Below are 40,424 nucleotides of genomic sequence, written 5' to 3' on the forward strand. Positions count from 1 at the left end.
TCAGCCGGAAACCGCTTCGAGGCCGGCGCGTGAATCCGCCCCGGCCCATACCGCTTCGGAGTTCTCCGCGAGGATTTCCGGGCCCAGGGAATTCGCCACCCACTCGTCGTGGTAGACGGTCTCCATATAGCGCTCGCCCAGGTCCGGGGAAATGGTCACCGCGGTCACCTGCTCGCGGATACCGGCGGCGGCGTCGCCGTAATTTTCGGAGAGCCAGCTCAACGCCCCGGTCACGGCCGTTCCGGTGGAGCCGCCGAAGGAGAATCCGTGCCGCATCAGCTCCCGGCAGGTGCGCACGGTGGCCGCCTCCGGGACATGGACCACGGCGTCCACCAGGGACTCGTCGAGCAGCGCGGGCCGCACGCTGGTGCCGAGTCCGGGGATGTGCCGGGTGGCCGCGGGGGCGCCGAAGGTGACCGAGCCGACGCTGTCGACGGCGACCACCCGCACCGAGGGCCGCCGCTCACGGAAGTAGCGGGCGCAGCCCATCAGGGTGCCCGTGGTGCCCGCGCCGACGAACAGCACGTTCAGGTCGGGGAACTGGCGGGCGATGGCCGGCGCGGTGGTGCGGTAGTGGGCCATCCAGTTGCCGGGGCTGAGGTACTGGTTGAGCCAGACCGTCTTGTCGTCGGCGGCCAGCAGCGCCTTGACGTGGCGGATCCGGGCGCCGAGGAAGCCCTCGGTCTCGTGCGGCTCGGTGATGACGTGCACCTCGGCGCCGAGGGACTCCATGGTGCGCCGGGTCACGGCGTTGCAGCGGGAGTCGGTGACGCACAGGAACCTGAAGCCGCGGCTCGCGGCGAGCAGGGCCAGGGCGACGCCCATGTTGCCGGACGAGGACTCCACCAGGGTCGAGCCGGGTCCGAGCGCGCCCGCGGCCTCCGCCTGCGCGACCATCTCGCGGGCCGCCTTCAGCTTGATCGAGCCGGCGAAGTTGAATCCCTCGACCTTGAGAAAGAGACGGCGCCCGAAGAAGGGTTGCAGATTCACGAAGAGGTCGCTGACATCGAATTCATGCGACGCGGATATAACCGGCACTGGCACTCCTGGCCTTCGGCGACGAATGAGCCTCGCCGCCAAGCCTGTCGCCGGGCGCTGACGAGGTGCTGACGGGCTGCTGACAGGGCGCGGCGGAGAGTGGCGGGCGAGTGTGTCAGCGGGGCGTCAGTTACCGGTCAGTTGAGCGTCAGTGCGATCGGAAATCGTCAAGCGGTCGGAAATGTTCCCGACTTCCGCCCACCCAGCTCTTCCGTGAGGAGCACGGCTTGAATCGGCCATCCGCCATCAGTGAAGTCCTTCCGCTCACGCCCCTGCAACAGGGTCTGCTGTTCCTCGCGGAATACGACCGTGCGGGAACGGACCTCTACACCCTTCAGCTGGTGGTCGACTTCGAGAACCTGACCGACGCCGATGCGGGGGCGCTGCGCGAGGCGGCGGCCATGCTCCTGGAACGCCACCCGAACCTCAAGGCCTGCTTCCGGACCCGCCGTACCGGCGAGGCGGTCCAGGTCGTTCCCAGGTCGGTGGAACTACCGTGGCAGGAGCGTGAGTTGTCCGGCGCGGATGCCGAGACGCTGGACCGTCTGACGCGGGAGGACCGGCTGCGCCGCTTCGACCTCAGCCGCCCGCCCCTGCACCGCTTCACGCTGCTCAGGGGAGCCGGGGGCCGCGGCCGGCTGCTGTGGACGGTGCACCACATCCTGGTGGACGGCTGGTCGATGGCGACGCTGACACGGGAACTGGCGTCGCTGGCGTCCGGGTTCGCGGAGGGCACCACCGGCCCACAGTCCGTCGCCACGCACTACCGCACCCATCTCTCCTGGCTCGGCGCGCAGGACAAGGAGGCGGCGCGGGAGGCGTGGACGCGGGCGCTTGCCGGGGTGTCGGAACCGACGCGGCTCGTGGTGGACGGCGACAGCGGTGCCGTGGGCGGCGACATTGCCGTGGGCGGGGAGGACGCCCTGCCCGCGCAGGTCCCGATCGAGCTCTCCCCCGATGTCACGGCCGCCCTCACCGGCTTCGCCCGCTCCCGCGGGCTGACGGTCAACTCGGTGGTCCAGGGCTGCTGGGCCCTCCTTCTGTCGCGGCTGACCGGCCAGGACACCGTGCTGTTCGGCGCGGTCAGCTCGGGCCGGCCGGCCGAACTGCCCGGCGTCGAGGACATGGTGGGCCTGTTCGCCAACACCCTCCCGGTACGGGTCGACGTGGACCCGAGACGCACCCCGGCCGAGCTGTTCGCCGCGGTGCAGGCCGCCCAGGCCGAACTGCTGCCGCACGAGCACCTGCCCCTCGCGGAGGTCCAGCAGCTGACGCCGGTGCGCGGGGAACTCTTCGACACGGCCCTGATGTTCCAGAACTACCCGATGGGCGAGCCGCCCCTGACGCCGTCCGCGACGGGCCCCCGGGTGACGGCGGTGGACATCCACTCCGCCACCCACTACCCCCTGACCCTGACGGTGTTCCCCGGCACCCCGTTCGGCCTGGCGATCAACCACCTGCCGTCCCGTGTCCCCCGCACGACGGCCCACACCCTCGGCCTGCGCCTCGCCCACCTCCTCGAAGCGGCCGTCGCCCACGCCGACGAACCCTCCGGCCGCCTCGACGTCCTCCTCGACGAAGCCGAGCGAGCCCGTCTCCTCGCCACCCGCAACCGCACCGCCGCCGACCTCCCGGGCGGCCTGCTGGCCCCGCTCCTGGAACAGTGGGCGGAACGCACCCCGGACGCCCCCGCCGTACGCTGCGGCGCGGACCGTCTGACCCACGGCGAACTGCACGCCAGGGCCGACCGCCTGGCCTCGGCCCTGCGCGCGGCGGGCGCGGCCCCGGAGCGTGTGGTTGCCCTGGCCCTGGACCGCTCCTGCGACCTGGTGGTGGCAGCCCTGGCGGTCCTGAAGACGGGCGCGGCGTACCTCCCCCTGGACCCCGACTACCCGACGGACCGCCTGCGCTACATGCTTAAGGACGCGGCCCCGGTGGTGACGCTCACGCACAGCAGGGTGGCGGCCCTCCTGACGGCTGAGGGCACGCTCACGGGCCCCGTCTGGACGTTGGACACGGAGAGCCCCACCCCCGCAGCCGCCGACGGCGCTCAGCCCCCACCAGGGCCCCCCGCGCCCGCACCGGAACTCGCACCCGCATACGTCATCTACACCTCGGGCTCCACCGGCCGCCCCAAGGGCGTGGTCATACCCCACGGCGCCCTCGTGAACCTGGTCCACGACATGGCCAACCGCTTCCACGTGACCAGCAGCGACCGCTTCCTCGCCGTCACCACCTTCGGCTTCGACATAGCCAACCTCGAACTCTTCGTCCCCCTGGCCACCGGCGCCGAACTCCTCCTCGCCGACCGCGAAACGGTCCGCGACCCCGCCGCCCTGGCCACCGCCATCACCACCACCGGCGCGACCCTCATGCAGGCCACCCCCAGCCTGTGGCAGACCCTCGCCGCCGACCACGCCCCGGCACTGAAGGACCTGCACGCCCTGGTGGGCGGCGAGGCGCTGCCCGACTCCCTGGCCCGCACCCTCACCGCCCACTGCGCCTCGGTCACCAACGTCTACGGCCCGACGGAGACGACCATCTGGTCCACGGCCGCCCGCCTCGCACCACCCCTCCAAGGCCCACCCCCCATAGGCCACCCCATCGCCAACACGGCCGTATACGTCCTCGACTCCACCCTCCGCCCCACCCCCGACGGCTCCTACGGCGAGCTCTACATCGCCGGCTCCGGCCTGGCCCGCGGCTATCTGGGCCGCCCCGCCCTCACCGCCGACCGCTTCGTCGCCGACCCGTACGGCCCGCCCGGCACCCGCATGTACCGCACCGGCGACATCGTCCGCTGGACGACGGACGGCACGGGCACCGGCACCGCCCTGGAGTACGCGGGCCGCAGCGACCACCAGATCAAGATCCGAGGCCATCGCATCGAGCTCGGTGAGATCGAATCCGTGCTGGGCACACAGCCCGGCATCGAGCGTGCCGTCGTCACGGCCCGCACCGACCACGGCGGGGAGCCCCGCCTGGTCGCCTATGTCGTACCGGCAGGGACCGACCGCGACCGGCTGCGGGAGCGCGCGTCCGCGGTGCTGCCCAAGCACATGGTCCCTGCCGTGTACGTCCCCCTGGACGCCCTTCCGCTGACCCCGAACGGCAAGGTCGACCGCAAGGCACTGCCCGCGCCGCCGGACGCCCGCACGGGCACGGGCCGCCCGCCCGCGACGCCGTACGAGGAACTGCTGTGCACGGTCTTCGCGGAGGTACTGGGCCTGGAACGGATCGGCGCCGACGACGACTTCTTCGCACTGGGCGGTCACAGCCTCTCCGCGATCCGCGTGGCCAACCGTCTGCGCGCGGACCTCGGCGTGGACGTCCCGGTCCGCACCCTCTTCGACGCCCGCACAGCGGAGTCCCTGGCCCGCGCCCTGCCCACCGACCCCACCACGACGGACCGGGCCCCCGACCCCACGCCGGTACCCCGCCCGCCCCTGCTCCCCGCCCCGAACCACCCCTCCTCGGCCCCCTTGTCGTACGCCCAGGAACGCCTGTGGTTCCTCAGCCGCATGGGCACCCCGGCCGGCACCTACAACATCCCCCTCGCCGTCCGCCTCACCGGCCCCCTCGACGTCCCGGCCCTCGCGGCCGCGCTGGCCGACGTGGTGGCCCGGCACGAGAGCCTGCGCACGGTGTTCGCGGAGGCCGACGGACTGCCGTCGCAGGTGCTGCTGTCCGCGCGGGAGGCGACCGAGGCGGGCGGCGCCCGTATGGAGGTCGTACGACTGCCCGACGAGGACGCGCTCGGCGGCGCGCTCACCGCCGAGGCCGCGCACCCCTTCGACCTGTCCGCCCAAGTACCCTTCCGCGCCCGCCTGTTCGCGCTCGGCGCCGACACCCATGTACTCGCGCTCACCCTGCACCACATCGCCGCCGACGGCTGGTCGCTGGAGCCGCTGGCGCGGGACGTGGCGGCCGCGTACCGGGCGCGGCTGGCGGGCACTGCGCCGGACTGGGAGCCGCTACCCGTGCAGTACGCGGACTACGCGCGCTGGCAGCGGGAGCTGCTCGGCGCCAAGGACGACCCGGACAGTGTGACCGCGGCCGAACTCGCGTACTGGCGCGGGGCGTTGGCGGGACTGCCGGAGGAGCTGGAGCTGCCCGCCGACTTCCCGCGGCCCGCCCGGGCCGGTGGGCGCGGCGGAAGTGTGGCCCGTGCCGTGCCGGCCGAGGCGCACGCGCGCCTGGCCGAGCTCGCGCGGCGGTCCGGGGCGAGCCTCTTCATGGCGGTGCAGGCGGGCCTCGCGGCGCTGCTGACGCGGCTCGGCGCGGGCACCGACATCCCGCTGGGCAGCCCGGTCGCGGGCCGTACCGACGACGCGGTGCGCGATCTGGTCGGCTGCTTCGTCAACACCCTCGTGCTGCGCACCGACACCGCGGGCGATCCCACGTTCACCGAGCTGCTGGCCCGGGTGCGGGAGACGGACCTGACCGCCTACGCCCATGCCGAGCTGCCGTTCGAGCACCTGGTCGACGAGCTGAAGCCGGTGCGCTCGCTGGCCCGCCAGCCGCTGGTGCAGGTCGTGCTGGCGTTCCGGAACGCGGCCGATCCGCTGCCGGGGCTGCCGGGCGTCACGGCCTCGATCGAGCAAGTTCCCACCGCCACGGCGAAGTTCGACCTCTCCTTCGAGGTGACCGAGCGCGCGGTGGCGGACGGCGGGCCGGATGGCCTGGAGATCCTGCTGGAGTACAGCGAGGACCTGTTCACCGAGGCCACGGCGGACCGTGTCGCGCACGCCCTGGCCACCCTCCTCACCTCCGCGGCCCGCACGCCCGACACCCCGATCGGCGCCCTCGACCTGCTCACGGCCGAGGACCGCCACGCCCTGCTGACCGAGCGACAGGGGCGGCTACGTCCCCAGCCCCCGACCACGCTCCCCGCCCTCTTCGAGGCCCACGCGGCCGACGCGCCCGCCCGCCCGGCGCTCGTCGTCCCCGGCGCGGCACCGCGGAGCTACGGCGAACTCAACGCCGAGGCCAACCGCCTCGCCCATCTGCTGCTCGGCCGCGGGATCGGCCCCGGCGACCTGGTCGCCCTGGCGCTGCCCCGCTCCGCCCGCACGGTCGTGGCGCTGCTCGCCGTACTGAAGACCGGTGCCGCCTATCTGCCCGTCGACCCCGACTACCCGGCCGAGCGCATCGCGTACATGCTCCGGGACGCCGCCCCGGCCGAGGTCCTGTCAGTGGAGGAGGTCGCGGGCCGGCTCCCCGGGGTGTCCGCGCTGGTCCTGGACGCCCCCGGCATCCTCGCCGCACTGCGTGCCCTGCCCGCCACCGATCCCGCCCGCTCGCCGAGCCCGCGGGACACGGCGTACGTCATCTACACCTCGGGCTCGACCGGCCGGCCCAAGGGCGTGGCCGTGCCGCACGCGGGCGCGGCGAATCTGGTCGCCAACCTGCGTGCGGAGCTGGGGGCGGGGCCGGGGACGCGGGTGCTGCAGTTCGCGTCGTTCAGTTTCGACGCCACGGTGTGGGAGCTGGCCGCCTCGCTGTACTCCGGCGGCACGCTGGTGTTCGCCACCGCCGACAGCAGGCTGTCCGCGCCGCTGCTGGCCGAGCTGATCGCCGAGCACGGCGTCAACCACGCGATCCTGCCGCCCACCGTCGTGGCCGGCTTCCCCGACCCGGCGGCGCTTCCGGGCGACCTGTGCCTGCTGGTCGGCGGCGAGGCGTGCCCGCCGGCCGTGGTCGAGCGGATCGCCCCGCACGTCACGCTGCGCAACGCCTACGGCCCGACGGAGACCTCGGTCTGCGCCACCTGGAGCGACCCGCTCACCCCGGGCGGCCGGCCCCCGATCGGCCGCCCGCTGGCCAACTTCCGTGTGTACGTCCTCGACGCGGCCCTCTCCCCCACGCCGGTCGGCGTCACCGGCGAGCTGTACATCGCCGGCGCCGGTCTCGCACACGGCTACCTGCGCCGCCCCGGCACCACCGCCGAGCGCTTCGTCGCGGACCCGTACGGCGCGCCCGGCACCCGCATGTACCGCACGGGCGACCTCGTACGGTGGCGCTCCGACGGCACGCTGGACTACGCGGGCCGCGCCGACCACCAGATCAAGCTGCGCGGCTTCCGTATCGAGCCGGGCGAGATCGAGGCCGCGCTGACCCGCCATCCGGTGATCGACCAGGCGGCGGTCGTCCTGACCTCGACCCCGACGGGCGACCGGCAACTGACGGGCTACGTGGTCCCGGTGCCCGGCGTCGCCGCCGTCGACGTGCCCGTGCTGCGCGCCCACATCGCCGAGTCCCTGCCGGCCCACATGGTCCCGGCGTCCCTCGTTACCCTGCCCGAGCTCCCCCTGACCCCGAACGGCAAGCTCGACACCCGCGCCCTCCCGGCACCGGGCGCCCCGAAGTCCGACGGCTCCGGCCGGCCGCCCCGCACACCCGCCGAGGAGGCGCTGGCGGAGGTCTTCTGCGAGGTACTGGGCCTGGCCGAGGTCGACGCGGACGCCGATTTCTTCGCCCTGGGCGGCGACAGCCTGCGCTCGGTACGGATCGTCGCCCTGGCGGCGAAGGCGGGCCTCACCCTGTCCCTGGCGGACGTCTTCACGCACCGCACGGTGGCGGCGCTGGCGGCAGCGGCCGAGTACTCCCGGGTGCCCGACGGTGAAAGCCTGGTGCCGCTGCTGCCCATCCGCCCCACCGGCATCCGGGCTCCCCTGTTCTGCGTCCACGGCGGGGTCGGTTTCGGCCTGCCCTTCGCCGGACTGGCCGCGCATCTGGACCCGGAGCGACCGGTGTACGCGCTCCAGTCCGACGGCGTCACCACGCCGCCCGGGAACTGGCGGCGCCCTGAGGACGTCACCGCCCTCGCCGCCGCCTACGTCGAGCGCGTCAGGCGGGTCCAGCCGCAGGGGCCGTACCACCTCCTGGGCTGGTCGTTCGGCGGGCTGGTCGCGCATGAGATGGCCGTCCGGCTGCAGGCGGCCGGCGAGCGCGTGGCGTTCCTCGCGGCGCTGGACGTGAGTCCCGTCGCGCCCGACGACCCGAACCCCACCGACGAGCAGATCCGCAGCGCCTTCCTGGAACACCACGCCCGCGGCACCGAGATCGCCGAGGCGGACCTGCGTCATCTGATGACCGTCATGCGCCATCACACCGACATCGCCCGCCACTTCACACCGGGCCGCTTCACCGGCGAGCTCACCCTCTTCGTGGCCACGGACGAGCCGAGCCCCACCCCGGCGGCGCGCTGGCAGCCGTACGTGGACGGCGCGGTCGTGGTCCACGAGGTGCCGTGCGGGCACGAGGAGATGCTGACCGGCGAGGCGGCGCGGCACATCGGTGCGCTCACCGACCGGGCACTGCGCCGGACCTGAGCCGGCGCGGACACGGACAAGGGCGCCGGCGGCTCCATGACGAGCCGCCGGCGCCCTGCCGTTCGTACTACGAGGTCACAGCGACGGATCCTGCATCAGGATCGCCTGATACGTGCTGTGCAGCCGACGTGACGGCTTGAGCCCCAGTTCCTCGTCCAGCCACTTGCGGGTGCGGTGGAAGATGTCGATGGCCTCGGACTGCCGCCCGCAGCGGTACAGCGCGATCATCAACTGCTCACTGAACCGCTCACGTTCGGGATACTGAGCGAGCAACTGCTTCAGCTCGGCAACGACGACCCCCGCCTCGCCGGCCTGCAGCTGTGCCTCGATCAGGTCTTCCCTGGCTGTCTTGCGCTGTTCGTCGAGACGGAGCGCCACCGCCCGGCACCGCGGACCGTCGCTCACGTCGAGCAGGGCGGGCCCCCGCCACATGGCGAGGGACTGGCGCAGCAGGTCCCTCGCCTCGTAGGGCCGCCCGCCCACTAAACTCGCGCCCTTCTCCGCCATCCGCAGAAAGCGGTGTGCGTCGAGGGCCTCCTCGGGGACGTCGAGCATGTAGCCGTTGTCCACGGTCCGGATGAGGGTCTGGTCGGGATCCTCGAATCCGAACTCGGCGAGCGCCTTGCGCATGCGTTTGACGTTCGCCTGGAGAGCGTTGCGCGTGTTCTTGAGAGGTACCTCGCCCCAGAGTTCGTCGATCAGCTCGTCGAAGGCGACCACTTGGCCGGGGTTCAGCGCCAGCATGGTCAGCATGACCCGTATCTTCTTCGCCCGCAGACCGACAGTCCGCTGACCGTCCCCTATCAGCAGCGGGCCCAGTATGGAGATGTACACAAAAATTCCCATCCCTATCCAAGAATTCGGCCGCGAGCTCCCACCTCACGGCTCCGGGCGCAGCACGCGGAACAAGCGACTCATTCCGTCGGGCCCGACAAGGGAATTACCTGGGAGTTACTCGAACTGATCAATTATCAATCACGTCCGAGTCGTTCGAAACTGTACCTTCGTACATGAGCTGGTGAGCCTGGGCGACCAGGCCGACCTGAAGGCGGGATTCCACTTCCAGCTTCGTCAGAATGCTCGCGACATGGGCCTTCACCGTGCGCTCCGTGACCTGGAGCCGGGTGGCGATACCGCGATTGGAAAGTCCGGCACCCAGGAGCGCGAAGACCTGCAACTCCCGCTCGGAAAGCGCTCCTACGCGAGCGAGCTCGGTCTGCCAACGCGCCGACGGCAGACCGTCGTCACCGTGCATGGACATATCCCCCTGATCACCCCGTTTTCCCCCGTCGTCACGCCCGCCGGAATGTTGATGATTCACCCAAAGGGTCGGTGAAGGATCAGTAGGTCGGTCTCCGCCGAACGCGCGTCTGAGTGTACAACTCCCACAACTTTCGCCACAGGACTCCCAAGTCGCGCTCGCACAATTCACAGGACGTTTAGCGAGGGTCCGGAACGAAAGGTGACAGACATGACGGAAGGGGCGGCCCGATGGGCCGCCCCTTCATGGCAACGCGGTGTTCGGAGAACCTCAGAGAATCGGCGCCCGGCGCGCGAGCACGGGCGGAATCCGCGTCGGCCGCGCCTCGTTCTGGTGCGCCAGCCGCGAGGGCCACCAGGTCTTCCAGCCGAGCAGCGTGACCATCGACGGCAGGACCACGATCCGGATGAGCGTGGCGTCCAGCAGCACCGCGCAGGCCATGCCCACACCCATCTGCTTCATCTCGATGAAGCTCAGCGAGGCGAGCAGCGCGAACACACTGACCATCACCACGGCGGCGCTCGTCACCACCCCGGCCGTGCGTGTGATGCCCTGCTCGACGGCCTCCCGGATGGGCAGCCCGCCGCGCGCCGCCTCCCGGATCCGGCTGACCACGAAGACGTGGTAGTCCATCGACAGGCCGAGCAGGATCACGAAGAGCATCAGCGGCAGCCAGGCCACCACCCGGCCGGTGGACTCGAAGTCCAGGATGCCCTCGGCCCAGGTCCGCTGGAAGATCAGCGCCAGCAGGCCGAACGAGGCCAGCGCGGACAGGACGTTGAGCACCACCGTGATCGTCGCGAGCATGATCGAGCGGAACGCGATCGCCATCACCAGGAAGGTCAGCAGCAGCGCCACCCCGAGCACCCAGGGCATCTTGTCGACGACGTTGGCCCGGTAGTCCACGTCGTAGGCCACGTCGCTGCCGCCGACGGCGAACTCGGCGCCCGCGACCCGTCCGACGGTCCCCGGGGCGATGTCCTCGCGCAGGGCGGTCAGGGACTGGCGTGCCTTCTCGGAGTTGCTGTCGAAGCGGGTGCCGACCGCGACGGTGACGATCGTGCCGTCCTTGGAGGTACGCACCTCGGGCGCCGGGGTGTGCACGAACAGGCCGGAGTGCTGGGTGCGTTCGACGAGCCGCGTGACGGCGCCGGGCAGCCGGTCGGCCTGTCCCGCGGGGACCCGTACGGCGACGGTGTGGGTGTCGGCCTGGCTCGGGAACGACTCGGTCAGCCGGGCGTTGGCCTGCATCGCGGGAATGGACTGGGGCAGGTCGTCGACGCCGGTGGCCTTCAGCTTCAGGTCCAGGGCCGGCACGGCGAGGGCGAGCAGCGCGCCCACGGACAGCACCAGGGCGATGACCGGGTGGCGCAGGGACGGCTTCAGCATCGCCGACCACAGACGCGGCTTGGTGCCCGCGCGCTGGGTCAGCCGCCACACCAGCGGCACCCGCGGCCGGTCGAGGTAGCGGCCGAACTTGGAGAGCATGGCGGGCAGTACGGTCAGCGAGGCGAGCATCGCGATGGCGACCACGAGCACCGCTCCGGTCGCCATCGACTCGAAGGCGATGTGCCCGGCGAGGTAGAGGGCGCCCATGGAGACCATGACGACCAGGCCGGAGACCATCACGGAGTGGCCGGAGGTGGCGGCGGCGATCTCGATGGCGTCGATGTTGTCGGAGCCCAGGGCGCGCTCCTCGCGCTGCCGCTTGAGGTAGAACAGCGAGTAGTCGACGCCGATGGCCATGCCCATCAGCACGATGATGTGGGTCACCGGCCCGGGGTCGGCGACGAACTGGGAGGCCACGCCCCACAGTCCGAGGCCGGCCAGCACGGACGAGATGCCGAGGATCACGGGGACGCTCGCGGCGACGATCGCGCCGAAGACGAACACCATGACGAACAGCGTCACCGGAAGGCTCAGCACCGTCGCCCGGCCCAGGTCCTCGGAGAGCATGTCGTCCAGCCCGGCCTTGATGGTGCCGGCGCCGACGAGTTCGACCCGGACGCCGCTATGGGCGCGGCCGGCCTTCTCGACCCGGTCGAGCAGCGGTTGCACCCGTTCGCTCGCGGTCTCGGGGTCCCCGCCGAGCGTCACCGGCACCAGCAGGGCCGAGCCGTCCGGCGCCGGGACGGGCTTGCCGATCGCGGTGACGCCCTCGGCGCCGCGCAGCGCGTCGGCGGCCGCCTTCGCCGCCGCCCGCGCCTCGCCCTGGTCGAGCTCGCCCTGGTAGGGGGTGACCAGGATGTTCTCCACGGCCCGGTTCTCCAGGCCGCCGCTCTTGGCTATCTCGGCCGCGCGTCCGGACTGCCCGATGGCCAGGTCCGAGACGGTCGCCGACCGTGTGCCGGTCATTCCGCCGACCACCAGGGCGCCCAGCACGAACACCACCCAGAGCGTCATCGCCCACCAGGGGTGGACGGCGCTCCAGCGAGCGGCCCTGGTGATCAGGTTCCTGCCTCCCACGATTGCTTTCCCCTTCTCGAATGAATTGCCCGGGATCACGGACACGCGCATAGGTACGAAATTCCGGCCGGTGATTACCGCGCGCTCTTGCCTGAACAAAACCTACTGACGGCCCGGCGCGCGTTCACGGGTACAAGTACTCCGATTCGAGGGGGAGTTTCTTCTACTTGACACCCCGGGTGGCCGACATGGCGTCGGATTCTTCCGGCGGCATGTCATACCACATCCGCGATGACACGGAGAAGGGACCGCCGCCGAACAGGGCGACGGCCCCCGCATATCCGTCGGGCAGCGCCAGGTCGGCCACCCGCCAGGGCCCCGGGAGCGCGCCCGCCGGATCCCGTACGACGGCCTCGGGCGCCGTATGGGCCACCGGCACACCCATGCCCTGGGTGAGCCGGCCGCCCGCCGCCTTCACACACGCCTCCTTGCGGGTCCACAGCCGTACGAAGGCGTCCCGGCCGCCGCGGGCCACCGCATCCCGTTCCGCTTCCGGGAAGAAACGCCTGGCCAGCCGGGTGAAGTCGAGGTCGGCGCGGCCCAGTTCCACATCCACGCCGACTGGTTTCGGGGCCAGCGCGAGCAGTGCCAGGTCGCCCGAGTGGGAGAGGCTGAAGTGTGTCCCGCGGGCGCCCTCGACCTCGGGCTTGCCCCAGCGTCCGCGGGTGATGCGCACGGTCCGCGGCGGCTGTCCGAGCCGGGCGCCCAGGATGATCCGGGCCGCGGCGTGCGCCCGTACGAAACGGCGCCGCATTCCCGGGACTTTCCCCATCCGGGCACGGGATCTCTCGTTGTCGTCCAGGAGGTCTTCGAGAGCGGAAGGACTCCCTTCCGGTTCCGGTTGCGGTTCGGGCCCGGGTTCGGGGGAGAGCGGAATGCGCCACACCTCCACCTCGGCCGTCATCGCCGTCCCACCTTTCCGGTGTGCAGCCCCTGGAAGAGATTGAGTTTCTGGATGTTGCGCGTACCTTCCATGAACTCCACACCCCGGGCGTCCCTGGCCAGCTTCTCCAGCAGCGGGTGGTCGAGCCGGGCGCCGGGGCCGAAGAGGCCGAGTGCCGCGAGGGTCACGTCCTCGGCGAGCTCGCAGGCGCGGGCCTTCGCGGCCGACGCCAGATGCCCGGCCGCCGGACGCCGGTCCACGGCGAGGGCGGCCCGGTAGGTCAGCAGACGGGCCGCGTCGATGCGATAGCCGAGTTCCTCGTACGTCTCCCGCTCCGGCCCGCGCAGCAGGCGGCGATGCTCGGCGATGTACTCGTGGGCGGCGCGGGCGATACCGAGGGCGATGGCTGCGACGCTGGGGCGCAGCTGGTTGAAGACGGCGACGATGCTCCACATACCGCGCCGGGTGGGCGGCAGATGGGCCCCGAGCACCCGCTCGGCGGGCACCCGCACCCGCTCCAGCGTGATGTGCGTCAGCTGGGCGCCGCGCAGCCCCACCGTGGGCAGCGGCTCGGCCCGGAAGCCGGGGTCCGCGGTGTCGACCAGGACCGCCAGCACCCCGAGCCGCTCGGTGCCGGCGACGCGCGCGAAGACGGCGCCGACGTCGGCGCGGGCGGCGTTGCCGACATACCGCTTCTCGCCGTCGAGGAGATAGCCGCCGTCGCCGTCCGGGGTGAGGGTGGCGGTCATCTCGCCGATGGCGGAGCCGCGTTCGGGTTCGGTGAGGGCGAAGCAGGTCCAGCGGGGGCGCTCGGCGAGCCTGCCGTACACCCAGTCGCGCTGCTCCTGGCTGCCGAGCACCCCGAGCAGCACCCCGCTCATGGAGGCACCCGGTGAGGCGAGCATCATCCCGGCGTCGCCGCGGGCCAACTCCTCGCTCACCACGACCCGTTCCAGCGTCGGCAGCCCGTGCGCGGGCCCGCTCCCGGCCGCCTCGCCCGCCCGCTCCCATCCGGGCGGCACCTCGTGCCCGGCCAGGAACCGTACGGCGGGCAGGTCGAGGTGCCGGCGGATCGCGTCGGGATCCCGGTCGAGTTCGAGGGCGTGCGCCCGCAGGTCCCCGGCCCAGCGCCGCACGTACTCCCGGGTGGTGACGAGCGGGGCGGGCAGGCTGATCACCCGTCCTCCCCGCGATATACGTCGGCCAGCAGCTCCGAGGCGTGCGCCGTGGGGCCCGGTCCCGCCTGGGTGAAGCCGTGGGCGCCGAGGAGCCGCAGGAGGGTGCGGTCGGCCCGGGTGATCTGCTGCTGGAGGCGGTCGAGGGTGCGGTCGCCGTGCGGGCCGTCAGTGAGGTCCTCCAGGACGCCCTCGATCTCCAGGTGGTCGATCAGTACGTCGGCGAGGGTGCCCTTGACCATCTGCTGCATCAGCAGCGAGGTGCCCTCGACCTGCCGGGCCGCGAGATAGGCGATACAGGCCTCCCGCAGCCGCTCGGACATGCCGAGCCGCAGCCAGGCCAGGCCCGTGCCCCAGGCGTACGGGTCGGGCCCGTCCGGCGCCTCGGCCCCGGCCCCCTGCCCGTCGGGTCGCAGCACGGCGAGGCCGGGCACGGGCACGTCGTGTGCCGCATCCTCGGCCTCCATCGCGGCGAACTCGTCGAGCAGTTCCTTGGGCAGCACGGCGTGCCCGCGCGGCCCGCGCGGCGGTGCCTTCGGCGACAGGGCCCGCGTCAGCAGGGTCAGCGCGGGCACCAGCCCGTCCGTGCGTGCGTTGGTGCGGGCCTCCCGGCAGTGCTCACGCACCTCGGCCGGAACCGTCATCGGATTCCCCATTCCCCCGTGTCAGAAGTCCAGCGGCGCAGTCGAGCGTGATGTGGGCCAGCAGCCCGCGCTCCGGATCGTGGTCCGCCACGACCATCGGCCCGCCGGCGCCACGCCCCACCGCGTCCAGCAGTGCCGCCCAGACGCCGGTACCCGGAAGGCCCGGCCCGGCGGTCGCCAACGGTGGCTTGTGCGACGGCAGTTGGCAGTCGGCCCCGGCGAGTCCCGGGCCCGCCACGACCGCGGCCGCCGGATCCCACCCGGCGAACAGGCCCGGCGCCGGAAGCGGGCCCTGCGCCATGCCCCGTACGGAGGCCGCGCCCCCGTCCCACGCCAGCAGCAGCGCCACCGCCGCGTCGGAGTGCACGGCCGCGGTGTCGGGCACCGTGAACGGCTGGGTGCCCTGGTCCACGACCAGCACCAGCAGCCGGGTGAAGCCGCACCGCCGGGCGTACTCCACGGCCACCCGTAGCGCGCTGAACGCGGTGAGCGGCCCCTGGTCGGACAGCGCGAAGGCGAGCGGCTCGCCGGGCAGCCGTCCCTTCACGCACGACGCGACGAGCTCGGCGTGCACGAAGTCCGGCGTGGCGTAGGCGACGACGACCAGCTCGGGGGCGTCTTCGGCGGGCAGTTCGCCCAGCGCGTCCAGCGCGCCGAACGCCAGCTCCACGGAGCTGCGGCGGGCCGAGGCGGCGTAGCCCTCGCGGTCGAAGCGCAGCCCGAAGGGGGCGCCCAGCTCCTCGTAGAACTCCTCGAGGTCGGGCACCGGCACATACGCGTCCCCCGGTGCCGTCGGCGCGTACCGGGCCGCCCGCACCAGCCGGGGCACGGCCGGTCCGGCACCGTCCGGCCCCGGTCGCCGAACGGGCGCTGCCGTGCGGAACATGCTCAGGCGCCCGCTTCCGACGCGACGAAGTCGGCGAGCGAGCCCACCGTCTCGAAGTGCGTCATCTCCAGGTCCTCGGCGTCGAACTGCACGTCGAGGATCTCCTCGATGGTGATGAGCAGTTCCAGGGCGCTGCTGGAGTCGAGGCCCAGCTCGTCGAAGAGGCGCACGCCCTCCTCGGCCCCGGAGACGTCCTTGCCCAGGACCTCGGTCAGGCCCTGGCGGACGGCGTCCACGAAGCGCTCGCGCTCGGCGCCGGCCACGACTGCGGTGTTCTCGGTCATTCTCGGTTCTCCCTGCTGGTTCGGTCAGTTCCGGTCTCTGTGGTCGTCGGCGCCCGGCACGTCGTAGCGGCGCTGGCGGGCGAGCATCGCCTCGACGTCGTCGCGCTCGCGGATGAGGTGCGCGCGTCCGTCGAGGACGAGCACCTCCGCCGGGTAGCCGTGGCTGAGGAAGTGCACCGGCGAGGCCGTCGGCCCATAGGCGCCGGAGCGCTGCACACCGACGAGTTCGCCCGCCTCCAGCCGTGGCATGGGCACCTTCTTGCCGATGACGTCGTTCGGGGTGCACAGCGGGCCCGTGATGTGCCAGGACTCGGTGGCGGGCGCGTCGAGCCGCTCAAGGGCGACGATGGGGAAGTTCCGCTTGACGTAGGAGCCGATGCCGACGGCGGCCATGTGGTGGTTGGTGCCGCCGTCGGTGACCGCGAAGTTCTCGCCCATCGACTGCTTCGTGTAGCGCACCCGGGTCACATAGGTGCCGGACGCGGCGACCAGGAACCGGCCCAGCTCCATGATCATGCGGGTGTCGGGGTGGCGTACGGCGAAGGCGTCGACGACCGGGTTCAGCGCGGCGGTGAGCTCGTCGAGGTCGAGGTCCTTCTCGTTGTCGAAGTAGGCGATGCCGAGGCCGCCGCCGACGTCGACGGTCTCCAGCGGGAATCCCAGGTGCGCCGAGACACGCTCGGCCAGGTCCAGGATGCGCCGGGTGTTCTCCACGACGGTGTCCTCGCCGAGGATGCGGGTGCCCAGGTAGACCTGGACGCCCATGAGGCGTACGGCGGGGTATCGGGAGGCCAGCTCCGGGCCCTCGGCGAGAAGTTGCGCCTCGTCGATGCCGAACTGGCGGGGCTTGCCGCCCATCGTCAGGCCCGAACCCTTCACGGAGAAGGAGGGGTTGACGCGCAGCGCGACCCGGGCCGTGACGAACTTCTCCCGCGCCACCTCGTCGATCAGGGCGAGTTCATCGAGGGACTCGCACACGATGGCGTGGATGTCCTCGTCCAGGCAGGCGGCCAGCTCGGCGCGGGACTTGCCGGGCCCGAGGAAGATGATGTCCTGCGGGGCCACCCCGGCGCGACGGGCCGTCACCAGCTCGGTCAGCGAGGACACCTCGGCGCGGGCGCCGCAGCGGTGCAGCAGGGCGCAGATGGAGATGTTGGGGTTGGCCTTCAGGGAGTAGAAGACCTCCAGCGCCGGGTGCAGGCGCTCGCGCAGTCCCTGGAAGCGGGTGGTGATCTCCGCACCGTCGTACAGGTAGAGGGGCGTGCCGTGACTCTCGGCGAGTTCGGTGATGCCGATGCCCTGCACCTCGTAGGCGAGGCTCACATTCAGCTCCGATCGGTGTGGGCCGCGAGGCGGCGGGTGATGTCGGTGTCGAGGGCGGCCGCCTCGGCGTCGGAGGCGGCCACGAGGACGCCGTAGAGCCGGCCCTCGAAGCCGTCGGCGCCGGCGTCGGCGGCAGCGGCAGCGGCGTTCACCGTGGCGTAGTTGTTCACGAACAGGCCGCGCGGGCGCGGGCCGCGCTCGGTCAGCAGCAGTCCGTCGAGGGCCTCGCGCAGCTCGGCGAAGGGCAGGGGCCGCTTCGGCCGCAGCGTGAAGTGGCGGGCGACGGCGACCTCGTCGGGTCCGGCCAGGCCCTCGTGGACGACGGCCTGGTAGGTCGACATGTTGTTGCGGGCGTTGATCTCCACGACCGGGTAGAGGCCCTCGTCCGGGTCGACCATGGCGTCGACGCCGACCACTCCGAAGTAGCCGTCGGCGGCGAGGCGTTCACCGAGCCGGTGCGCGGTGCCGGCGATCTCGGCGACCTGCCGTTCGGTGAGCCGGGCGGGCATGCGGTGGCCCTTGTGGACGCCGCCCTCGGTGAGCAGTTCCTTGACGAAGTCGAAGTGCACGGAGCCGTCGCGGCCCACGGTGAACTGGTAGTTGAGGTCGGCCCGCTTGGCGACCCACTCCTCGATCACGAGCGCGGTGCGCGGCGCCGTGCCCTCGCCCGCCGCCCGCTCGGCCTGGGTGACGGCCATCCGGTGCAGCCGCGCGAGCCGCTTCTCGCTGTCCAGGACGACGATGCCCTTGCCGGACACCCCGAACGCGTCCTTGATGACGACCTTGTGCCCCGCCGCGAGCAGCTCACCGGCCCCGGCGACCGCCGCCGCCAGCTCCTCGAGCGTCTCGCAGGCCCAGCCGCGGGCCTGCCGGATGCCGAGTTCGTCGGCGAGGCGGCGGCTGTAGACCTTGCTGTTGACCCGCTTGCAGGTGGCGGCGTCCGGTGCGGCGAGGCCCAGCCCGGTGCGCTCGGCCAGCTCCTCCTCCACGGTGGAGATGCCGTGCGCGGTCAGCCGGGCGCCGTCGGCGGCCAGCGCGGACAGGGTGCGCAGCAGCTCCGGGTCGGCGAGGGCGTCCTCGCTGACGGTGCGGCGCGGGTCCTGGCCGGCGACCACGTGCACGGTGGGCAGAGTGAGGCCGAGGCCTTCCAGATAGGCGCGGTAGCCGTCGTCGAGGGCCGTCTTGAGGACGACGTGGTCGTCCTTGCCGCCGAGCAGCAGCGCGAACTCGTCCATGCGGTTGACGACGGCGCTGCCGGCGTGTGCGCCGACCCGGGGCAGCGCGGGTTCACCGACCGCCCACTGGTTCTCGACCTCGAAGTTGCCCAGGAACACCAGAGGGGTGTCGCCGGCCGGTGTGACGGCGCGCTTCAGGCGCGCGGTGAAGCCGGAGGGCGGTGGTTGCATATCAGTCGACCTCGTCATTCTCGTGTGGTGGCTCAGTGCTCGAAGACCATCGCCGCGAAGGTCGCCCCGAGCCCCACGCTGGTCATCAGATAGCGGTCGCCGGGGCGCAGCCGCCCGAGTTCCGTGGCCCGCTGGAGGTTGATGAAGGGGGCGGCGCAGAAGCAGTGCCCGGTGTGCGCGACCAGGTCGAGGAAGACCTTCTCCAGCGGCAGCCCGAGCGCCTTGCAGACGCCTATCCACGACAGCCGGTTGACGTTGTGCGGCAGCACGAGCGCGAGCTCGTCGAGGGCGCAGTCCGCCTCGTCCAGGGCCGCGCCGATCACCTCGATCAGGCCCGGCGCGTACAGGTCCTGGAAGTCCTTGGCGGCCTCGTCGCCCATGATGAACTCGGCACCGAACCGGGTGTGGGTGCGGGCGGCGTAGCCGAGCATCCGGTCCCGGCCGGTGCGGTCGGCGCTGACCAGGAAGGCGGCCGTGCCCTCACCCATGACCGTCACGTCCGGGATGGACTGCGTCTTGCCCGTACGCGCCTTCTCACCGGTGAGGACGAGGGCGAGCGCGTCCGGGTCGGGGTCGGCGGCGAGCAGCGTGCCCGCCAGGTCGACGGCGAGCAGTCCGGAGGCGCAGGCGTGGTGCGAGACCACGAACCCGGTCGCGTGCTCCAGGCCCAGCTCGGCCTGGAGCGGACCGAGTGAGGTCAGCGGATAGGGCAGCGGCGAGGGCATCGTGCGCGCCTGGAGGACGTACTTCACGCGCTGCTCCTGGCCGCGCAGCTCCGCGAGCTTCGCGGTGGCGCGCAGCAGCAGCTCCGTCTCGCCGGCCTCGGGGTCACGGCAGACCTCGGACAGTCCGTAGAAGCGCTGGTAGCGCCTCAACTGCACGTCGGTCAGCCCGAGTTCGCGCTGGAACCGGGCGATCGGGATAGTGTCGGGCAGGCTGCTGGAGACCGCGACGATGGACGTCATACCCACAACAGTCGCGGCCCCCGCTGACGCCCAGCTGACGCTGCGCTGACCGGCGCGGGCCGCTCAGCCCCGGCCGACCGCCACCGTCCCGCCCTCCTCGGCGTGCCGGCGGCGCGCCACCACCAGCGACAGCGTCACCGCGATCGACGCCACCGCCATCACCGTCATCCCCGTGGCCGGGGAGGTCAGCTGGGCCACCGCTCCGGCCAGCGAGGCGCTCACCCCCTGCATGGTGAGCATGCCGGCGGAGTGCAACCCCAGGGCGTGACCGCTGAGTTCGTCGGGTGTGACCGCCATCAGCCGCTCCTGCTGCACCAGGCTCGCCCCGAACCCGACCGACGCGACGGCCACGGCGACGGCCGCCACCGGCAGCCCCGGACGCAGGAAGAACAACAGATAGGGCGTGGCCAGGAGCAACAGCAGCGGAACGCCGAGCCGGGCACGCAGTCCCCGGGGCAGGAACCGGCCGACGGTGATGTCACCGACGAACATGCCGAACGCCGCACACGCGAACAGCGTGCCCGCGGACTGCGGCGCGTACGACACGTACAGGGACTCGCAGCCGACGATCAGCCCGTTGGGAATCCACAGGGCGAGGAAGAGATGACGGCGGGGCCGGGAGGACCACAGCAGGGCGTTGGTGCGCCAGGTAGCCGAGACCGAGGGGCGGCCCGCGGCGCGCGGCCGGCGAGGGGTGAGGCCCAGCCGGAGGCAGAGGGCCGCGACGGCGTACAGCCCGGCCGCGAGCAGCAGCGCCGGGCGCGGGGACAGCACCGCAACCAGGACGCCACCGGCCGCGTACCCGGCGATCTGCGCGATCCCGCTCATCATGTTGAAGACCGACCGGCCGAGCAGATAGCCGTCCTTGGTCAGGATCTCGTTCAGCAGCCCCCACCGGACACCGCCGCCCAGCGAGGCGATCAGGCCCAGCAGCAGGATCAGGGCGAACAGCGACCAGATCGACGCGCCCGGCGTCGCCATCGCCGCCGTACCCAGGGCGTAGGACAGCGCGATGCCGGTCAGCGCCGCGCGCGGTGCCAGGCGGTCGGCCGCCGAGAGCAGGGTCGTCGCGCCCACCACCTGCGCCAGCTGCGGGCAGAACATGCTCACCGCCGCCAGCAGAGGTGACTCGGTCGCCGCGTACACCAGCGTGCCGATGGCCAGACCGCCGACCGTCGAGGCGGCCGTCTGCAGGGCGGAGGCGAGGAAGAGGGGTGTGAACTCCGGTGTGCGGAAGAGCTGTTGGTAGCTGCGCATGCGCGGAGTCTGCGGCGACGTGCGCGGCCGTCGTATTGTTTCGCACGGGCGCGAAACACCGGGGGGTGCGCATGGGCTGGTGGCAGATCAACGCCGACACCCTCGCCGCGAGCCGCTTCGTCCTCTCCCCGCTCGCCGAGACGTTCGCCGCGCTGAAACTCCTGCACTCGGCCGCCCCCACCCACCCCGGCGAACGCGCCTGGCTGGACGCCCACCTGCCCGCCTACCGCGCCCGTCTGGCCGCCGACCCCGTCACGGCACGGCTGGTGCGGGCGGGCCTCGGCCGGGCCTGGATCGCCGACTTCCTCACCCCGACCCCGAGGGACCGGGAGACCTTCGAGGAGGGCGTGGCCCGGGTACGCGCGGCGGCCCCCGCCCGGGCCCGCGCCGATCTCACCGTCTCCCTCGCCGCCCCTCTCCCCGCCGTACTGGACCGGGACGACCTGCCCGAGCGGGCGGCAGCGCTTCTGGAGTACGTCTGGACGCGGACCGTACGCCCTGACTGGGACCGGCGCCGGCGCGTCCTGGAGGCCGATGTGGTCGCCCGGACCGCACTGGCGGGCCGGGGCGGCTGGGCGGCGGTCCTGGACTCGCTGCGGCCGGGCCGCACCCGCTGGCTCGGCGGCAACCGGCTCCAGGTGAATCTGCACGAGTACCCGCCCCGCGAGATCGCCGGCGCCGAGCTGCTCCTGGTGCCGGTGACGCCGAAGGGCGGCTGGGTCTCCTGGGAGGACCCCGGCCGATACGCCCTGATCTACCCCTGCGCGGGCGCCCTCACGGACCCCGGCGCACGTGCGGTCCCCGCGAGCCTCGGCGCCCTGCTCGGGTCGACGCGCGCCGAGGTGCTCCTGCTCCTCGGTTCCCCGCTCAGCACGACGCAGCTGGTCGCCGTGACCGGGCAGGGGCTGGGCTCGGTCGGCCGGCATCTGAAGGTCCTGCTGGACGCGGGGCTGGTGGAGCGCGGGCGGGCGGGACGGTCGGTGCTGTATTCGCGGACGGTGGCGGGGGACGTCCTGGTCGAGGCCCGGCACCGGCCGGACTCGTAGCGGAGTTAGCATCCGCTTCATGACGACCATTGACAGCAACTCTCCCCTCGACGTCGACATCAACGCCCTCACCGGCGGCCCCGCCGATCTCGCCCAGTACGCCGGCAAGGCGGTCCTCATCGTCAACGTGGCCTCCAAGTGCGGCCTGACCCCCCAGTACACCGGCCTGGAGAAGCTCCAGGAGCAGTACGCGGAGCGCGGCTTCACCGTGCTCGGGGTGCCCTGCAACCAGTTCCTCGGGCAGGAGCCCGGCAGCGCCGAGGAGATCGCGGAGTTCTGCTCGGCGACGTACGGCGTGACCTTCCCGATGACCGAGAAGGTCGAGGTCAACGGGGAGGGCCGGCACCAGCTGTACGACCGCCTGGTCGGCTTCGCCGACGCCGAGGGGCACAGCGGCGACATCCGCTGGAACTTCGAGAAGTTCCTGATCGGCCGGGACGGCGAGGTCGTCGCCCGCTTCTCGCCGCAGACCGAGCCGGAGGCCGCGGAGCTCGTGGCGGCCGTCGAGGCCCAGCTGGCGTAGCCGGGGGTTGACCTTGCCCCTGGGGCAGGGCTGAGCGTCCTTCGCACCGGGCGGAACGGACCGCCCGGTGACGGAGGATGAGGCCGTGGACGACGAACTGCTCACCATCGGCGCGTTCGCCGCGCGGGCCAGGCTCTCGGCGAAGGCGCTGCGGCTCTACGACCGCCTGGGGCTGCTGGCTCCGGCGCACGTCGACGAGGCCAGCGGCTACCGCTACTACCGCGCCGACCAGGCCGAGCGTGCCCGTCTGGTGGCGCTGCTGCGCCAGCTGGACATGCCGCTCGCCCGGGTCGCGGAGGTCGTCGAGGCCCCGGACGGGGCCACGGCCGCCGGCCGGCTCGGCGCGTACTGGGCGGACGTGGAGGCGCGGGTCGCGGGGCAGCGGACACTCGCCGAGTACCTCCGTGGACGACTGTCGGGGAGGAGCTCCGAGATGTACGGGAAGTTCGTGGTCGAGACGGTGGACGTGCCCGAGCAGGTGGTGATCAGCGAGGCCCGGCATGTGCTGGCGGGCGAGCTGCCGGCGTGGATCGGGGCGTCGCTGGGCCGGCTGGAGTCGGCGGCCCGCGAGTGCGGCGGCGTCACCGCGGCGCCGTTCGTCGTCTACCACTCCGAGGTGTCGATGGAGAGCGACGGGCCGGCCGAGTCCTGTGTGCCGGTCGCCGACGAGACGGCGGCGCGGGCATGGGCCGAGCGGCACGGCCGTACCTGGGAGACGAAGGTGCGCGTCGAGCCCGCCCAGCGGTTCGCCTACACCCGCATCACCAAGGCCCAGGTGGCCCACCCGCAGATCCTGGCCGCCTTCGAGGCGGTGGAGGAGTGGCTCGCCCGCGAGGGCCTCCAGCAGGCGGGTCCGTGCCGGGAGATCTACTTCGCGGACTGGGAGGCGGCCAGGGCCGAGGACCCGGTGTGCGACGTGGCGTTCCCGGTGCGATGACGTGAGATGACGTGAGATGAGGTGAGGTGAACGGGCGGGCCGCGCCCGGGGCTCACCCCTGGCGCAGCTCCTCCGGGCAGGGCGTCCCGCGCGGCAGCGTGTACGGCGCCGCCAGCCGGTACATCCCCGCCTTCGGCGCCACCAGCGTCGTCCACTTGTCGCCGAGGTCGTCCTCCGCCGTCTCCGTCAGGCAGCCGTTGACGTTGTCGTACGACTTCGGCTCGCCGTCGGGGCGGTCCTTGGACTCCGCGGTCTCCTTCGGCGGGTCGAGCTTCTTGCCGTCGGCGTCGACGATGCTCAGCCAGGGCGAGTAGGGGATGCGGATGAGGACACGGCCCGGCTTGCTCACCCGCATCGTCATCTCGCCCTGCTCGGCCCGCTCGACGACGGCGTTCGGCTCGGCGAGCGGCGCCGGGGCGGTCACCTGGAAGAGCTGCCAGTTGGCATCGCCCCACACCTGCTTCAGATACGGCATGCCACGCTGCACCAGCTCCCGCTCCCGCTCCGCCCCCGAGGCGTCCGGCTCCTCCTTGGGCAGGACCACGAAGTGCACGGCCCAGCGCTGGAGCCACTCGCGGTAGTTCGCGGAGTTGAGGGTGTCGTCGTAGAAGAGCGGGTTGCGCTCCATGTCGGCCTGCCGGTTCCAGCCGCGGGCCAGGTTCACATACGGAGCCAGCGCCGACGCCTCGCGATGGGAGCGGGCCGGCACGACCTCCACCCGGCCCTTCTCGGCGCCGACCTCCTGGAGCTCGTTGACCAGCGGCGCCAGCTCGCGCGCCCAGGACGCGGCCGGGGCGGCGTGGATGATGTCGTCGATCGTCTTGTAGCCGATCCAGCCGGCGAAGGTGAGCAGCGCCAGCACGCCCGCGTACCACTTGCGCGAGCGCGGCACCGTGTAGGGCAGTGCGGCCACCAGCGTCACCCCGCCGAACAGCATCGCGAGCCGCGTGATGTTGGAGCCGATCTGCGAGCTGACCACCCAGACGAGGATGACCGCGAGGCCGTAGACCGCGGACACCAGCCGGACCGTCTTCCAGTCCTCGGGGACGGTCATGAAGGTCACGGCGGCGAGCAGCAGCGGCAGGAGCACCGAGCCGATCACCATCGGCTGGGTGCCCGAGAAGGGGAACAGCCACGCCGACACCGCGACTACGGCCGCCGGAGCGAGCCCCAGCGCCCAGGCCCCCGGCCGTCGCTTCTGGAGGAACAGCGCGACCGCAACGAAGCCCACGAACAGCCCCGCGACCGGTGACGACATGGTGGCGAGCGCGGCCAGCGGCGCCGCGCACAGCGCCTTCGCCCAGCGCTTGTAGCGCCAGCGGTACGGCCAGCAGAACACGACGGCGACCGCGCCCAGCGAGAACATCGTGCCCAGACCGAAGGTGACCCGCCCGGAGATCGCGTTGGCGATCAGGCCGCAGACCCCGGCGAACGCGGCCCACAGCGGATTGCGCACCGACCGGCTGCGCAGCAGGACCAGCGTCAGCAGGCCCGCGGAGATGGTCCCCGCGATCATCATCGTCGTACGGACACCGAGGACCGACATCAGATACGGCGACACCACGCTGTACGACACCGGGTGCATACCGCCGTACCAGGCCAGGTTGTAGGCCGAGTCCGGGTGCCGGCCGACGAACTCGGCCCAGGCGTCCTGAGCCGCGAGATCGCCGCCGCTGTTCGCGAACGTGAAGAACCAGATGATGTGGAGGAGCCCGGCCAGAGCCGTGATCGACAGCACCGGGCGACGCAGCAGATGCTCACGCAGGGTGGCGACGGCAGCGGTCAGCCGCGACGGCGGTCTGTCCTCCGTACGGCTTTGGCCCTCACCTGTGCGTGGCGCGGGTACGCGTATTCGCGGACCGGCTCCCCGTCCCGGATCGGCGTCGTCGGCGCGTGTCGGCTCCGCAGTGGCCACGTCTGAGGCACTCCCCGTGCTGTCCCGTCTTCTGTTCTGGCCGCGTCCCGTTACCCGCGTGTTCTCGGCCCAGACCTTGAAGGTTCTCCGGTCGCGCCCTGTGAGCGACGACCTGCCCGTTTCGTGACGCTAGCACGCAGCCCGCCGACGAGCGCCGTCGGCGGGCTGCGCGGGAGTCCCTTCAGCTGCCTCCGAGTCAGGCGATACGGGTCAGCTTGTCCGTGAAGCCCGGCTCGGTCAGATCCGTCTGGAGGGCGACCGGGACCTTGACGGCGCCGCTGCTGCCGTCACCCACGGTGAGCGTGCCCACCTGGGTGCCGGCCTTCGCGGTGTGCGGCACCTCGTCCGGGGCGAAGGTCAGCTTCACCTTCAGACCGGACCAGCCGACGGCCGTGACGTCCTTCGCGGCGACGACCGCGGTGCGACCACCGAGACCGTCGTCCACGTACCCGACGACATCGCCCTTCTTCAGGATCGTCGCCGACTCCAGCGCGTCCTGCGCGGCGCGGATGAGCTGGTCGCCGCCGTCCAGCGCGGCGCTCAGGATGGTGTTCTCCGGGCCGCCGGCGGGCTGGCGGACGACGGCGCCGATGACGGTGCGGGTCTCGCCGCCGATCTCCTTCTTCGCAGCGAACACGAGGTTGCCGAGGGCGGAGGTGGTGGTGCCGGTCTTGATGCCGACGACGTCGTTGCGGCCGACCAGTTGGTTCCAGTTGGGGTGGTTGTTGCCCTTGTAGTCGTCGTACGACATCATCGCGGCGACCTCACGGAAGGCGGGGAACTTCATCGCCGCCTTGGCCAGCTTCACCTGGTCCACGGCCGTGCTCACGGTGGTGTTGTTGAGCCCGGAGGGGTCGGTGTACGTCGTGTTCGTCATGCCGAGGTCGTCGGCGGCGGCGTTCATCTTCGCCACGAACGACTTCTCCGAGCCGGCGTCCCAACGGGCCAGCAGACGGGCCACGTTGTTCGCGGATGCGATCAGGATGCTCTCCAGGGCCTCGCGCTGGGAGATCTCGTCGCCGGCGGTGACGTTGACGGTCGACTCCTGGCCCGCGTTCGACTGGTCCTCGGCGAGCTGGTCGATCTTGATGTTCGGGCCCTCGTCGCCGCTCTTGATCGGGCGGTCGCGCAGGACGAGGTACGCGGTCATGACCTTGGCGACGCTGGCGATCGGGACGGGCTTCTGGTCGCCCGAGGAGCCGAAGCTGCCGATGCCGTCGACGTCCAGCGCGGCCTGGCCGTCGGCGGGCCACGGGATGTCGATCTTGCCGCCCTCGAAGGTGTAGCTGTCCTTCGCGGTGAGGTCGAGGGTGGGGGCCGGGAGCGGGCGCACGGACTGCACGACCGCGAAGACGATCGCGAGCAGGACGACGAGGGGCGTCCAGATCTTGACCCGGCGGATGATCGTGCGGACCGGGGTGTCCGGGGGCGGGGGCGTGTTGGTCAGCTCGGCGAGCAGGTCCAGCGGCGGCCTGGGCGGCAGGGGTTGCTGGGTGGTGCGCTCGGGGCCGATCTGGGGGACGGCGGCGGTGACGTCCGGAGTGGGGCCCTTCGGGGATTCCGCGGTGTTGGGGGTGTTGGGGGCGCTCGGGGTGTTCTGGTGGATGTCCGGCTTGAGGGCGACGAACTTGCTGGTGCGCTCGGCGGGGGTCTCGGGCGCATCGGGCTTGGGGGCCTTCAGCATGGTGGTCGGCTGGTCGACGTGCGGCTTCGTGGGGCGTACGGCCTTGAAGACGGCGGTCGGCTGATCGACGGCCGCGGCTCCGCCTTCGGCCTCCTTGCTCCCACCCGCACCACCCGCGGGTGGCTCCTGTGGGGCGCCCTCACCATCGGCGGCCGCGGGCGCGCTGCCTTCACGGGACCCGACGGCCTCGGCATCGCCAACCACCGGGGCGTCAGCGGGAACGGCGGCTTCGCCGGGGGCGGTGGGCTCGTCTTCCGCGGCCGCCGAGGCGCCCTCTGCGGGCGCGGCGGTCTCGCCGGGGGCGGTGGGCTTGGCGTCTGCGGGTGCAGTGGCGTCACCGGAGGCGGTGGGCTTGTCGTCCGCGTCCGCCGAGGCGTCTGCGGGCGCGGCGGTCTCGCCGGAGGCGGTGGGCCTGGCGTCTGCGGGCGCGGCGGTCTCGCCCGAGCCTGCCGGCTTGGCGTCCGCGGGAGCAGTGGCCTCGCCGGAGCCAGCGGGCTGGGCGTCCGCCGAGGCATCAGCGGGAGCAGCAACTTCGCCGGAAGCGGTGGGCCTTGTGTGGGCGTCCGCCGGGGCGCCAGCGGAAGCAGCAACCTCGCCGGAGCCGGTGCGCCTGGGGTCCGCGGGCGCGGCGGCCTCGCCCGAGCCTGCGGGCTTGGCGTCCGCGTCCGCCGAGGCGTCTGCGGGAGCAGCAACCTCGCCGGAGGCGGTGCGCCTGGGGTCTGCGGGCGCAGTGGCCTCGCCGGGGCCGTTGGGCCTGGCGTCCGCGGCTGCGGGCGCGGCGGTGTCGCCGGAAGCGGTGGGCTTGGCCTCCGGGTCTTCGGCCGCGGACGCGTTCTCGCCCTCGTCGGTGTCAGCGGCCGGGGTCTCGTCGTCCGTGCCGGGGGCGGCAGGCTCGGCGGCCTCGGCGGCGTTGGTGCGGGATGCCTCGGCGGCCGTTTCGGTCGCGTCGGCCGTGGTGCCCTTGCCGGTGTCCTCCGACGCGGCGTCAGCGGCTGCCTCATCGGGCTCGTCCGTGCCGGTTCTCGCCGGCTTGGCGGAGGCGTCGGTCTCGGCCTCGTCGGCGCCGGAAGCCGGCGTAGCGCCGTCCTCGACGTCACCGTCGGCCTTCGGGGCGTCCTGCGTCCCGGTGTCCGCGGAGGCCACCCAGGCCGCCACAGCCGCCTTCAGCCGATCGTCGCCCGCTGCGTCCCCGGCCGACGCCTTCGCGCCCGCGGCGGCCGCCCCGGCGCCCTCAGCAGGGCCGTCCTGCGACTCGGCATCCCCGGCCGACGCCTTCCCGCCCGCAGCGACCGCCCCCGCGCCCTCAGCGAGCTCGTCCCGCGGCTTGGCATCCCCGGCCGACGCCTTCGCGCCCGCAGTGACCGCCCCGGCACCCTCAGCGGGCTCGTCCCGCGACTCGGCGTCCTCGGACTCCGCCTCCGCCTCCGCGCCTCCGGTGCGCTCCAGCTCCGCCCTCACCGCCTCCAGTTCGCGTCGGGACAGGACCCTGGTCGCCGTGTCGACGGCGGAGCGGGACGGGGAGCTTTCGCGGGCCACCGCCAGGCGTGGGTCGCGCCTCTCGTTCTCGGATTCGGGAACCGGATTCGCGCTCCCCGACGTCGGTTCTGCCGACGACTCGCGCTGCTTCGACCTGTCGGGGGACTCGCCCGCCACCGATGCCTCCTCCATGTGCCGCCGCACGGCCTCCGTGCGCCTGCCGAACCGTGAGCCGTCGCCCGGACCCCGTGCCCGTACGACCCCCCGTGCCGCTGTCCGAACATGTACCAGTGTCCTGTGCGCGGGCCTCAACCGAAGCGGTAGACGAGAACGACATACCTACCGGTTCCCTTACGAACCGGTCACGCACTCTCGACAGATGAATGTGAGAGGGGTCACCCTGTCATTCATCCACGCGGGGAGGCATGGATGGGCAGGAGCCGCAGAACAATTCCGGAGGAGCTTCTGTTGCTGGCATTGGACCCGACCACGGGTACCACTGCACAGCCGCAGTCGCTCGACCTCGGTCTGGCCGGAGCGCAGCTAGTGGAGCTGGCGCTGGCCGGACGGATAGCCCCAGACGGGGATCGTATCGCCGTGGTGGTACCACGGCCGACTGGAGATCCAACATTGGACTGCGCGTTGGAGTTGCTGCGAAGGCGTGGCGCTCCCGTGCGTGCCGTCCACTGGATCGGCGGGCCCCGGCTGGGGCTGCGCCAGACCTATCTCTCGCATCTGGAGCGGTGCGGCATGGTGCACGCCGTGGCCGGTCAGATGTGCGGGGTGCTGCCGACGACTCGCTATCAGGCGACGGACAACGCCATCAGCCGGGAGATCAAGGCCCGGCTGGACTCCGCGATCCGTACCGGCGTACCGCCGGACCCACGGACCGCGGCGCTCGCCGCCCTGGCACACGCGGTCGGCCTCGGCAAGCACCTGTATCCGGGCAATGAGGGCAGGTCCTCAAGGTCCCGGCTGCGGGACCTGATCAGGCACGACCCCATGGGCGGTCTCGTCGCGCACGCCGTGATGGACGTCCAGAACGGCGCGGCCGCCCAGCCACGCCGCAGCCCGGCCCCGGCCGGCCGTCAGGCCGCCCCGGGAGGCAGGGCCGTAGCGGAACCCGCCCATGGCGTTCCGTTGCAGCCACGCCGCGGATCCATGGCGCGCGTCGTGGCCCACTGAGCCGCGGCCCACGACGCACCGCCCGAACCACACGCTCCATATGTTTCACCCGCTCCACCGCACGCCACGTGCAGCGCCGCACCGCAGTGTCCCCAAGACCCGGTACGGGAGCCGCTGGTCCGCGCGGGGCGACGGGACCGTACGTCCGGACGACCGGACGGGGACGACGGTTCCGCCGCCCCGCGCGGCCGCATGTGCCGGGCGGGCCGCCGAACTGGCGTGTATCCAGCGCATATCCACCGTTTCCCAGCGGTAGTAAGCACCTTGGTGGCAGTCTGCTCAGCAGCAGATACGCAAAGTGGCAATCACAGGCAGGCAGCCGGAGGTGCACGTCCCGTGGCGTCCAATGTCAATCCCACCGTCAGGCGACGCCGGCTGGGCCAGGAGTTGCGCCGGCTCCGTGAGCTCAAGGGCATGACGGCCGAGGAAGTGGCCGAGCGGCTGCTGGTGTCGCAGTCGAAGATCAGCCGGCTGGAGAACGGCCGGCGCAGCATCAGCCAGCGTGACGTCCGCGATCTGTGCGGGGTCTACGAGGTGGAGGACCACCGGATCGTGGATTCGCTGATGCAGATGGCCAAGGACTCGCGGCAGCAGGGATGGTGGCACTCCTTCGGCGACATTCCGTACAGCGTCTACATCGGGCTGGAGACGGACGCGGCGAGTCTGCGGGTGTACGACCCGCAGGTCGTCCCGGGGCTGTTGCAGACCAAGCAGTACGCGGAGGCCCTGATCGCCGGGGCGCTGCCCGAGACCGCCTCGGCCGAGATCGAGAAGCGGGTCCAGGTGCGCATGCGCCGACAGGAACGAATCTCCACCGAGGAGAACCCGCTGCGCCTGTGGACCGTCATGGACGAGGCCGCCCTGCGCCGGGTCGTCGGCAACCGCTCCCTCATGCGCGACCAGCTGGAACAGCTCGTCGAGCAGTCCCAGCTGCCGCACGTCACCGTGCAGGTGATCCCCTTCGAGATGGGTGCGCACCCGGGTCTCAACGGGCAGTACGCGATCCTGGAGTTCCCGGACGCGGCCGACTCCAGCGTCGTCTACATCGAGGGCGTCACCAGCGATCTGTACCTGGAGAAGGCGAACGACGTCCAGAAGTACAGCGTGATGTACGAGCACCTGCGGGCGCAGGCCCTGAACGTGGAGCAGTCACGCCAGTTCATCGCGGACATCGCGAAGGAGTACGCGCGCTGAGCGCCCGTCCCGACCGGAGAAACGCCGCACGGTACACCGTCTCCCGGCCGGGATGGAAGAGTCCTCTGGAATATGCACCCACCCGAGTGAATAGTCGCTTCGTCAGCCGATGTTGGCGAGTAGCGTCGATCACGCCACCCCGCAACACAGGTTGGCGTGAATCGTCCTGCGGGATCCGGTCCGGACGCGCAGGGCGATGACAGCAACTCAACATCTGGCAATTCGGAGCAAACATGGCAATTCGTCAGGGTTCCACGGACACGTGGACCAAGTCCTCGTACTCCACAGGAAACGGCGCGTGCGTCGAGGTCAAGTCACCGATTACGGCGGCCATGGCGGTGCGGGACTCCAAGGTTCCCGAGGGCCCGATCCTGGCGTTCCCCGCTCAGGCGTGGAACACGTTCGTGGCGTCGGTCAAAGCGTAAGGGGCGGGTCCGTCTGATCCACCACCTTCAACCGACCTCACGATCAACAACTGCACAAGCACCACAGGTAGAGCCCTCTCGACCAGCCCGCCGTCCTTGCCGAGGGGGCTCGGCTGTGCGCGCGTTCAGCGCAACTCGGCGACGTACCGGTCCGTCCCCGGCACCGTCGGGACGAACGGCGCCACCAGCTCCACCCGCCCCAGCCCCGACTCGCCGACGGCCGTGTCCAGGTCGGTGAAGTGCCCCCCCCCCCCCCCAGCACTCCCTCGGATCCGCCTCCAGGAACCACAGCAGTGTCAGCCGGGTGTCGACGCCCTCGACCTGCTTCACATAGGACATGCGGTCCAGCGGCAGGGGCGTGGGCCGGAAGAGCGTCACCATCGCGGCCGGTGAGCCCGCCAGGCGCCTCGGGAGGTGCCGCCCGCGCAGCCACTCCAGCAGCTCGTCGCGCCGCTCCGGTGAGTCGGCGTCGACGACTTCGACGACCAGGCCCGCGTAGGGGTGGTCCAGGGCGTGGAAGTCGCGGGGGCCCGCCGCGCCGTCGCGGTACACCGTCGCCTCGTGGTCCTGGAACGCCGTGAAGACGTGCGTGCGGTCCTGGTAGACGCGGGCGTCGCGGTTGAGGCGCCTGTTGATGCCCACCGTCCAGCGCATGTGATCGGCGTAGCGGCCGGCGGTGATCCAGTACGTGGAGATGTAGCAGCCGGCGGTGACCGGCTGGGCTATCGCCGACTTCTCCGGGTAGCGCAGGAGTTGGAGGTCACGGGTCGCCACCCAGCGCCGCCCCGCGTACATCCAGGGCATCGCCATCGCGCCGGCGTAGTAGTGGTCGTCCTCGTACCAGCGGTTGTAGGCGTACTCATGGCCCGGATGCGGTTCGACCATGGTGATCAGGGCATGTCCCGGGCGGACCCCGTACGGGCCGACGGCCGCCAGTTCGGCGTACATCTCGCTGCGGGTGTCCTCGCTCATGCGGTTCCCCTTTCCTCGGCTCGCCCATACTCTGACGCTCCGTCAGATATTGCGCCAGAGTCGGGAGGCAGCGGGATGTCACTGCTCGCGGGCAAGACCGTCGTCGTATCGGGAGTCGGCGCCGGGCTCGGTCACCAGGTCGCCGCCGCGGTCGTGCGCGACGGCGGGAACGCGGTACTCGGGGCGCGCACGGAGGCCAACCTCGCCAAGACCGCGGCCGAGATCGATCCGGACGGGGCGCACACGGCGTACCGGGCGACGGACATCACCGACGAGGGGCGGTGCGAGGCACTGGCGGCGCTCGCGCGGGAGCGGTTCGGGCGGATCGACGCGGTGGTCCATGTGGCCGCCCTGGACAGCCATTTCGGCGGTCTGGAGGACGCCGACTTCACCACCTGGCAGTCGGTGATCGAGGTGAACCTGCTCGGGTCATTGCGGATGACGCGAGCGTGTCTGCCGGCACTCAAGGCGTGCGGGGGCTCGGTCGTCTTCATCGGGACGCAGTCCTCGGTCGCCGCCCCGTCACAGGTACGGCAGGCGGCGTACGCGGCGTCGAAAGGGGCGCTGACGAGCGCGATGTACTCGCTGGCCCGGGAACTCGGCCCGTTCCGGATCCGGGTCAACACCGTGCTGCCGGGCTGGATGTGGGGGCCGCCGGTGCAGGCCTACGTCCAGTTCGCCGCGCAGAGCGAGGGCGTGCCGGAGACGGACGTACTGAAGCGGCTGACGGAGCGGATGGCGCTGCCCGAGCTGGCCACGGACGGGGACGTGGCGGACGCGGCGGTGTTCCTGGCATCGGACAGGGCAAGGTCGATCACGGGACAGTCGTTGCTGGTCAACGCGGGGGAGCTGATGCGATGAGTTCATGTAGGTGAACGCAGACCCTCATGACGAACACTTTTACCTCCCTTTGACCTTCCGCTCACTTGTCGTGCTCACGCGACAGCGCCCACGATGAGCGCCGGGCTGAACCCTGGGAGGGCGCACATGAACGGTCTCGACTGGGCCGTGCTCATCGGCTACTTCGGCGTGATGGTGGCGATCGGAGTCTGGTCGCACAAGCGGGTGGACAACGTCAGCGACTTCTTCACCGCGGGCGGCAAGATGCCGTGGTGGCTGTCCGGGATCTCGCATCACATGTCGGGATACAGCGCGGTGATGTTCACCGGGTACGCGAGCATCGCCTACACCTACGGCGTCACCTCATTCATCACCTGGTCCTTCCCCATCGCGCTCGGCATCGCCATCGGGTCGAAACTGTTCGCGCCGCGCATCAACCGGCTGCGCTCACGGCTCCATGTGGCGTCCCCGCTGGAGTATCTGAAGAACCGTTACGACCTGAAGACCCAACAGGCGCTGGCCTGGTCCGGCATGCTGCTGAAGATCGTGGACGTGGGCGCCAAGTGGGCCGCGATCGCGACGCTGCTGTCGGTGTTCACGGGTGTGTCGCTGAACCAGGGCATCCTCATCACCGGCTGCATCACCGCCGTCTACTGCACCATCGGCGGACTGTGGGCGGACGCCCTCACCGAACTCGGCCAGTTCGTCATCCAGTTGCTGGCCGGCGTCGCGATGTTCGTAGCCGTGATCATGGAGCTGAACGACAAGGGCATCGGCTTCCTCGGCGCCTGGGACGAGCCGGAGCTGAAGGGCCACGGTGAGCCGCTGGTCGGGCCGTACGGAACCGTCTTCCTGCTCGCGTTCCTCTTCATCAAGCTCTTCGAGTACAACGGCGGCATGCTCAACCAGGCCCAGCGGTACATGGCGACGGCCACCCCGCGGGAGGCGGAGCGCTCGGCGCGGCTGTCGGCGGTGCTGTGGCTGGTCTGGCCGGTGGTGCTGTTCTTCCCGATGTGGATGTCGCCGCTGCTGGTCACTTCGCAGAAGGGCGACGGCTCCGACTCCTACGCCCTGATGACCGAACAGCTGCTGCCGCACGGCCTGTTGGGCCTCGTCATCGTCGGCTTCTTCTCGCACACGATGGCCATGTGCTCCTCCGACGCCAACGCGATCGCGGCCGTGTTCACCCGGGACGTGGCGCCGGTGCTGTCGAAGCAGGCCCGGGCCTGGGGCGAGCGGTCCGGTCTGATCGCGGCCCGGGTGACCACGGTCGTCTTCCTCGGCCTGTCGATGGCGGTGGCGACCCAGGTCAACTCCCCCACCTTCAAGGACATCATCACCGTCGTGATCAAGTGGGTCGCCGGTCTCATGGGCCCGATCGCCATCCCGATGATGCTGGGCCTGCTCCGCCAGTTCCGCCGCTCCGGCCCGACCGCCGCCCTGGTCAGCTGGTCGATGGGGCTGCTCGCCTTCTGGCTGGTCAACTACCCCATCAGCTGGAACGTCGAGGGCGGTGTGCCGCTGCAGTACCAGGTCTCCATCCCGCTGGCGGTCTCACTGGTCCTGTACATCCTCATCGGTTTCATCAAGCCGGAGGACACCCCGGAGCGGCTCGCGATCGTGGAGCGCATCAACACGGACGACGACGGGGCCGCGGCGGCCGCGGTGCCGGCTCAGGGGGATCCGGTGGAGGACGCGGTGGGGACGCGTGTGAAGGACTGAGCCCGGGGCCGCCACCCGCGATCGTCAGCCGGTGGCGGCCCCGGACGTCAGCTTCTCCTTCGCCCCCGTATCTCCTTCGCCTCCGTCAGTTCTTCGGCACCTCACCGATCCTGTCGGCGATCCCGACACCCAGCAGCGCCTGCTCGTCGGTGCCGAGGAACTTCAGGGACTTCCTGTCGAAGACCCAGGTGTCCTGGTCGTCGCGGTCCTTGAACCTGAGGCCGACTCCCTCGCGCCCGGTGACGTCCTCGGCGCTTCGGACCACCGAGACGCCGGGGATCTTCGCTGCGGCGCGGTAGAGGGCGGCGTTCAGCTCGGGGAGCAGGGTCGACGGCGGCAGCATCGCGCCGATCTCCTCCAGCGCGGCCTCCTCGTGCGAGCCCTCCCCCTCGGTGTCGTCCCAGATCTTCCGGTACAGCTCCTCCGGGTCGGTGGGCAGGGTTTCGAGCTCCTGGTAGTAGGTGACGTTCGGGTCGCGCCCCAGCTTCATGTCACCGTCGTGGAGGTACGGATTGTCCCTGCCGGAGAGGATCTTGATCCGGGCGAGCCCGGACCGCCCGCCGTCGGCCGGCTGCCACTCGTCCCGCCGGACGTTGCTGACGCCGTACTCCTCCACGTCCTGCTCCTGCTGGGTGGCCACGTAGACGTACTGGTCGTCGCGGACGGGCGGGGTGGGCTGGGCGGCGGCCACGACCGCGATGCGGTTCAGCAGATCGACGGCCTGCTGGTCGGGCGCGCGATCCTCGCGGCCGAGGACGACGGTGGCCGTGACGGCGACAGCGGCGGCGGCGACGAGGGGGACGGCTATGGCGGCGAAGCGCCGACGGGGGCGGGTGGTGGTGCCGGGGGCGGTTGCGGGGTCCGAGGTGAGCTCGCGCATCAGGTGGTCCTTCAGGACGGTCCGGCAGTCGCTGGACAGGACCGGATCACCCGGGCTCGGCAGCAGCCTGGCCAGTTCCTCGCGTTCGTCGCGCTCTGCGGGATTCATCGGTGGTTCTCCTGTGTCGACCGGGCCGCGTCGGTGCGGCTGCCCGTTACCTGTCCGGTGCGTGAGGATCGTCCCGGTTCGTTGCCCTTTTTCTCTTTCACGAGTTCCTCCTCGGCCAGTCGGCGCAGTTTCTGGCGGGTGCGGGCGAGGCGGGATCGTACGGAGGCGGGTGTGACGCCGAGGGCCTCGGCGGCGGCCGCGTAGCTCAGGCCGGACCACACGCACAGGGCGAACACCTCCCGCTCGGGCCTGCGCAGCCGTTGCAGTGCGGCGCGGGCGGCGGCGAGCCGTTCGGCGTCCGCCATCCGGCCGACCAGCTCGTCGGCGAAGTCGGGCACCGTCTCCAGATCCCGGCGACGGTCGGGGAGCCGGGCCAGGGCGGCGCTGTGGCGGCGGGCGGTGCGGCGGGTGTTGCGCAGGACGTTGGTGGCGATGCCGTAGAGCCAGGGGCGCAGACCGTCACCGTCGTGGGCGTCGCGGTCGTCGGGTCTCAGCCGCTCCCGTAGCCGCCACGCCTCCAGGAACGCCAGGGACACCACGTCCTCGGCAGCGCCGCGATCCGCGGTCAGGCGGGCGGCGTGGCCGTACAGGGCCTGGGCGTGGGCGGCGAAGAGTTCGGCGAAGGCCTCCGGGTCGCCGGCCCGTATCCGGGCGCGCAGGGAAAGTTCCACACCCTCCCCTGTCCGGCCGGCGGCGGGCGTCTCTGTGACGCCGCGCACATTCGTGGCGTACGGCTCAGGCTCGCGGATACCGCGCCAGCCAGCCCGGGGAGGACCCGGCCGGGCCGTGCAGCGCGGGGCCCTGGGTCATCTCCATGGCGAAGTCGTCGGCGAGTTCGAGCATGGTGGGGCGGCCCTCCAGTTCGGCCAGCCAGGCCGGGGGCAGGGCCGTCTCGCCGTGCAGGGCGCCGAGCAGGCCGCCGGTGAGTGCGGCCGCGGCGGCGGACGGGCCGTCGTGGTTCACGGCGAGGCAGAGGCCGTGACGGACGTCCTCGCCGACCAGGGCGCAGTACACGGCAGCCGCGAGCAGCCCGTCCGCCGAGCCGTCGGCCGCGAGCTCCTCCACCCGCGCCGGTGTGGGCATGCCCTGCCGTACGGCGCCCAGCGCGTGCTGCAACGCGTCCGACACGGGCTCGTGCCCGGGCCGCAGGGCGAGCAGCGCGAGCGCCCGCTGTACGGCGCCGTCGAGGCTCTCCCCGCAGGCCAGACCATGCACGATCACGGCGTACGCGCCCGCCGACAGGTAGGCGATGGGGTGGCCGTGGGTCTGCGTCGCGCACTCCACTGCGAGCTGGACGACGAGCTGCGGCTCCCAGCCGACGAGCAGCCCGAAGGGCGCGGAACGGGCGGTGGCCTCGGGCCCGAGCTCCGTGGAGTTCTTCGGCGCCTCCAGCGTGCCCATGGTCTCGTCGCCGAGGCCGATCAGGAGCGCGCGGGCCGGATCCCTGCGGGCGTACAGCCACTCCTCGCGGGCCAGCCAACCGTCGTCCTTGCGGCGCTCGTCGGGCCCCCAGTCCCGCTGGGTGGCGGCCCAGCGCAGATACGCCCGGTGCACGTCGGTGGGCGGATGCCAGGCCCCGGTGTCCCGTCTGACCTGGGCTCTTATCAACCCGTCCATGGAGAAGAGCGTGAGCTGCGTGAGATGACTCACGGCCCCGCGCCGCCCGTACCCGAACCCCAGGTCGACGATGCCCTCGGCACCGTACTGCTCCTGGATCTCCTCCAGCCCGAGCCCGTCCACGGGCGCCCCGAGGGCATCCCCGACGGCCACACCGAGCAGCGTCCCACGCACCCTGCTACGGAAGTCCTGCTGCTCGGTACGGCCCCAGACGGCGCCGACTGTCGCACCCACCAAGACCTCCCCGTGACAGCGTTCCGTACGACCGTTCGTCACTGTAATCGAACGGGGACGGTCGGTTCAGGGGGCGGATTGGTATGCGGGATGTGGCCGAAGTGATCCCGATTGGTCAGTCATCGGCCTGGTCCGTCACAGCCCCGCCTCTGCCTCAGCGGCATCCCGAAGAGGTGTTGTGTGAGGGCCGGGATCCTGCTCGGCGCGATACGCGCGACGGCAGCTCGCAGCGCGTCCGGAGTCAGCTCGGGCATGGGGATCAGCGGTACGGGCATGTCGCTACGCCGCCACACGGCCCGGACGGCAGTCGCGGCATCGGCCCGGCACCGCTGCGCGGAAGGCCCGCTCGCAGCCATCGCAGGTCTGGAGTGGATCCGGGCGAAGGGGGGCAGGAGGGCACGCCGGAGTCGGGAGGGGCGGCGGGAGCAGTGCTTCGAGGCGGTGGGCGAGGAATGCCGCCGGGTTGTGGATGGGGTCCTTGGGCAGGCCGTTCGTCAGGGTTCGCTGTACGGCGGTGGGCGGAACCCCCCTCTCCAGCCAGGCGGAGACGGCCGGTGCCAGGCGGTGGACGTCCCGTTCGGCCAGCAGCAGGCGGGAGTCGTAGGCACGCAGACCGGCGAGGAGGTCGATGGCGGCGCGGGGCTCGGCCGCCGTCTGCGGGCCGGGCGGCAGAGCCGGACGCGGGGCAGGCTTCGCGGCCGCTCGGACGACCGCGAGGCCCGGCTTGTTGTACGAGATCGTCCGGGTCACGACGTGGCCCGATTGAAGACGCTCCTTGGTGCGAGCCAGGTATCCGTGCGCCTCAAGCTCCCGCAGGGCCGCGGCGATCCGGATCTCCCCCTCGGGGAACTTCGCGGCGAGGGTCTTGATCCCGACCGGTGTCCGGGCGGGCAGCGACTGGATGTGGACCGCCAGCCCGATCGCCGTCAGGGACAGCTCCGGGTGCTGGGCGAGGTGGTTTCCGACCACGACGAACTGTTCGTGGTGGGGCTCGGTGACGTGCTCGACGCCTCCGGCGGAAGAGCCGGACTTGGCGCGCGCGGGCGCGCTAGGGTTCTGGTCAGTCATCGGGAAGGGGCTTTCTTCCTGGTGTTAGGCCCTCGCATTGGGATGCCAGTCCCGGCGGGGGCCGATTCATGTGTGCGGTTTGCGGTACGTCTGCGGCTGACGCTGCACCATCGAAACCCTTGCGCGCCAGCCGAGTTGGCGATGTTCACCCCTGCGGGTGATCGACAGGGGCGGTGGGGGTGGGTTGGTTCTTTTCCCGGTTCTTTGGTCTTTGGCGTCGGGAGCGGCCGGGTCACGACTCCCCGCGATCCGGTGTCAGTTCGGCCCACACCGTCTTGCAGTTGGCCTGAGCCTCTTCGACGCCCCACCGGTCCGCGTACGCCGCCACGATCAGCAGGCCCCGTCCCGATTCCGCCTCCCCGCTCACCGTGTCCTGGACCTGCGGGATCCGGTCACCCCGGGCGTCGGTGACCTCGACGCGGAGGGTGCCGTCGGAGTGCAGCAGCAGCCTCAGCCGGAAGTCCCGTCCCGGGACACGGCCGTGACGTACGGCGTTCGACGCCAGCTCGGCCGCGATGTGCGCCGCGCCCTCGAAGGGGAGTCCCCAGTCGTCCAGTTGGCGTTCGGTGAGCAGCCGGGCCAGTCGAGCACCTCTTCGAGTTGCGGACAGCTGAACCGTGAAGTGGTGCGTGGGCAAGGTGATTTGGGGGAGGGATTTCTGGCTCATGTCACCCAGCGTGGCCAGCTGTTCGTACGCTGAACAGTGATGACCTCAGTACGGAGAGTTACTGTCCGGGTGGGTGACGGGGTCGTACGGCTCGTACGTCGGGAGGGGTGTGAGGGTGGAGGACGAGGAGGCCGAGGCCGTTCTCAGGACGGTCGGACGGCAGATCAAGATGTGGCGGGAGGCCGCCGGGAAGAAGCAGGGGGAACTGGGCGCCGCCATCGGGTACGGCGAGGAGATGGTCTCGTCCGTGGAGCGGGGGCGCCGGATTCCGAAGCCGGACTTCCTGGACAAGGCCGATGAGGTGCTGGGGGCGGACGGGAAGCTCGCCTCGATGAAGGAGGACGTAGAGAGGGCGCGGTACCCGAAGAAGGTTCGGGATCTGGCGAAGTTGGAGGACGAGGCGGTCGAGCTGGGCGCCTTCGCCGCCCTCCATATCCACGGGCTGTTGCAGACCCCGGAGTATGCGCAGGCACTCTACGAAATGCGGCGGCCGGCTTACACAGAGGAGGAGGTCGACCGTCTCGTCGCGGCGCGTATGGCCAGGAAGGCTGTGTTCGAGCGCACGCCGCGCCCTCAGAGGGCGTTTTGTCTACATTTAAAATATCCCTTTTGTGTATACATGTGCACTTGATTCGGCAATGTTACACGTCTTAATCATCTCGAATGTCGGCTTTGATGCTTGGCTGGCGAGGCCTGCCAGCTCATCAAATGGATGTTTCATTCCATGTTTAAACCAAACGCTATCTGTGGCAGAAAAACGGCATGAAACACCCCTCGTGATCGTCGCATGTCACTACGTGAATCGGGATGTTGGGGATGCGCAGGGCGAACTCGGCATGGGATAAGTGCAGCATTAGCGTCTATCTATAGACAAAACGCCCTCTCAGAGGGCGTTTAGGAACGTCTTGTGTGCATAAGTCGCTTGTGTGGCCTGATCGGTTCGAGTAGTTACACTCGATCAATACCTATTTGCGCCTCCCGAGGCGTCGGTCTGGACGTCCGTTTGGTT

At 71.4% G+C, this 40,424-nt stretch carries 29 protein-coding genes and 2 pseudogenes; 10 read left to right on the forward strand and 21 right to left on the reverse strand.

Translation table 11 applies throughout. The features are described from left to right. Positions 1 to 1,038, reverse strand: a complete 1,038-nt coding sequence (gene sbnA / locus ACZ7NC_RS06090; RefSeq protein ID WP_471485316.1) for a 2,3-diaminopropionate biosynthesis protein SbnA — start codon at positions 1,036 to 1,038, stop codon at positions 1 to 3. Positions 1,039 to 1,265: 227 nt separating this feature from the next. Between sbnA and ACZ7NC_RS06095 the strand changes: the two genes are divergently transcribed. Next, on the forward strand, positions 1,266 to 8,372 hold the full coding sequence (locus ACZ7NC_RS06095) for an amino acid adenylation domain-containing protein (RefSeq protein WP_471485318.1): 7,107 nt from the start codon (positions 1,266 to 1,268) through the stop codon (positions 8,370 to 8,372). Between the two features lie 75 nt (positions 8,373 to 8,447). Here the strand turns inward: ACZ7NC_RS06095 and ACZ7NC_RS06100 are convergent, their stop codons facing one another. From ACZ7NC_RS06100 to ACZ7NC_RS06155, 12 genes are all read right to left on the reverse strand, one after another. Further along, positions 8,448 to 9,206: an AfsR/SARP family transcriptional regulator gene (locus tag ACZ7NC_RS06100; protein ID WP_471485319.1), complete on the reverse strand. Its 759-nt coding sequence runs from the start codon at positions 9,204 to 9,206 to the stop codon at positions 8,448 to 8,450. 130 nt (positions 9,207 to 9,336) lie between these two features. Continuing rightward, positions 9,337 to 9,627: a response regulator transcription factor gene (locus tag ACZ7NC_RS06105; RefSeq protein ID WP_471485321.1), complete on the reverse strand. Its 291-nt coding sequence runs from the start codon at positions 9,625 to 9,627 to the stop codon at positions 9,337 to 9,339. A 276-nt stretch (positions 9,628 to 9,903) separates the two neighbouring features. After that, positions 9,904 to 12,099: an MMPL family transporter gene (locus ACZ7NC_RS06110; RefSeq protein WP_471485323.1), complete on the reverse strand. Its 2,196-nt coding sequence runs from the start codon at positions 12,097 to 12,099 to the stop codon at positions 9,904 to 9,906. Positions 12,100 to 12,262: 163 nt separating this feature from the next. Then, the gene (locus ACZ7NC_RS06115; protein ID WP_471485325.1) at positions 12,263 to 13,003 is read right to left on the reverse strand and encodes a 4'-phosphopantetheinyl transferase family protein; all 741 of its coding nucleotides are present in this window, start codon (positions 13,001 to 13,003) and stop codon (positions 12,263 to 12,265) included. After that, entirely contained in the window at positions 13,000 to 14,160 is a 1,161-nt protein-coding gene (locus tag ACZ7NC_RS06120; RefSeq protein WP_471485327.1) for an acyl-CoA dehydrogenase family protein, read from the reverse strand. Before ACZ7NC_RS06120 ends, ACZ7NC_RS06115 begins: the two co-directional genes overlap by 4 nt. Further along, positions 14,157 to 14,801: a hypothetical protein gene (locus ACZ7NC_RS06125; protein ID WP_471485329.1), complete on the reverse strand. Its 645-nt coding sequence runs from the start codon at positions 14,799 to 14,801 to the stop codon at positions 14,157 to 14,159. Before ACZ7NC_RS06125 ends, ACZ7NC_RS06120 begins: the two co-directional genes overlap by 4 nt. Next, a complete protein-coding gene (locus ACZ7NC_RS06130; protein WP_471485331.1) occupies positions 14,776 to 15,687 on the reverse strand; it encodes a hypothetical protein in 912 nt (303 codons plus the stop codon). Before ACZ7NC_RS06130 ends, ACZ7NC_RS06125 begins: the two co-directional genes overlap by 26 nt. 2 nt (positions 15,688 to 15,689) lie before the next feature. After that, positions 15,690 to 15,971: an acyl carrier protein gene (locus ACZ7NC_RS06135; RefSeq protein WP_471485333.1), complete on the reverse strand. Its 282-nt coding sequence runs from the start codon at positions 15,969 to 15,971 to the stop codon at positions 15,690 to 15,692. Positions 15,972 to 15,995: 24 nt separating this feature from the next. Continuing rightward, complete coding sequence (locus ACZ7NC_RS06140) at positions 15,996 to 17,294, reverse strand: type III PLP-dependent enzyme (protein ID WP_471485334.1); 1,299 nt, start codon at positions 17,292 to 17,294, stop codon at positions 15,996 to 15,998. Between the two features lie 2 nt (positions 17,295 to 17,296). Beyond that, positions 17,297 to 18,700 (reverse strand): preATP grasp domain-containing protein, encoded by a 1,404-nt coding sequence (locus tag ACZ7NC_RS06145; RefSeq protein ID WP_471485335.1) that lies wholly within the window; start codon positions 18,698 to 18,700, stop codon positions 17,297 to 17,299. Between the two features lie 32 nt (positions 18,701 to 18,732). Continuing rightward, a complete protein-coding gene (locus tag ACZ7NC_RS06150; RefSeq protein ID WP_471485337.1) occupies positions 18,733 to 19,665 on the reverse strand; it encodes a 3-oxoacyl-[acyl-carrier-protein] synthase III C-terminal domain-containing protein in 933 nt (310 codons plus the stop codon). Positions 19,666 to 19,728: 63 nt separating this feature from the next. After that, entirely contained in the window at positions 19,729 to 20,922 is a 1,194-nt protein-coding gene (locus ACZ7NC_RS06155; protein WP_471485339.1) for an MFS transporter, read from the reverse strand. 71 nt (positions 20,923 to 20,993) lie between these two features. On the opposite strand from ACZ7NC_RS06155, the gene ACZ7NC_RS06160 reads away from it, so the two are divergent. The 3 genes from ACZ7NC_RS06160 to ACZ7NC_RS06170 all read left to right on the forward strand — a co-directional run bounded on the left by ACZ7NC_RS06160 (position 20,994) and on the right by ACZ7NC_RS06170 (position 23,428). Continuing rightward, complete coding sequence (locus tag ACZ7NC_RS06160) at positions 20,994 to 21,968, forward strand: ArsR/SmtB family transcription factor (protein ID WP_471485341.1); 975 nt, start codon at positions 20,994 to 20,996, stop codon at positions 21,966 to 21,968. Between the two features lie 19 nt (positions 21,969 to 21,987). Then, positions 21,988 to 22,491, forward strand: a complete 504-nt coding sequence (locus ACZ7NC_RS06165) for a glutathione peroxidase (RefSeq protein WP_471485343.1) — start codon at positions 21,988 to 21,990, stop codon at positions 22,489 to 22,491. 67 nt (positions 22,492 to 22,558) lie between these two features. Next, positions 22,559 to 23,428 (forward strand): MerR family transcriptional regulator, encoded by an 870-nt coding sequence (locus ACZ7NC_RS06170; protein WP_471485345.1) that lies wholly within the window; start codon positions 22,559 to 22,561, stop codon positions 23,426 to 23,428. Between the two features lie 52 nt (positions 23,429 to 23,480). On the opposite strand, the gene ACZ7NC_RS06175 is transcribed toward ACZ7NC_RS06170, so the two are convergent. Continuing rightward, entirely contained in the window at positions 23,481 to 25,343 is a 1,863-nt protein-coding gene (locus ACZ7NC_RS06175) for an MFS transporter (protein ID WP_471485346.1), read from the reverse strand. Positions 25,344 to 25,539: 196 nt separating this feature from the next. Next, complete coding sequence (locus ACZ7NC_RS06180) at positions 25,540 to 28,680, reverse strand: D-alanyl-D-alanine carboxypeptidase (protein ID WP_471485348.1); 3,141 nt, start codon at positions 28,678 to 28,680, stop codon at positions 25,540 to 25,542. 252 nt (positions 28,681 to 28,932) lie between these two features. On the opposite strand from ACZ7NC_RS06180, the gene ACZ7NC_RS06185 reads away from it, so the two are divergent. The 3 genes from ACZ7NC_RS06185 to ACZ7NC_RS06195 all read left to right on the forward strand — a co-directional run bounded on the left by ACZ7NC_RS06185 (position 28,933) and on the right by ACZ7NC_RS06195 (position 31,307). After that, positions 28,933 to 29,688 (forward strand): GOLPH3/VPS74 family protein, encoded by a 756-nt coding sequence (locus ACZ7NC_RS06185; protein ID WP_471485350.1) that lies wholly within the window; start codon positions 28,933 to 28,935, stop codon positions 29,686 to 29,688. A 336-nt stretch (positions 29,689 to 30,024) separates the two neighbouring features. Further along, on the forward strand, positions 30,025 to 30,882 hold the full coding sequence (locus tag ACZ7NC_RS06190; RefSeq protein WP_471485351.1) for a helix-turn-helix domain-containing protein: 858 nt from the start codon (positions 30,025 to 30,027) through the stop codon (positions 30,880 to 30,882). Between the two features lie 233 nt (positions 30,883 to 31,115). Beyond that, positions 31,116 to 31,307, forward strand: a complete 192-nt coding sequence (locus ACZ7NC_RS06195) for a DUF397 domain-containing protein (RefSeq protein WP_471485353.1) — start codon at positions 31,116 to 31,118, stop codon at positions 31,305 to 31,307. A 125-nt stretch (positions 31,308 to 31,432) separates the two neighbouring features. Here the strand turns inward: ACZ7NC_RS06195 and ACZ7NC_RS06200 are convergent. Continuing rightward, positions 31,433 to 32,279: pseudogene (locus tag ACZ7NC_RS06200) on the reverse strand (hypothetical protein). Between the two features lie 75 nt (positions 32,280 to 32,354). Between ACZ7NC_RS06200 and ACZ7NC_RS06205 the strand changes: the two are divergent. Together ACZ7NC_RS06205 and ACZ7NC_RS06210 are read left to right on the forward strand one after the other, a co-directional pair. Continuing rightward, positions 32,355 to 33,140 carry an SDR family oxidoreductase gene (locus ACZ7NC_RS06205; protein ID WP_471485354.1) on the forward strand — a complete coding sequence of 262 codons (786 nt, stop codon included), beginning with the start codon at positions 32,355 to 32,357 and terminating at the stop codon, positions 33,138 to 33,140. Positions 33,141 to 33,266: 126 nt separating this feature from the next. After that, positions 33,267 to 34,841, forward strand: coding sequence for a sodium:solute symporter family protein (locus ACZ7NC_RS06210; RefSeq protein ID WP_471485356.1), 1,575 nt, complete (start codon positions 33,267 to 33,269; stop codon positions 34,839 to 34,841). Between the two features lie 85 nt (positions 34,842 to 34,926). Here the strand turns inward: ACZ7NC_RS06210 and ACZ7NC_RS06215 are convergent, their stop codons facing one another. The 5 genes from ACZ7NC_RS06215 to ACZ7NC_RS06235 all read right to left on the reverse strand — a co-directional run bounded on the left by ACZ7NC_RS06215 (position 34,927) and on the right by ACZ7NC_RS06235 (position 39,415). Next, entirely contained in the window at positions 34,927 to 35,829 is a 903-nt protein-coding gene (locus tag ACZ7NC_RS06215) for a CU044_5270 family protein (RefSeq protein WP_471485358.1), read from the reverse strand. Beyond that, a complete protein-coding gene (locus ACZ7NC_RS06220) occupies positions 35,826 to 36,500 on the reverse strand; it encodes an RNA polymerase sigma factor (protein WP_471485360.1) in 675 nt (224 codons plus the stop codon). Before ACZ7NC_RS06220 ends, ACZ7NC_RS06215 begins: the two co-directional genes overlap by 4 nt. A 64-nt stretch (positions 36,501 to 36,564) precedes the next feature. Then, positions 36,565 to 37,680, reverse strand: coding sequence for an ADP-ribosylglycohydrolase family protein (locus ACZ7NC_RS06225; protein WP_471485362.1), 1,116 nt, complete (start codon positions 37,678 to 37,680; stop codon positions 36,565 to 36,567). Positions 37,681 to 37,959: 279 nt separating this feature from the next. After that, positions 37,960 to 38,748 (reverse strand): helix-turn-helix domain-containing protein, encoded by a 789-nt coding sequence (locus ACZ7NC_RS06230; RefSeq protein ID WP_471485363.1) that lies wholly within the window; start codon positions 38,746 to 38,748, stop codon positions 37,960 to 37,962. Between the two features lie 232 nt (positions 38,749 to 38,980). Next, a complete protein-coding gene (locus ACZ7NC_RS06235) occupies positions 38,981 to 39,415 on the reverse strand; it encodes an ATP-binding protein (RefSeq protein ID WP_471485365.1) in 435 nt (144 codons plus the stop codon). 115 nt (positions 39,416 to 39,530) lie between these two features. Here ACZ7NC_RS06235 and ACZ7NC_RS06240 point away from each other — a divergent pair. Beyond that, positions 39,531 to 40,001, forward strand: a pseudogene (locus tag ACZ7NC_RS06240) (Scr1 family TA system antitoxin-like transcriptional regulator); the annotation flags it as partial. Positions 40,002 to 40,424 lie beyond the last annotated feature (423 nt).

It is taken from the genome of Streptomyces sp. NPDC111802 (genome assembly GCF_055634335.1).

Excerpts from the sequence above, each read along its gene's own strand:
- ACZ7NC_RS06105 (WP_471485321.1), bottom strand. The coding sequence starts at position 9,627 with ATGCACGGTGACGACGGTCTGCCGTCGGCGCGTTGGCAGACCGAGCTC.
- ACZ7NC_RS06115 (WP_471485325.1), bottom strand. The coding sequence starts at position 13,003 with ATGACGGCCGAGGTGGAGGTGTGGCGCATTCCGCTCTCCCCCGAACCC.
- ACZ7NC_RS06125 (WP_471485329.1), bottom strand. The coding sequence starts at position 14,801 with ATGACGGTTCCGGCCGAGGTGCGTGAGCACTGCCGGGAGGCCCGCACC.
- ACZ7NC_RS06130 (WP_471485331.1), bottom strand. The coding sequence starts at position 15,687 with ATGTTCCGCACGGCAGCGCCCGTTCGGCGACCGGGGCCGGACGGTGCC.
- ACZ7NC_RS06135 (WP_471485333.1), bottom strand. The coding sequence starts at position 15,971 with ATGACCGAGAACACCGCAGTCGTGGCCGGCGCCGAGCGCGAGCGCTTC.
- ACZ7NC_RS06145 (WP_471485335.1), bottom strand. The coding sequence starts at position 18,700 with ATGCAACCACCGCCCTCCGGCTTCACCGCGCGCCTGAAGCGCGCCGTC.
- ACZ7NC_RS06150 (WP_471485337.1), bottom strand. The coding sequence starts at position 19,665 with ATGACGTCCATCGTCGCGGTCTCCAGCAGCCTGCCCGACACTATCCCG.
- ACZ7NC_RS06155 (WP_471485339.1), bottom strand. The coding sequence starts at position 20,922 with ATGCGCAGCTACCAACAGCTCTTCCGCACACCGGAGTTCACACCCCTC.
- ACZ7NC_RS06160 (WP_471485341.1), top strand. The coding sequence starts at position 20,994 with ATGGGCTGGTGGCAGATCAACGCCGACACCCTCGCCGCGAGCCGCTTC.
- ACZ7NC_RS06165 (WP_471485343.1), top strand. The coding sequence starts at position 21,988 with ATGACGACCATTGACAGCAACTCTCCCCTCGACGTCGACATCAACGCC.
- ACZ7NC_RS06185 (WP_471485350.1), top strand. The coding sequence starts at position 28,933 with ATGGGCAGGAGCCGCAGAACAATTCCGGAGGAGCTTCTGTTGCTGGCA.
- ACZ7NC_RS06195 (WP_471485353.1), top strand. The coding sequence starts at position 31,116 with ATGGCAATTCGTCAGGGTTCCACGGACACGTGGACCAAGTCCTCGTAC.
- ACZ7NC_RS06205 (WP_471485354.1), top strand. The coding sequence starts at position 32,355 with ATGTCACTGCTCGCGGGCAAGACCGTCGTCGTATCGGGAGTCGGCGCC.
- ACZ7NC_RS06210 (WP_471485356.1), top strand. The coding sequence starts at position 33,267 with ATGAACGGTCTCGACTGGGCCGTGCTCATCGGCTACTTCGGCGTGATG.
- ACZ7NC_RS06215 (WP_471485358.1), bottom strand. The coding sequence starts at position 35,829 with ATGAATCCCGCAGAGCGCGACGAACGCGAGGAACTGGCCAGGCTGCTG.
- ACZ7NC_RS06230 (WP_471485363.1), bottom strand. The coding sequence starts at position 38,748 with ATGACTGACCAGAACCCTAGCGCGCCCGCGCGCGCCAAGTCCGGCTCT.
- ACZ7NC_RS06235 (WP_471485365.1), bottom strand. The coding sequence starts at position 39,415 with ATGAGCCAGAAATCCCTCCCCCAAATCACCTTGCCCACGCACCACTTC.